General features: G+C 73.8%; 57 protein-coding genes (2 of these 57 cut by a window edge). 12 read left to right on the forward strand and 45 right to left on the reverse strand.

Translation table 11 applies throughout. From position 1 onward, the window contains the following. On the forward strand, positions 1–780 hold the 3' portion of the coding sequence (locus tag ACN27B_RS02620) for a DUF4097 family beta strand repeat-containing protein (RefSeq protein ID WP_253866204.1). Its footprint begins 39 nt before the window's first position; only the last 780 of its 819 coding nucleotides appear in the window; its start codon lies beyond the left edge, outside the window; the stop codon is at positions 778–780. On the opposite strand, the gene ACN27B_RS02625 is transcribed toward ACN27B_RS02620, so the two are convergent. The 8 genes from ACN27B_RS02625 to ACN27B_RS02660 form a co-directional block, all read right to left on the reverse strand. Next, positions 767–1,918 carry an acyltransferase family protein gene (locus ACN27B_RS02625; protein ID WP_099164030.1) on the reverse strand — a complete coding sequence of 384 codons (1,152 nt, stop codon included), beginning with the start codon at positions 1,916–1,918 and terminating at the stop codon, positions 767–769. The genes ACN27B_RS02620 and ACN27B_RS02625 overlap by 14 nt on opposite strands. Before the next feature lie 150 nt (positions 1,919–2,068). After that, a complete protein-coding gene (era, locus tag ACN27B_RS02630; protein ID WP_099164029.1) occupies positions 2,069–2,965 on the reverse strand; it encodes a GTPase Era in 897 nt (298 codons plus the stop codon). Next, entirely contained in the window at positions 2,962–3,348 is a 387-nt protein-coding gene (locus ACN27B_RS02635; protein ID WP_091071324.1) for a cytidine deaminase, read from the reverse strand. The genes era and ACN27B_RS02635 overlap by 4 nt, the downstream gene beginning before the upstream one ends. After that, on the reverse strand, positions 3,341–4,750 hold the full coding sequence (locus ACN27B_RS02640) for a hemolysin family protein (RefSeq protein ID WP_355525361.1): 1,410 nt from the start codon (positions 4,748–4,750) through the stop codon (positions 3,341–3,343). Before ACN27B_RS02640 ends, ACN27B_RS02635 begins: the two co-directional genes overlap by 8 nt. Further along, positions 4,726–5,199, reverse strand: coding sequence for an rRNA maturation RNase YbeY (gene ybeY / locus ACN27B_RS02645; RefSeq protein WP_091572065.1), 474 nt, complete (start codon positions 5,197–5,199; stop codon positions 4,726–4,728). Before ybeY ends, ACN27B_RS02640 begins: the two co-directional genes overlap by 25 nt. Before the next feature lie 19 nt (positions 5,200–5,218). Beyond that, positions 5,219–6,277, reverse strand: coding sequence for a PhoH family protein (locus tag ACN27B_RS02650; RefSeq protein WP_099164027.1), 1,059 nt, complete (start codon positions 6,275–6,277; stop codon positions 5,219–5,221). Between the two features lie 133 nt (positions 6,278–6,410). Continuing rightward, positions 6,411–7,787, reverse strand: a complete 1,377-nt coding sequence (locus ACN27B_RS02655) for a serine hydrolase domain-containing protein (RefSeq protein ID WP_099164026.1) — start codon at positions 7,785–7,787, stop codon at positions 6,411–6,413. A gap of 2 nt (positions 7,788–7,789) precedes the next feature. After that, complete coding sequence (locus tag ACN27B_RS02660; protein ID WP_091572052.1) at positions 7,790–8,140, reverse strand: histidine triad nucleotide-binding protein; 351 nt, start codon at positions 8,138–8,140, stop codon at positions 7,790–7,792. Between the two features lie 76 nt (positions 8,141–8,216). Between ACN27B_RS02660 and ACN27B_RS02665 the strand changes: the two genes are divergently transcribed. After that, the gene (locus ACN27B_RS02665; RefSeq protein WP_099164953.1) at positions 8,217–8,978 is read left to right on the forward strand and encodes an SDR family NAD(P)-dependent oxidoreductase; all 762 of its coding nucleotides are present in this window, start codon (positions 8,217–8,219) and stop codon (positions 8,976–8,978) included. Between the two features lie 91 nt (positions 8,979–9,069). Here the strand turns inward: ACN27B_RS02665 and ACN27B_RS02670 are convergent, their stop codons facing one another. From ACN27B_RS02670 to hrcA, 3 genes are all read right to left on the reverse strand, one after another. Then, positions 9,070–9,804, reverse strand: a complete 735-nt coding sequence (locus ACN27B_RS02670; RefSeq protein ID WP_099164025.1) for a 16S rRNA (uracil(1498)-N(3))-methyltransferase — start codon at positions 9,802–9,804, stop codon at positions 9,070–9,072. Position 9,805: 1 nt separating this feature from the next. After that, positions 9,806–10,951 carry a molecular chaperone DnaJ gene (gene dnaJ, locus ACN27B_RS02675; RefSeq protein ID WP_172968077.1) on the reverse strand — a complete coding sequence of 382 codons (1,146 nt, stop codon included), beginning with the start codon at positions 10,949–10,951 and terminating at the stop codon, positions 9,806–9,808. A gap of 73 nt (positions 10,952–11,024) precedes the next feature. Continuing rightward, positions 11,025–12,047, reverse strand: a complete 1,023-nt coding sequence (gene hrcA / locus ACN27B_RS02680; protein WP_098746941.1) for a heat-inducible transcriptional repressor HrcA — start codon at positions 12,045–12,047, stop codon at positions 11,025–11,027. A gap of 176 nt (positions 12,048–12,223) precedes the next feature. On the opposite strand from hrcA, the gene ACN27B_RS02685 reads away from it, so the two are divergent. Next, entirely contained in the window at positions 12,224–12,865 is a 642-nt protein-coding gene (locus ACN27B_RS02685) for a DUF4870 domain-containing protein (protein ID WP_091572031.1), read from the forward strand. Between the two features lie 43 nt (positions 12,866–12,908). Here the strand turns inward: ACN27B_RS02685 and hemW are convergent, their stop codons facing one another. Further along, on the reverse strand, positions 12,909–14,132 hold the full coding sequence (gene hemW / locus ACN27B_RS02690) for a radical SAM family heme chaperone HemW (RefSeq protein WP_172968076.1): 1,224 nt from the start codon (positions 14,130–14,132) through the stop codon (positions 12,909–12,911). A 19-nt stretch (positions 14,133–14,151) separates the two neighbouring features. On the opposite strand from hemW, the gene ACN27B_RS02695 reads away from it, so the two are divergent. Both ACN27B_RS02695 and ACN27B_RS02700 read left to right on the forward strand, forming a co-directional pair. Next, entirely contained in the window at positions 14,152–14,937 is a 786-nt protein-coding gene (locus ACN27B_RS02695; RefSeq protein WP_099164952.1) for an enoyl-CoA hydratase-related protein, read from the forward strand. Between the two features lie 138 nt (positions 14,938–15,075). Continuing rightward, positions 15,076–15,936, forward strand: coding sequence for a hypothetical protein (locus ACN27B_RS02700; RefSeq protein WP_172967942.1), 861 nt, complete (start codon positions 15,076–15,078; stop codon positions 15,934–15,936). 15 nt (positions 15,937–15,951) lie between these two features. Here the strand turns inward: ACN27B_RS02700 and ACN27B_RS02705 are convergent, their stop codons facing one another. The 8 genes from ACN27B_RS02705 to ACN27B_RS02740 all read right to left on the reverse strand — a co-directional run bounded on the left by ACN27B_RS02705 (position 15,952) and on the right by ACN27B_RS02740 (position 23,509). Then, positions 15,952–16,587 (reverse strand): MOSC domain-containing protein, encoded by a 636-nt coding sequence (locus ACN27B_RS02705; protein WP_099164023.1) that lies wholly within the window; start codon positions 16,585–16,587, stop codon positions 15,952–15,954. 16 nt (positions 16,588–16,603) lie between these two features. Beyond that, positions 16,604–17,434 (reverse strand): carbohydrate ABC transporter permease, encoded by an 831-nt coding sequence (locus ACN27B_RS02710; RefSeq protein ID WP_091572020.1) that lies wholly within the window; start codon positions 17,432–17,434, stop codon positions 16,604–16,606. Beyond that, positions 17,431–18,423: a carbohydrate ABC transporter permease gene (locus tag ACN27B_RS02715; RefSeq protein ID WP_099164022.1), complete on the reverse strand. Its 993-nt coding sequence runs from the start codon at positions 18,421–18,423 to the stop codon at positions 17,431–17,433. Before ACN27B_RS02715 ends, ACN27B_RS02710 begins: the two co-directional genes overlap by 4 nt. Then, entirely contained in the window at positions 18,420–19,712 is a 1,293-nt protein-coding gene (locus ACN27B_RS02720) for a sugar ABC transporter substrate-binding protein (RefSeq protein WP_422743354.1), read from the reverse strand. The genes ACN27B_RS02715 and ACN27B_RS02720 overlap by 4 nt, the downstream gene beginning before the upstream one ends. A gap of 224 nt (positions 19,713–19,936) precedes the next feature. Continuing rightward, a complete protein-coding gene (locus ACN27B_RS02725) occupies positions 19,937–20,221 on the reverse strand; it encodes a GlsB/YeaQ/YmgE family stress response membrane protein (RefSeq protein ID WP_030503112.1) in 285 nt (94 codons plus the stop codon). 261 nt (positions 20,222–20,482) lie between these two features. Then, positions 20,483–20,767, reverse strand: coding sequence for a GlsB/YeaQ/YmgE family stress response membrane protein (locus tag ACN27B_RS02730; RefSeq protein ID WP_091572003.1), 285 nt, complete (start codon positions 20,765–20,767; stop codon positions 20,483–20,485). Positions 20,768–20,999: 232 nt separating this feature from the next. After that, positions 21,000–22,877 (reverse strand): translation elongation factor 4, encoded by a 1,878-nt coding sequence (lepA, locus tag ACN27B_RS02735; protein ID WP_099164020.1) that lies wholly within the window; start codon positions 22,875–22,877, stop codon positions 21,000–21,002. 95 nt (positions 22,878–22,972) lie between these two features. Further along, positions 22,973–23,509, reverse strand: a complete 537-nt coding sequence (locus ACN27B_RS02740; RefSeq protein WP_099164019.1) for a DUF4240 domain-containing protein — start codon at positions 23,507–23,509, stop codon at positions 22,973–22,975. Between the two features lie 55 nt (positions 23,510–23,564). Between ACN27B_RS02740 and ACN27B_RS02745 the strand changes: the two genes are divergently transcribed. The 3 genes from ACN27B_RS02745 to ACN27B_RS02755 all read left to right on the forward strand — a co-directional run bounded on the left by ACN27B_RS02745 (position 23,565) and on the right by ACN27B_RS02755 (position 25,910). Continuing rightward, positions 23,565–24,596 carry a phosphotransferase family protein gene (locus ACN27B_RS02745; RefSeq protein ID WP_396824483.1) on the forward strand — a complete coding sequence of 344 codons (1,032 nt, stop codon included), beginning with the start codon at positions 23,565–23,567 and terminating at the stop codon, positions 24,594–24,596. 236 nt (positions 24,597–24,832) lie between these two features. Then, a complete protein-coding gene (gene rpsT / locus ACN27B_RS02750; RefSeq protein ID WP_091571988.1) occupies positions 24,833–25,099 on the forward strand; it encodes a 30S ribosomal protein S20 in 267 nt (88 codons plus the stop codon). Positions 25,100–25,295: 196 nt separating this feature from the next. Beyond that, positions 25,296–25,910: an HDIG domain-containing metalloprotein gene (locus tag ACN27B_RS02755; protein WP_216642304.1), complete on the forward strand. Its 615-nt coding sequence runs from the start codon at positions 25,296–25,298 to the stop codon at positions 25,908–25,910. A gap of 305 nt (positions 25,911–26,215) precedes the next feature. Here ACN27B_RS02755 and ACN27B_RS02760 read toward each other — a convergent pair whose 3' ends face one another. The 10 genes from ACN27B_RS02760 to pepN form a co-directional block, all read right to left on the reverse strand. Further along, positions 26,216–26,713 (reverse strand): hypothetical protein, encoded by a 498-nt coding sequence (locus ACN27B_RS02760; protein WP_253866198.1) that lies wholly within the window; start codon positions 26,711–26,713, stop codon positions 26,216–26,218. After that, positions 26,710–27,690 (reverse strand): DNA polymerase III subunit delta, encoded by a 981-nt coding sequence (gene holA / locus ACN27B_RS02765; protein WP_422743359.1) that lies wholly within the window; start codon positions 27,688–27,690, stop codon positions 26,710–26,712. Before holA ends, ACN27B_RS02760 begins: the two co-directional genes overlap by 4 nt. Before the next feature lie 134 nt (positions 27,691–27,824). Next, positions 27,825–30,200 (reverse strand): ComEC/Rec2 family competence protein, encoded by a 2,376-nt coding sequence (locus ACN27B_RS02770; RefSeq protein ID WP_422743361.1) that lies wholly within the window; start codon positions 30,198–30,200, stop codon positions 27,825–27,827. After that, a complete protein-coding gene (locus ACN27B_RS02775) occupies positions 30,197–31,084 on the reverse strand; it encodes a helix-hairpin-helix domain-containing protein (protein WP_422745820.1) in 888 nt (295 codons plus the stop codon). Before ACN27B_RS02775 ends, ACN27B_RS02770 begins: the two co-directional genes overlap by 4 nt. Positions 31,085–31,410: 326 nt before the next feature. Then, positions 31,411–32,187, reverse strand: a complete 777-nt coding sequence (locus ACN27B_RS02780; RefSeq protein WP_422743363.1) for an SDR family NAD(P)-dependent oxidoreductase — start codon at positions 32,185–32,187, stop codon at positions 31,411–31,413. A 40-nt stretch (positions 32,188–32,227) separates the two neighbouring features. Further along, a complete protein-coding gene (locus ACN27B_RS02785) occupies positions 32,228–33,076 on the reverse strand; it encodes a DegV family protein (RefSeq protein WP_422743365.1) in 849 nt (282 codons plus the stop codon). A gap of 48 nt (positions 33,077–33,124) precedes the next feature. Then, complete coding sequence (locus ACN27B_RS02790) at positions 33,125–33,754, reverse strand: histidine phosphatase family protein (RefSeq protein ID WP_099164016.1); 630 nt, start codon at positions 33,752–33,754, stop codon at positions 33,125–33,127. Continuing rightward, complete coding sequence (rsfS, locus tag ACN27B_RS02795) at positions 33,751–34,155, reverse strand: ribosome silencing factor (RefSeq protein ID WP_091571960.1); 405 nt, start codon at positions 34,153–34,155, stop codon at positions 33,751–33,753. The genes ACN27B_RS02790 and rsfS overlap by 4 nt, the downstream gene beginning before the upstream one ends. Positions 34,156–34,265: 110 nt before the next feature. Next, positions 34,266–34,862, reverse strand: coding sequence for a nicotinate-nucleotide adenylyltransferase (gene nadD / locus ACN27B_RS02800; protein ID WP_091571955.1), 597 nt, complete (start codon positions 34,860–34,862; stop codon positions 34,266–34,268). Between the two features lie 94 nt (positions 34,863–34,956). Then, entirely contained in the window at positions 34,957–37,473 is a 2,517-nt protein-coding gene (pepN, locus tag ACN27B_RS02805; protein ID WP_422743368.1) for an aminopeptidase N, read from the reverse strand. Positions 37,474–37,539: 66 nt separating this feature from the next. On the opposite strand from pepN, the gene ACN27B_RS02810 reads away from it, so the two are divergent. Then, positions 37,540–37,758, forward strand: a complete 219-nt coding sequence (locus ACN27B_RS02810) for a DUF397 domain-containing protein (RefSeq protein ID WP_089158060.1) — start codon at positions 37,540–37,542, stop codon at positions 37,756–37,758. A 10-nt stretch (positions 37,759–37,768) separates the two neighbouring features. Here the strand turns inward: ACN27B_RS02810 and ACN27B_RS02815 are convergent, their stop codons facing one another. Beyond that, complete coding sequence (locus ACN27B_RS02815) at positions 37,769–38,155, reverse strand: hypothetical protein (RefSeq protein WP_422743370.1); 387 nt, start codon at positions 38,153–38,155, stop codon at positions 37,769–37,771. Between the two features lie 249 nt (positions 38,156–38,404). Here ACN27B_RS02815 and ACN27B_RS02820 point away from each other — a divergent pair, with 249 nt between their 5' ends. Then, the gene (locus ACN27B_RS02820; protein WP_099164013.1) at positions 38,405–39,652 is read left to right on the forward strand and encodes a cytochrome P450; all 1,248 of its coding nucleotides are present in this window, start codon (positions 38,405–38,407) and stop codon (positions 39,650–39,652) included. A 139-nt stretch (positions 39,653–39,791) separates the two neighbouring features. After that, entirely contained in the window at positions 39,792–40,853 is a 1,062-nt protein-coding gene (locus tag ACN27B_RS02825) for a glycosyltransferase (RefSeq protein ID WP_422743372.1), read from the forward strand. Positions 40,854–40,923: 70 nt separating this feature from the next. Here ACN27B_RS02825 and ACN27B_RS02830 read toward each other — a convergent pair whose 3' ends face one another. The 3 genes from ACN27B_RS02830 to ACN27B_RS02840 are packed head-to-tail and all read right to left on the reverse strand — an operon-like array spanning position 40,924 to position 42,828. Then, on the reverse strand, positions 40,924–41,562 hold the full coding sequence (locus ACN27B_RS02830; RefSeq protein ID WP_099164011.1) for a DUF3618 domain-containing protein: 639 nt from the start codon (positions 41,560–41,562) through the stop codon (positions 40,924–40,926). Then, positions 41,559–42,011, reverse strand: a complete 453-nt coding sequence (locus ACN27B_RS02835; protein WP_099164010.1) for a phage holin family protein — start codon at positions 42,009–42,011, stop codon at positions 41,559–41,561. Before ACN27B_RS02835 ends, ACN27B_RS02830 begins: the two co-directional genes overlap by 4 nt. A gap of 31 nt (positions 42,012–42,042) precedes the next feature. After that, entirely contained in the window at positions 42,043–42,828 is a 786-nt protein-coding gene (locus ACN27B_RS02840) for a hypothetical protein (protein WP_099164009.1), read from the reverse strand. 197 nt (positions 42,829–43,025) lie between these two features. Between ACN27B_RS02840 and ACN27B_RS02845 the strand changes: the two genes are divergently transcribed. Continuing rightward, entirely contained in the window at positions 43,026–43,502 is a 477-nt protein-coding gene (locus ACN27B_RS02845) for a DUF4383 domain-containing protein (protein WP_355525315.1), read from the forward strand. A 75-nt stretch (positions 43,503–43,577) separates the two neighbouring features. Here ACN27B_RS02845 and ACN27B_RS02850 read toward each other — a convergent pair whose 3' ends face one another. From ACN27B_RS02850 to ACN27B_RS02900, 11 genes are all read right to left on the reverse strand, one after another. Then, complete coding sequence (locus tag ACN27B_RS02850; RefSeq protein ID WP_099164008.1) at positions 43,578–44,027, reverse strand: GNAT family N-acetyltransferase; 450 nt, start codon at positions 44,025–44,027, stop codon at positions 43,578–43,580. Positions 44,028–44,086: 59 nt separating this feature from the next. Further along, positions 44,087–45,541: a GTPase ObgE gene (gene obgE, locus ACN27B_RS02855; RefSeq protein ID WP_422743374.1), complete on the reverse strand. Its 1,455-nt coding sequence runs from the start codon at positions 45,539–45,541 to the stop codon at positions 44,087–44,089. An 89-nt stretch (positions 45,542–45,630) separates the two neighbouring features. Continuing rightward, positions 45,631–45,885, reverse strand: a complete 255-nt coding sequence (gene rpmA / locus ACN27B_RS02860) for a 50S ribosomal protein L27 (RefSeq protein ID WP_013288010.1) — start codon at positions 45,883–45,885, stop codon at positions 45,631–45,633. An 11-nt stretch (positions 45,886–45,896) separates the two neighbouring features. Then, positions 45,897–46,214 carry a 50S ribosomal protein L21 gene (gene rplU / locus ACN27B_RS02865; RefSeq protein WP_099164006.1) on the reverse strand — a complete coding sequence of 106 codons (318 nt, stop codon included), beginning with the start codon at positions 46,212–46,214 and terminating at the stop codon, positions 45,897–45,899. A gap of 188 nt (positions 46,215–46,402) precedes the next feature. Then, positions 46,403–46,876, reverse strand: coding sequence for a hypothetical protein (locus ACN27B_RS02870; protein WP_099164005.1), 474 nt, complete (start codon positions 46,874–46,876; stop codon positions 46,403–46,405). A gap of 119 nt (positions 46,877–46,995) precedes the next feature. After that, entirely contained in the window at positions 46,996–50,106 is a 3,111-nt protein-coding gene (locus tag ACN27B_RS02875) for an Rne/Rng family ribonuclease (RefSeq protein ID WP_422743377.1), read from the reverse strand. Between the two features lie 130 nt (positions 50,107–50,236). Next, positions 50,237–50,956 carry a TIGR03936 family radical SAM-associated protein gene (locus ACN27B_RS02880; RefSeq protein WP_422745822.1) on the reverse strand — a complete coding sequence of 240 codons (720 nt, stop codon included), beginning with the start codon at positions 50,954–50,956 and terminating at the stop codon, positions 50,237–50,239. 320 nt (positions 50,957–51,276) lie between these two features. Continuing rightward, complete coding sequence (gene mycP / locus ACN27B_RS02885; protein ID WP_422743379.1) at positions 51,277–52,737, reverse strand: type VII secretion-associated serine protease mycosin; 1,461 nt, start codon at positions 52,735–52,737, stop codon at positions 51,277–51,279. A 10-nt stretch (positions 52,738–52,747) separates the two neighbouring features. Next, positions 52,748–54,220, reverse strand: a complete 1,473-nt coding sequence (locus tag ACN27B_RS02890) for a hypothetical protein (protein ID WP_422743381.1) — start codon at positions 54,218–54,220, stop codon at positions 52,748–52,750. 13 nt (positions 54,221–54,233) lie between these two features. Beyond that, the gene (locus ACN27B_RS02895; RefSeq protein WP_091571890.1) at positions 54,234–54,671 is read right to left on the reverse strand and encodes a hypothetical protein; all 438 of its coding nucleotides are present in this window, start codon (positions 54,669–54,671) and stop codon (positions 54,234–54,236) included. A 169-nt stretch (positions 54,672–54,840) separates the two neighbouring features. After that, positions 54,841–55,859, reverse strand: partial view of a TIGR03960 family B12-binding radical SAM protein gene (locus ACN27B_RS02900; protein WP_091571887.1) — the 3' portion only. It continues 967 nt past the right edge of the window; 1,019 of the gene's 1,986 nt are visible here — the last part of the coding sequence; its start codon lies beyond the right edge, outside the window — the gene reads right to left on this strand; the stop codon is at positions 54,841–54,843.

Below are 55,859 nucleotides of genomic sequence, written 5' to 3' on the forward strand. Positions count from 1 at the left end.
CTCCGATCGCCGCGTGGCGTGGTGGCCGCGACCGCGGCCACCACGCTGATCGTCCTCGCCGGGTGTGACACCCTGTCGTTCCGCCGGCTCGACTACGACCAGACCGAGCGGACGAAGATCGCCCGGATCACCGTCGACGACGGCGGGTCGGGGGACGTGATGGTCCGCGCCAACGGCCCCGCCGACCAGGTACGGATCAAGCGGGTGGTGCGCTACCAGGGCGGCGAGCCGAACAGCCGGTACGAGATCAGGGGCGACGAGCTGGTGCTGCCCACCGACTGCGGCCAGCGGTGCAGCATCTCCTGGGAGGTGACCGCGCCACCGGGCGTGGCGGTGCGCGGCGGCACCGGCTCGGGCAACGTCGACCTCAGCGGGGTCGGCGCGGTGGAGTTCACGCTCAGCTCCGGGGACCTGACCGTCAGCGGGGCGACCGGTGAGGTCCGCGCCGCGACCAGCTCCGGCAACATCCGGCTGGTGGAGGCGACCCACCCGGTGCGGCTGCGGGCGCGATCCGGCGACATCGAGGCCCGCCGGCTCACCTCCGCGATCGACGCGGAGGCCACCTCGGGCAACCTCACCGTCGAGCTGGACCAGCCCGCGCCGGCCCGACTGCACGCCACCAGCGGGGACGTCGACCTGGTCGTGCCGGACGGCCGCTACCGGGTGCGGGCGGACGCGAAGTCCGGTGACACGGAGGTCACCGTGACCAACGACCCGGGCGCGTCGGTGCTGCTCGACATCTCCGCCACCAGCGGCAACGTCACCGTCACCGCGCGCTGAGCCAGCGGGCGCCCTCCGCGACGCGTTCGCCGTCGCGGGGCGCCGGCACCCGGACCCCGACGCCGACCAGTCCGCCCGCCGCGCCCGCGGGGGCCGGACTGGCCGGGGCGGCCGCCGCCCGGTCGGCCACGGTCCGCCGGGTCCCGCCGGGAACCAGTTCCGGGGTACGCCGGGCGGCCAGGTCCTCGACCCACCCGACCAGCAGCGTCACCACGCCGACCAGCACGAACACCAGTCCCACCCGCAGCCACAGGCCGACCGGGTCGCGCGGCGACCAGCCGACCAGCCCGACCAGCGGGGTGAGCGCCACCACGAACGGCATGTGCCAGAGGTAGACGGTCAGCGCCCGCCGGTTGACCACCGTCACAGCGCGGCCGAGCGCCGGAACCCGGTCGACCCAGTCGGCGCCGGTGGGCGCGCGGCCGATCGCCACCAGGATGAACGCGGCCGACCAGAGCGCGTTGCCGAGGTGGATGTCGTTGATGTCGTAGCCGCGCGGACCCGGGTGGGTGGCGATCCAGGCCAGGCCGGCGGCGCCGAGGACCCCGGCGACCGGCAGCAGCACCCGGTTGCGCATGCGCCGCAGCAGGCCGTCGTGGTGGGCGAAGCCGAGCAGCCACGCGCCGAAGTAGAGGCCGAACTCGCGCAGCACGGTCGGCGGGTTCGCCAGCACGCCGAACTCGATCGCCGCCAGCAGCGCGTACGGGGCGGCCAGCGTGGGCAGCGGCGCCCGGCGGAACAGCCACAGCACCAGCGGCGAGGCGAGCACGAACCACAGGTAGTCCCGCAGGTACCAGATCGGGCTCAGCGCCAGCCCGCCCCAGTAGTTGGCCGGCGGGTCGCTGATCGGGAAGAGCCAGAGGAGCACCTTCGGCGTGAGCGGCAGCCCGGTGAGCAGCATGGCCGGCACGAAGACCGCGGCGAGCACCCAGAGCGAGGGCAGCAGACGGCGCAGGCGGCGCCCGACGGCGGGCACCCCGGTGCGGTCCAGCGAGGCGGCCATCAGCGACCCGGCCAGCGCGAACATCACCGCCATCGCCGGGAACACCAGCGTGAGCGTGGCGTAGCCGGTGACGTGGTAGGTGACGACACGCACGATGGCCAGGAAACGGAGCAGGTCGAGGTAGCGGTTTCGCATCAGCTCGCAGCCGTGTCCGGGGGCAGGGACATGGTTCCCTACCCTGCTCCGGCGAGCCGCGAAACAGTCACCGACGTCAGTGGAACGTGAGATGTCCCATAGGACTGACTGATCCAGATCATTCAGGACCGGGGCGCGCCCCGGCCCCGGTCAGAAGCCGAGCTTGCGCAGCTGCTTCGGGTCGCGCTGCCAGTCCTTCGCCACCCGGACGTGCAGGTCCAGGTAGACCCGGGTGCCGAGCAGCTCCTCGATCTGCCGCCGGGCGGTGGTGCCGACGTGCTTGAGTCGACTGCCGCGGTGCCCGATGACGATGGCCTTCTGGCTCGACCGCTCCACGTAGAGGTCGGCGTAGATCTTCGTGAGGTTGCCCTCGGCGATCATCTCCTCGACCACCACGGCGATGGAGTGCGGCAGCTCGTCCCGGACCCCCTCCAGCGCCGCCTCCCGGACCAGCTCGGCGACCAGCACCTGCTCCGGGTCGTCGGTGAGCATGTCGTCCGGGTAGAGCTGCGGCGACTCCGGCAGGTAGCCGGTCATCACGTCCACCAGCGTGTCCACCTGGTGCCCGGAGACCGCGCTCACCGGCACCACGGCGGCGAACTCGCCCAGCTCGCTGACCGCCAGCAACTGCTCGGCCAGCCGCTTCTTGTCGACCAGGTCGGTCTTGGTCACCACGGCCAGCACCGTGGCCTTCAGGCTGGCCAGCTCGCCGGTGATGAACCGGTCACCCCGGCCGACCGGCTCGTTCGCCGGGACGCAGAGCCCGATCACGTCGACCTCGCTCCAGGTCTCCCGGACCAGGTCGTTGAGGCGCTCGCCGAGCAGCGTGCGGGGACGGTGCAGGCCGGGCGTGTCGACCAGCACGAGCTGGGACTCCGGCCGGTGCAGCACGGCCCGGATGATGTGCCGGGTGGTCTGCGGCTTGTTCGAGGTGATCGCAATCTTGGTGCCGATGATCGCATTGGTCAACGTCGACTTGCCGGCGTTCGGTCGGCCGACGAAACAGGCGAAACCGGCCCGGTAGGGACGCTCCTGGGCCGTGGTCACTCGACCACCGTGCCGAGGACCGCACCGTCCGGCGCCGCCACGTGGATCGGCGCGTCGGCGGAGAGGTCACGCACCGCGGCGTGCCCGGCCCCGTCCAGCGTCGACGCCTCAGTCACCACCACCGCCGCCTCCAGCCGGCTCGCACCGGCCGCCACCGCCGACGCCACCGCCAGCTGGAGCGCGGTCAGGGTGAGCGACGGCAGCGCCACGCTGGCCGCCGCGTACGTTCGGCCGTCCTGGTCGCGGACCGCCGCGCCCTCCACGGCCCCCACCCGGCCCCGCGCGCCCCGGGCCAGGACGACGAGCTTGCCGTCCTCGGCGCTCAGCTCGGCCGGATCGGCGGGGGTGGGCAGTGCGGCCGGCACGGCGGCTGACTCAGGCATCGGCGGGTTGCCTCTCCTCGGAACGGTTGTTGTTGCCACGGGACTCGGACTGCTCGCCGCGCCCCGCGCCCTCCGACGCGGCGCCCGGCTCGGCCCGGCTCACCAGCACGGTGTCTATCCGGTTGCGCCGGCCGGTGGTGCCCTCGGCGATCAGCCGCAGGCCGGACACCTCGGCCTCGGCGCCCGGGATGGGCACCCGACCGAGCGCCTGGGCGAGCAGGCCACCGACCGTCTCCACCTCGTCGGTGGGCAGCTCGGTGTCGAACAGCTCGCCCAGATTCTCCACCGGCAGCCGGGCGGTCACCCGCACGGCCCCGTCCGCCAGGTGCTCGACCGGCGGGCGCTCGACATCGTACTCGTCGGTGATCTCGCCGACGATCTCCTCCAGGATGTCCTCGATGGTGACCAGCCCGCCGGTGCCGCCGTACTCGTCGACGACGATCACCAGGTGGTTGCGGGCCGCCTGCATCTCCGAGAGCAGGTCGTCCACCGGCTTGGACTCCGGCACGAACGTCGCCGGGCGCATCAGCTCGGCCACCGGCATCTCCCGCGCGCCCCGATCGCCCTGGATACGCCGGATCAGGTCCTTCAGGTAGAGCACGCCGAGCACGTCGTCGACGTTCTCGCCGATCACCGGGATGCGGGAGAAACCGGAGCGCAGGAAGAGCGCCAGCGCCTGCGCCAGCGTCTTGCTCTCCTCTATCCACACCATCTCGGTGCGCGGGACCATGACCTCCCGGGCGATGGTGTCGCCGAGCGCGAACACCGAATGGATCATCTGGCGCTCGCCGTGCTCCACCACGCCGCGCTGCTCGGCCAGGTCGACCAGCTCACGCAACTCCACCTGGGTGGCGAACGGCCCCTCCCGGAAGCCCTTGCCCGGGGTGACCGCGTTGCCGATCAGGATCAGCAGCGAGGCCAGCGGGTTCAACGCCCGGCCCAGCCAGCGCACCAGCGGCGCCACCGCCCGGCCCACCGCGTACGCGTGCTGCCGGCCCAGCGTGCGCGGCGCCACCCCCACCACCACGAAGCTCACCACCGTCATCGCGCCGGCGGTCACCAGCGCGGCCCGCCAGCCGGCGCCGAACGTGTCCACCGCCACCAGCGCGACCAGCGTGGTCGCGGTCAGCTCGGCCAGCAGGCGAAGCAGGAGCAGGAGGTTGAGGTGGCGTACCACGTCACCGGCGACCGCCTGGAGGGCGCGCGCGCCGCGCGCGCCGTCCCGGGCCGACTCGGCGGCGCGCGCCGGGGAGACCGCGGCCAGCGCCGCCTCGGTCATCGCGATCAGGCCGGCGAGGACCACCAGCCCGGCCGCGAAGACCAGGAGTTGAAGATCGGGCAGGCCGGCCGGAGCGCCGACCGCCGCCAGGGTGACCATCACCGCGACCGGGTCGACCGCCAGCTGGCCAGCAGCCGGGCCTGGAGACCGAACATCTCCCGCTCCTCCTCGGGCTCGGCGTGGTCGTAGCCGAGCAGGTGCAGCACGCCGTGCACGGTGAGCAGGTGCAGCTCGTCGGCGGCGGAGTGCCCGGCGGCGGCCGCCTGCTTGGCCGCCACCTCCGGGCAGAGCACGATGTCGCCGAGCAGGGCCGGCTCGCCGCCGGCCGGGGCGCTCTCCCCCGGCCCGTGGTCGACGCTGCCCTCGTCCATGGGGAACGCGAGCACGTCGGTCGGACCGTCGCCACCCATCCAGCGGTGGTTCAGCTCCGACATGTATTCGATGTCGACCAGCAGCACGGACAACTCGGCGAGGGGGTTGACCCCCATCTCGTCGAGGGCGTGCCGGGCCACGGCGAGCACGGCGTCGGTGTCGACCTCGACACCGGACTCGTTGGCGATCTCGATGGACAACTCTGTCTTCCTCTGGTGGTTAGCGGCGCCGGCCGGCCCGGCCGCCCTGGGCGGTCCGCCCCGGCACGGCGTGCACGCTCTGCGCCTGCTGGTTCTCCCGCTCGGCGTCCCAGCGGGCGTACGCGTCGACGATGTCGCCGACCAGCTTGTGGCGGACCACGTCGGAGCTGGAGAGCTGGGCGAAGTGCACGTCCTCGACGTTGTTCAGGATCTCCCGGACCACGCGCAGGCCGCTGGTCGTCCCGCCCGGAAGGTCCACCTGGGTGACGTCACCGGTGACCACGATCTTGGAACCGAAGCCGAGCCGGGTGAGGAACATCTTCATCTGCTCGGGCGTGGTGTTCTGCGCCTCGTCCAGGATGATGAACGCGTCGTTCAACGTCCTTCCGCGCATGTATGCCAGCGGGGCGACCTCGATCGTGCCGGCGGCCATCAGCTTCGGGATGGACTCCGGGTCGAGCATGTCGTGCAGCGCGTCGTAGAGCGGGCGCAGGTAGGGGTCGATCTTCTCGTTCAGGGTGCCGGGCAGGAAGCCCAGCCGCTCGCCCGCCTCGACGGCCGGCCGGGTCAGGATGATCCGGTTGACCTGCTTGGCCTGGAGCGCCTGGACGGCCTTCGCCATGGCCAGGTAGGTCTTGCCCGTGCCGGCCGGGCCGATGCCGAAGACGATGGTGTGCGCGTCGATCGCGTCGACGTACTTCTTCTGCCCGAGCGTCTTGGGACGGATGGTGCGGCCGCGCCGGGAGAGGATGTTGAGCGTCAGGACCTCGGCGGGCCGCTCGGCGCTGCCCTGCTCGAGCATGCCGACGGTACGCCGGACGGCGTCTGTGGTCAGGGTCTCGCCTTTCTCGATCAGTTCGAGCAGCTCACTGAAGAGGCGCTCGGCGAGGGCGTTGTCGGCGGGCGCGCCGGTGATGGTGATCTCGTTGCCGCGCACGTGGACGTCGCTGTTGACCGAGCGTTCGACGAGTCGCAGGATCTCGTCACCCGCGCCGAGCAGGTTCACCATGATCTTCTGGTCGGGGACCGTGATCCTGGTCTGCACGCGGGGCGGGCCGGGAGGTGGGGTGCCGGTCATAGGTCGGGCCGTCGGGCCCTGCGCCACCTGCTCTCCGATCTCGGCGCCGGGCCCTGCTGGCGCGGCGTACGGTTGCTCCCATCGTATCGGGTCGGCACCGTACGCACCGCGTCCATTTCCGGTGCTCCGGCGCTCAGCCGCCGACCCGGAAGTCGTAGCCGTCGAAGGTCTCCTGGCGGCGGGTGAACCGGTAGGTCGCCCAGTGCATCCGGACCACCACGCCCTTCTCGTCCCGGGTCAGCCGGAGCAGCTCGCCCACTTCCCGGCCGGAGACCGTGCGGAACACGTCCGGCCGGTCCGGCAGCGGCGCGAACACCGCCGGGGGCTTACCGGCCGGGTCGCCCGCGCCGCGGGCCCGCAGCGCGCCGTCGTGCCAGGAGAAGACGTACTCGAAGCCCTCGCCCCACCAGCGGCCCAGCATTCCGCGCAGGTGATCGGGCGCGGGTGGACCGGGTCGCCACGGCTCGATCTCCGCCGGGTCGTGCTCGGCGGCGGCGGCGAGCAGGTCGTGCACCAGGTCGAACACCTCCACCCCGGCGCCGGACGAGCCGAGCACCGCCGCGCCCATCGCGCCCGGGGTGCCGTCCCCGCCGCGCCGGCCGTAGACGGCGGCCAGGAAGCCGGGCATCGCGCCGTCGTGCCCCACGTGGGTCACCCGGGCCGGCTGCGGCACCAGGATCAGCCCCAGCCCGAAACCGGCCGCCCAGAGCGACTCGTCGGTCGTGGTCAGCGGCCAGCGCATCTCCTCGACCGTGGCCGGGGCGAGGACCGCGCCGGCCGGGTCCAGCGCCCGCGGGTCGGCCAGGAACGCCGCCCAGCGCGCCATGTCCGGCGCGGTGCTCCACAGCTGGGCGGCGGGCGCCACCGCGCCGAAGTCGGTGGGCGGTTCCGGGTGCGCCTCGTCGGAGTATTCGTCGACCAGGAAACCGGTCGCCGCCCGCTCCCCCGGCCGGGCGCCGGTGGCGGTCAACCCGAGCGGGTCGAGCACCCGCTCGGCGAGCACCTCGGCCCAGGAGCCACCCCGCAGCCGGGCGACCAGCTCGCCGAGCAGCGCCATGCCGAGGTTGGAGTAGTGGAACCGCCGGCCGGTGGGCAGCACCCGCTCGACCCGGGTCAGGTCCGCCAGCAGCTCGTCGACGGCGGGCGCGCGCAGGCTGTCCCACACGTCGCCGTGCGGCTCGCGTTGCAGGCCGGCGGTGTGCGACAGCAGCCGGCGCACGGTCAGCTCGCCGTGCGCGGTGAGGTCGAGGTGCCGCCCGATCGGGTCGTCCAGGTCGAGCAGGCCGTCGTCGCGGCACTGCATGACCAGCGTCGCGGTGAAGGTCTTGGTGACCGAGCCGATCCGGAAGACCGTCTCGGCGTCGAGCGGGGTGTCGTTGCCGGTGCCGCCCACCGCGCAGGTCCAGAGCGGGCGGTCGGCCCGGTGCAGGGCCGCCGAGACCGCCGGGATCCGGCCCTTCGCCTGCGCCTGCCGCACCATCCGGTCGAGCCGGTCGGAGATCCCGGTCATGGTCACCGGCAGAGCATCGGGCCGAGCGGCGCGCCACCGAGCAGGTGGGCGTGCACGTGGAAGACCTCCTGGCCGCCGTACGGGCCGGTGTTGAACATGAGCCGGAAGCCGTCCACCGTCAGGCCCTCCTCCTCGGCCACCACGGCCGCGGTGTGGAGCACCTCGCCGGCGAGCCCGGGGTCGCCCTGGGCGAGCGTGGCCACGTCCGCGTAGTGCTCCTTGGGGATCACCAGCACGTGGGTGGGCGCCTTCGGGTCGATGTCCCGGAAGGCGAGGGTGGTGGCGGTCTCACGGACGATGGTGGCCGGGATCTCTCCGGCGACGATCCGGCAGAACAGGCAGTCGACTCCCATCGCCGCAGTCTAGGGAGGGGCGATGACCGACGGGGCCCCGGCCGGCCCCTCGGCGCGGTGCGGCAGGATGGCCGGCATGGCGGGACGGGCGGTGCTGGTGACGGGGGCCTCGCGGGGCATCGGACGGGCGGTCGCGCGGGCGTTCGCGGCCGGCGGGGACCGGGTGGCGATCCACCACCGGGACTCGGCCGAGCTGGCCGAGGCGCTGCGCGGCGAGCTGCCCGGCGACGGGCACGTGGTGGTCCGCGCCGACCTGGCCGACGCGGACGCGGTCCGGGTCATGGTGGACGAGGCGGCCCGACTGCTCGGGGGCCTCGACGTGCTGGTCAACAACGCCGGCGTCTTCGGCCCGGCGGACCCGCCGCACCCCGTCTTCGGCAGCAGCTACGAGCAGTGGCGGGCGCGGTGGCGGGAGGTGCTCGACACCAACCTGGTCGGCGCCGCGAACGCGGCCTGGTGCGCCGCCCAGCACATGCGGGAGCGGGGCGGCCGGATCGTGAACGTCTCGTCCCGGGGCGCGTTCCGCGGTGAGCCGGCGAACCCGGCGTACGGGGCGAGCAAGGCGGGGATGAACGCGATGGCGCAGTCGCTGGCGGTGGCGCTGGCCCCGTACGGCATCGGGGTGGCCTGTGTGGCTCCCGGCTTCGTCGAGACGGACATGACCAACGAGCACCTCAAGAGCGAGCGCGGCGACGCGGTCCGGGCCCAGTCCCCGTTCCACCGGGTGGCCCGCCCCGAGGAGATCGCCGCCGCCGTGCACTGGCTGGCCAGCCCGGAAGCGGAGTGGGCCGCCGGCACCATCATCGACCTCAACGGCGCCTCCTACCTCCGCACCTGACCCCGCCCTCCCCCGCGATCTTGCACTTCCGGCCCTCGCGATGGGCGTTTCGTCACCTTTGCCGGGTCACAAAGTGCAAGATCGACGAGGGTTACCAGCGGGAGAGGCGGGTGGAGAGGACGGAGAGGGCGGCCACGCCGGCCGTGGAGGTGCGGAGCACCGAGGGGCCCAGGCGGACGGGGTGGGCGCCGGCGTCGGTGAACGCGGTCAGCTCGGCCTCGGCGATGCCGCCCTCGGGGCCGACCACCAGCACAATCTCGCCGGTCGACGGCAGCTCGGCGGTGGTCAGCCGCTCCTCTGCCTCCTCGTGCAGCACGAAGGCGGCCGCCGCGCCGGCGATCCGTCGGGTGACCGTGGCGGTGGACTCGTCGGGTGCTCCCGCCACCACCGGCAGCCACGGTCGGCGGGCCTGCTTGGCGGCCTCGCGGGCGGTGGCTGCCCACTTCTCCCGGGCCCGTACGCCCCGGTCGCCGCGCCACTGGACGACCGAGCGGGACGCCGCCCACGGCACGATCTCGTCCACGCCCACCTCGGTCATCGCCTGCACGGCCAGCTCACCCCGGTCGCCCTTGGCGATGCCCTGCACCACCACCAGCCGGGGGACGCACGCGTCCGCGTACCCCCGGGTGGTGACCCGCAGGTCGAGCGTGCCCCGGCCGACGGCGGTGACCACCGCGGCGGCGGTGCCGCCCCGGCCGTCGGCGAGCAGCAGTTCCTCGCCGACGCGCAGCCGTTGCACGGTGGCCGCGTGGTGCCCCTCCGGGCCGTCCAGCGTCAGCGTGTCACCGGTGGGCAGCGCCTCGACCAGGAACAGCGGGGCGGACACCTCAGGCGTGCCCGTTGAAGGCGTCGCGCATCCGGGAGAAGAAGCCGCCCTGCTTGGTCAGCTCGGCGACCTCCTCGCCCCGGGTCTTGGCGAAGTCGCGCAGCATCCGCTCCTGGTCGGCGTCGAGCTTCGTCGGGGTCCGCACGTCCAGGTGGACGTAGAGGTCGCCACGACCGGTGCCGCGCAGGTGCGGCACGCCCCGGGCGCGCAGGCGCAGGGTGCTGCCGGGCTGGGTGCCCGCCTTGACGTCGACGGTCTCCTCACTGTCGAGCGTCTTGATGGTCAACCGGGTGCCGAGCGCGGCGGCGGTCATCGGCACGGTGACCCGGCAGTGCAGGTCGTCGCCCTTGCGGGAGTAGACGTCGTGCGGCCGCTCGTGGATCTCGACGTAGAGGTCGCCGGCGGTACCGCCGCCCGGACCGACCTCGCCCTGCTGGGCGAGGCGGATCCGCATGCCGTCCTCGACTCCGGCCGGGATCTTGACGGTCAGCGAGCGACGGGTGCGCACCCGGCCGTCGCCGGCGCAGGTCGGGCAGGGGTGCGGGATCGTGGTGCCGTAGCCCTGGCAGACGGTGCACGGCCGGGCGGAGACCACCTGGCCGAGGAACGTCCGCTGCACCGACTGGACCTCGCCCCGACCGCCGCACGCCTCGCAGGTGGCCAGGTGGGTGCCGGCGGCGGTGCCGGCGCCCGAGCAGGTGGTGCAGAGCACGGCGGTGTCGACGGTGATCGGCGCCTCGACGCCGAACGCGGTCTCGTTGAGGTCGAGCTCCAGCCGCAGGATCGCGTCCGCGCCCGGACGGGTGCGCGGCCGGGGACCCCGGCTGCCGCCCGCCGCGCCGCCGAAGAACGCGTCCATGATGTCCTGGAAGCCGACGAACGGGCCGGCGCCACCGGGACCACCCGGACCGCCGGCGCCCCCGCCGCCCGGGGCGAGCGGGTCGCCACCCAGGTCGACGATCTGCCGTTTCCGGTCGTCCGAGAGAACCTCGTACGCGGCGTTGATGTCCTTGAACTTCTCCTGTGCCTCCGGGTCCGGATTCACGTCCGGGTGGTACTGCCGCGCCAGCTTGCGGTAGGCGCGCTTGATCTCGTCGTCGGAGGCGTCCCGGCTCACGCCGAGAATGCCGTAGTAGTCCCTGGCCACTGCGTTCGGTGTCCTCATGTTCGTCTCGCGTCACGCCGGTCGTCGGCCGAGGCCGGCCGTCGGCCCTGACTGGTCAGTTCTGGGCCAGCAGTTCGCCCACGTAGCGTGCCACGGCCCTCACCGTGGCGATGGTGCCGGGGTAGTCCATCCGGGTCGGCCCGAGCACGCCGAGCCCACCCACGATCGTGGCACCCGGGCCGTAGCCGGTGCTGACCACCGAGGCGGCCCGCAGGTTGTCGATCTCGTTCTCGTCGCCGATGAGCACCCGGGTGGTGCTCGGCTCCGTCTCGCCGATCAGCTTGAGCAGCACGACCTCCTCCTCGAGCGCCTCCAGGATGGGGCGCAGCGAGCCCTGGAAGTCGAGCAGGCCACCCCGGGTGAGGTTGGCCGTGCCGGCCAGCGCGATGCGCTCCTCGTGCCGTTCCACGAGCGTCTCCAGCAGCACGGTGGAGAGCGTGGTCATGGCCGGGCGCAGCTGGGGCGCGGACTCCTCGACCAGCGCCTGCACCAGCGGCGGCGTCTCGGCCAGTTGGCAGCCGACCAGCTTCTCGTTGACCAGCCGGCGCAGGGCAGTGACGTCGTCGGCGGGCACCGGGGCGGGCAGCTCGACCAGCCGCTGCTCGACCCGCCCGGTGTCGGCGATCATGACGACCATCAGCCGGGTGGTGGAGATCGGCACCAGCTCCAGGTGGCGCACCTTGGAGCGGGCCAGGCTCGGGTACTGCACCACGGCGACCTGCCGGGTCAGCTGCGCGAGCAGCCGGACCGTGCGGTGCACCACGTCGTCGAGGTCGACGGCGCCGACCAGGAAGCGCTCGATCGCCCGCCGCTCGGCCGGACTGAGCGGCTTGACCCGGGACAGCCGGTCGACGAAGAGGCGGTAGCCACGGTCGGTGGGCACCCGGCCGGCGCTGGTGTGCGGCTGCCGGATGTAGCCCTCCTCCTCCAGCACCGCCATGTCGTTGCGCACGGTCGCCGGCGAGACGCCGAGCTGGTGCCGCTCGACCAGGGCCTTGCTGCCCACCGGCTCCTGCGTGGCGACGTAGTCCTCGACGATCGCGCGCAGCACGGCGAGCTTCCGGTCGTCGAGACCCATGTCCCCCACCTCCTGACGCGGCTGGCACTCGACTGTAGCGAGTGCCAGTCTACGTCGGCACCCCCGCCGACGCGATGATCAGCGACGGACCTCCGGTGCGCCCCACCGCCCTCCGTCGACGCGCCGGGGCCGAACAGCCCTGGTGCCACTTGCCGGCGGGACCTACCGTGACGTGCATGACTGAACCTCCTCGCCCTCCCGGAGCGGGGGACCCCGGCCCCCAGCCCGACCCGACCGCGCCGTCGGCGCCCTACGGCTCCTCGCCCGCCGGTGAGCCGCCCACCGCACCACTGTCCGGGGCACCGGCGGCGGGCGGCTATCCCCCGCCCGGTGACTATCCGCCCCCGGGCGGCCAACCCCCGTCGGGCGGCGGCTACCCGCCGCCGGGTGGCTATCCCCCGCCGGGCGGCGGCGCGCCGGGCTACGGCGCCGGCTACCCCGGTGGCGGCGGGTACGGCCCGCCGGCCGGTTACGCCAACAACGACGACAAGACCTGGGCCCTGGTCGCGCACTTCGGCGGCGCCGCCGGGATGCTGATCGGTGGCGGCGTGCTGGGCTGGATCGCGCCGCTGGTGGCGCTGCTGGCCCGGGGCAACCAGTCCCCCACCGTCCGGGCGCACGCGATCGCCGCGCTCAACTTCCAGCTCATCTGGTCGGTCATCGCGCTGGTCGGCTGGATCCTCACCTGCATCCTGATCGGTCTGGTGATCGGCTTCGGCGCCATGATCGTCGGCATCGTCTTCGGCATCCTGGCCGGGGTGAAGGCCAACGAGGGTCAGCTCTACCGCTACCCGATGTCGGCCAGCCTGATCAAGTGATCCGCTCCGGCCGGTCCCGGACGACGGGGCCGGCCGGCGCCGGTCAGGGCAGCAGGTCGCGGACCACCGCGTCGGCCAGCAGCCGGCCGCGCAGGGTCAGCACCACCAAGCCCCGCGCGTACGCCCCGGCGTCCAGCAGCCCCGCGTCCCGGGCCCGCTCGGCGCCGGTCCGGCCGGCCTCGTCGAGCACGTCCAGCGGCAGCCCGGAGGCGAGCCGCACCCGCAGCATCACGTCCTCCATGTGCTGCTCGTCGGGCGTCAGCCGTTCCCGGGCCAGCGCCGGTGACGCGCCCTCGGCCAGCCGCGCCGCGTACGCGGTCGGGTGCTTGACGTTCCACCAGCGCACCCCGCCGACGTGGCTGTGTGCCCCCGGGCCCAGGCCCCACCAGTCGGCGCCGGTCCAGTAGAGCAGGTTGTGCCGGCACGCCGCCGCCGCCGAGCGGGCCCAGTTGGACACCTCGTACCAGGAGAAGCCGGCCGCGCCGAGCGCCTCCTCCGCGGCCAGGTAGCGGTCCGCCGCCACGTCGTCGGAGGGGTACGGCAGCTCGCCCCGGCGCATCCGCGCGGCCAACCGGGTGCCGTCCTCCACGATCAGGGCGTACGCGCTGACGTGGTCCACCCCCGCCTCGACCACCTGCGCCAGCGAGGCGGCGAAGTCCTCGGCCGTCTCCCCCGGCGTGCCGTAGATCAGGTCCAGGTTGACGTGGTCGAATCCGGCGTCGCGCGCCTCCCGGGCCGCGGCGGTGGCCCGGCCGGCGCTGTGCCGGCGGTCGAGCACCGCGAGCACCCCCGGCGCGGCGGACTGCATGCCCAGCGAGATGCGGGTGTAGCCGGCGGCCCGCAGCGTCTTGAGCGACTCCGGGGTGACCGACTCGGGGTTGGCCTCGGTGGTCACCTCGGCGTCGGCGGCCAGCCCCCAGGTGCGGTCGATCCCGTCGAGGATCCGGGCCAGGTCGTCGGCGGGCAGCAGGGTGGGCGTGCCGCCACCGACGAAGACGGTGTCGACCCGCGGCGGCGGCGTGTCGCCGAGCACCCGGTCGGCGAGCGCCAGCTCGGCCAGCACGCTGTCGGCGTACGTCTCCCGGCTCGCCCCGCCGCCCAGCTCCGACGCGGTGTACGTGTTGAAGTCGCAGTAGCCGCACCGGCTGGCGCAGAACGGGACGTGCACGTACACGCCGAAGCCGCGGGCGCCGACGGCGCGGCGGGCGGCGGCGGGCAGCGAGCCGTCGCGCGGGACGGGTTCGCCTTCTGGAAGGACGCCGGGCATGGCCACTAGTGTGCCCGGCATGACCTCTCCGGACGCTCTCGTGCGGGTCGCCACGGCCCGTGGGGTGACCACCCTCACCCTGGACAGCCCGCACAACCGCAACGCGCTCTCCACGGCGCTGATGACCGAGCTGCTGGCCGGGCTGGCCGCCGCGGTCGCCGACGACACGGTCCGGGCGATCGTGCTGGACCACACCGGTCCGGTCTTCTGCTCCGGCGCCGACCTGAAGGAGACCGCCGCCGCGTACGCGAGCGGGACCGTGCCCGCCGGGATGCTCGGCGACGTGCTGGTCGCCGTGCGGGAGTGCCCGAAGCCGGTGCTGGCGAAGGTGGCCGGGCCGGCCCGGGCCGGCGGGCTGGGCCTGATCGCGGCCGCCGACCTGGCGGTCTGCGCGCAGGAGGCGACGTTCGCGTTCACCGAGGTGCGGATCGGGGTGATCCCGGCGGTGATCTCGGCGACCGTGCTGCCCCGGCTGAGCCCTCGGGCCGCGGCCGAGTTGTACCTGACCGGGGACACCTTCGACGGCCGGCGGGCCGCCGAGGTCGGCCTGGTCACCGCCGCGGTGCCGGCGGACGGGCTGGACGCCGCCGTGGAGCGGTACTGCGCCTCGCTGGTCAGGGGGGCGCCTCGTGCCCTGGCCGGGGCGAAGGAACTGCTGCGCCGCCCGGCCGCCACCGACCTGCGGGCCGAGATCGCCGAGTTGGCGGCGCTCTCCACCGGGTACTTCCTCTCCGACGAGGGGCGCGAGGGGGTCCTGGCGTTCCGGGAGAAGCGCCCCGCGTCGTGGGTGCCGACCGGAGACTGAGGGGCGGGAGCGCCGCTCACCGGCCGGCCACATCGACGCGGTACGTGGCGGCCCGGTGACGCCGGGGTGAGACAGCCGGTCGGCCGAGCCGGGATGTGAGGTGGCCGACGTACGCTGGTCGGACTGTCGGGACAGGGGGTGCGGGTGCGGACGCGAGCGGCGATCGTGGCATCTGGTGTGGCGGTGTGTGTGCTGGCCCTGCTCGCGATCTGGTTCGTCACCAAGCAGTTCGGTCACCACCTGCGCCTGCCGGTGGCCAGCCGGACCTGCACGGTGCAGGCCGACGGCGAGGTGGTGCTCGGCGCCGACCAGATGGCGAACGCGGCCACCATCGCGGCCATCGGCGTGCAGCGCCGGATGCCCGAGCGGGCGGTGGTGGTGGCGCTGGCCACCGCCTACCAGGAGTCGCACCTGCGCAACATCGCGCACGGCGACCGGGACTCCCTGGGCCTGTTCCAGCAGCGCCCGAGCCAGGGTTGGGGCACGCCGGAGGAGATCCAGGACCCGCGCTACGCGGCGAACAAGTTCTACGCCGCGTTGAAGAGGGTCAGGGGCTGGGAGCGGATGCGGGTCACCGAGGCCGCCCAGCGGGTGCAGCGGTCGGCCTACCCCGAGGCGTACCAGAAGTGGGCGGACGAGTCGCAGGTCCTGACCCGCGCCCTGCTGGGTGAGGCGACCGGAGCGGTGGCCTGCACCGTCGGTTCGACGCCGACCATGCGCGGACCGGCCGCCGCCAGTGCGCTGCTGGAGGGGCTCACGCTCGACTGGGGGTTGCCCCGGCTGACCGCGGGGACCGATCTCACCGGGCTGACGGTGCCGGCGGGCGACGACCGCGACGGCTGGCGCTACGCGCACTGGCTGGTGTCGCACGCCGACGACCACGGCGTGAAGCGGGTCCGCTTCGCGAACCTGGAGTGGACGGCCGAGCAGGGCACCTGGGACCGGGTGAAGGGTGACCCGGCCACGCAGGTGCTGGCCGAGGTCTTCGCCGCGACCTGATCCGGCCGGCGCCGGTCAGCCGGCGAGCCGGCGGCGGACCTTCTCCCGCAGCGGCTCGGGCAGTTCCGGCACGTCGAGCAGGCGGGGTAGCAGCTCCGGCTCCAGCGTGGTCGCGCGGAACACCTCGCCGACGGTCACCCCGTGTGCCGGCCGGTCGACCACCTCGACCGGGTCGCCGGCACCGATCTCGCCCTCGCGCAGCACCCGCAGGTAGGCCCCGGGCGCGCCCCGCAGGGTGAACCGCTTGATCAGGTCCGGTACGCCCCAGAAGCCGGCGAACGTCCGGCACGGCGTGCGCGGCTTGGTCACCTGGAGCAGCGCGGAGCCGACCGCCCAGCACTCGCCGACGACCGCGCCGGTCACGTCCACCGCCCAGGTGCTGAGGTTCTCCCCGAAGACGCCCGGGCGGGGCTGCCGCCCCAACTCCGCGGCCCACCAGGCGGCGTCCTCCTCGGCGTACGCGTAGACCGCCTGGTCGGGGCCGCCGTGGTGGGCCGGCTCGCCGATGAAGTCGCCGGTCAGCCCGGCGGCCGTGACCGGCACCCGGCCCTCGGCCGGACGCTTGTCGATGCCGCTGCGACCGCTCGCGTCGCCCGCCCACTCCGCCTCGGTGACCGTGCCGAGGTTCACCGCCACCAGCCTGCCCGTCATGGCGATCAGCCTAGGCTCAGCCCTTGACCGCGCCGGCGACCAGGCCGGAGACCATCCGACGCTGGACCAGCAGGAAGAAGACGATCACCGGCAGGGTGAACAGCGTGGACGCGGCCATGACCGAGCCCCAGGCCGTGTCGTCCCGACCGAAGAAGAAGGTCATCGCCACCGGCAGGGTGTACTTCTCCTGGTCGTTGATGAAGGTCAGCGCGAAGATCAGCTCGTTCCACGCGGTGATGAAGGAGAAGATGCTGGTCGCCACCAGGCCGGGTGCGACCAGCGGGAAGAGCACCTTGCGGAACGTCTGGGCCCGGCTGGCCCCGTCGATCGCGGCGGCCTCCTCCAGTTCCTTGGGCACCGCGGCGACGAAGCCGCGCAGCATCCAGACCGCGAACGGCAGCGAGAAGCCGAGGTAGGTGAGGATCAGGCTGGGCAGCGTGTTGTACAGGCCGAGCCGCTGGATCATCAGGAACAGCGGAATGACCAGCGCCTCCAGCGGGATCATCTGCACCACCAGGAGCAGGATCAGGAAGCTGGTGCGCAGCTTGAACCGGAACCGGGCCACCGCGGTGGCGGCGAGCAGCGCGACCAGACCGCTCAGCAGCACGGTGGCCACCGCGACCAGCACGCTGTTGAGGAAGAAGTCGACGAACGTCACGCCGGGGATGAGGTTGCCGGTGAGGATCTCCCGGTAGTGCTCCAGCGTCGGCTCCGCCGGCACCGGGCGCGGCGTGGACGAGAAGATCTCCCGGTTGGGCTTCAGCGAGGTCGCCACCATCCAGTAGACCGGGAACGCGGCGAAGAGCGCGACCAGCAGGCCGGCACCGTTGAGGGCGATCTTCTTCACGACTCGTCCTCCTGCTTGAGCACCATGCGGACGTACAGGGCGGTCACCACGAGCAGGATCACGGTGAGGATGACGGCGATGGCCGAGCCGAGGCCGTACTTGGGCGGCGGCGAGAACGCCTCCGCGTACGAGTAGATCGACAGCATGAACGTCGAGCGGTCCTGCGTGCCGCCGGCCAGCACGAACTGCTGGGTGAAGACCTTGAAGTCCCAGATCGTGGAGAGCACCACGAGGATGCCGAAGACCGGCCGCAGCATCGGGAACGTGACCGACCAGAAGACCTTCCACGGTCCGGCGCCGTCGACCCGGGCCGCCTCCTGCAGCTCGGTCGGCACGCTCTTGAGCCCGGCCAGCACGCTCACCGCGATGAACGGGAACGAGTGCCAGACCACCACCAGCGTCAGGATGCCGAAGAACATCAGCGGGTCGTTGAACCAGCCGTAGCCGGTCCAGTCGCTGCGCCCGAACAGGGTCGTGGAGAGCCCGTCCGGGAGCTTGTTGAACAGCCAGGTGACCAGGCCGCTCGTGTCGTCGAAGATCCACTTCCAGACGATCGTGCCGGTGAGCGCCGGAGTGGCCCAGGCGAGCATCACGCAGCTCGCCACGAACGTGGCCATCTTCTTGCCCAGCCGGTTGAGCAGCAGCCCGACCAGGGTGCCCAGCACCATGGTCAGGGCCACGTTGGCGACCGCGAACAGCACGGTGTTGCGCAACACCGTACGGAAGAACGGGTCGCCGAGGATCTGCGCGTAGTTGGCCAGGCCGACCCACGGCCACTCGCGGTCCCCCCGGAGCTGCCGGACGCTGTCCAACTTGTAGAAGGACATCATCACGACCTGGCCGAGCGGCCAGAGCAGGAGCACGGCGATGATCGCCAGGCAGGGCAGGAGCAGCAGGTACGGGAGGCGGTCCACCTTTCGGCGGGGCCGCCGCGCGGGGGTCTCCCCCCGCGCGGCGGCCTCGTCGGTGGCCTCGGTCAGCGTGGTCACTTGGCGTTGAGGATGCTTTCCATCTCGGTGGCCGCGTCGGCGGTTGCCTTCTCGACCGTCTTCTGGCCCTTGATGACCGAGCTGTTCATCGCCTGGGTCACCGTCTTGGTCCGGCTGACCTCGACCCACTTGGGGGTGAGCGGGGTCAGCTTGGTGTTCTGGATGGCGGTGGCGAACGCGGCCATCACCTTGTCGTCGGCGTAGTTGCCGCCGCTGACCAGGTCCTTGTAGACCGGGAAGAAGCCGAGGCTGCTGGCGAACTCCTGGTCCTTCTGCTTGCTCAGCAGCACGGTCATGTAGTCCCAGGCCAGCGCCTGCCGCTCGCTGTCCTTCCAGACCGCGATGTCGGACCCGCCGGCGAACGCCGGGGCGGCCTTGCCGTCCGGGCCGGGGATCGGGAACGTGCCCCACACCTTCTCGATGTCGGGGTTGTCCTTCTTCATCGCGCCGCCCTGCCAGCTACCGGCGAACGCCATGGCGGCCTTGCCGGTGGCGAACTGGGTCCGGGCGTCGACCTCGTTCCAGCCCGCGGCGGCGGGCGGGGCGACCTTGTGCACGGTCACCAGGTCGGTCCAGAACTTGACCGCCTTCTGCGCCTCGGGGGTGTTGTAGCCGGACTTCCAGGTGTCGCCCTCCTTGGTGGCGATCTCGCCGCCGGCCCCCCACAGGAAGGAGTAGAACGGCAGCTCGGAGTTGCCCGGCAGGGCGATGCCGTAGGTGCCGGGCTTCTTGGCCTGGACGGCCTTGGCGGCGGCGACCATCTCGTCCCAGTTCGTCGGCGGCTTCACGCCGGCCTCGGCGAACCAGTCGGTGCGGTAGTAGACGGCGCGCACGCCGGCGTACCACGGGACGCCGTACTGCTTGCCGTCGAGCTGGGCGTTCTTCACCAGGTCGGGAAGGATGTCCTTGCCCTCGGACCAGCCGTTGAACTTGTCCGTGACGTCGGCGAGCGCCTCCTGCGCCGCCCAGCCCTGGGTCTCGGTGTTGCCCAGCTCGGTGACGTCGGGACCCTCCCCACCGGCGAGCGCGGCCTGGAACTTCTTCGGCGCCTCGAGCCAGGGGATGTACTGCACCACCACGTCGGTCTCGGGGTGCTTCTTCTTGAACTCCGCCTCGACCGTGTCGAGGAACGTGGTCTGGGCGTCGCCGCCCTCACCCATCATCCAGACCGTCAGTTTGCTGTTGTCGGCGGCCTTGTCGTCGTTGCCGGAGCCACCGCAACCGGTCAGCACCAGCGCGGCCGACGCCACGATGGCGGTGACCGGAGCCAGCCGCTTCCACCTGTTCACGCCATATCTCCCTCAGGGCCGTTTGGCACTAACCTTCTCCGCCGCACCTTAGTAGGAAAATTTCCTTTACAACAGGGGGTGTTCGCGGCGGGCGGCCGAGGCGACCGTATCGCAGCCGGAGGCCCGGCCGGCAGGGGTGCCGTCCGGGCAGCTCAGAGGGGGCGTACGAGGACGGGCGCCCGGCCGGTGCGGCCGGGCGCCCGTCGAGGCGCTGTGGTGCGGGGTCAGTAGCGCGAGACGCCACGCCGGCGGCCGACGCCGGCCACCAGGGCCACGCCGATGGCGGCGAAGAGCACCTGCAGCATCAGCTCGCGCCAGTCGATGCCGGCGGTCTCGGCGAAGCCGGAGGCGCGGGCGACGATCGTGCCCAGCAGCGCGGCGCCGACGCCGATCAGCATGTGCAGCCACATCGGCATGTTCTGCCGGCCCGGCACGACCAGCCGGCCCAGCGCGCCGACGATCAGACCAACGACCAGCGCGGTGATGATGCCCCAAACGGTGAGCTCCATGGTCGCCCTCCTCCTTCGGATCAAGTCACACGATGTCGTGTGTTCACTGTCGTGATCGATAGGTTCCCGACCCGCCAAAAATCCAAACCGACTTCGGTGACGAATTGTTCGGACGGGCAGTGAGCTGGGGTTTCTCCCCCAAAACCCCAGCCCGGCGGCCCCTGACGAGAGCGCGAGGGAACCGACCGGGTTCAATGCGGAAACGCCGACGGGCGCCCGGCCGGTGAGGCCGGGCGCCCGTCGAGGCGCAGGGGTGCGCGATCAGTGGTGGGTGACGCCCCGCCGACGACCGACGCCGGCCACCAGCGCGACCGCGATGGCGGCGAAGAGCACCTGCAGCAGCAGCTCGCGCCAGTCGATGCCGGCGGTCTCGGCGAAGCCGGAGGCCCGGGCGACGATCGTGCCCAGCAGCGCGGCGCCGACGCCGATCAGCATGTGCAGCCACATCGGCATGTTCTGACGACCCGGCACGACCAGCCGGCCCAGCGCGCCGACGATCAGGCCGACGATCAGCGCGGTGATGATGCCCCAGACGGTGAACTCCACGGTCGGTCCTCCTATAAGCGGTTTCGCACGTTCTGTGCGGTTCCTGTCGTGACCGCTAAGTTCCCGACCCGCCGAAAACCGAAACCGACCTCCGCGCCGTCCGAGCCCTTCTGACCGCCGCCGCGGCCCGAAACCGCAGGTAGGAGCGTCGTCCGCAGCTGAAAATTTCCTGAGTACGCGCACCGGCCGGCGCCCTCGGACGAGGACGCCGGCCGGTGGTACGGCTCTGCGGCTACTTCTTGCCGGCGGGCTTGGCGTCGCCGGAGTCGGAGGAGAGCGCGGCGATGAACGCCTCCTGGGGGACCTCCACCCGGCCCACCATCTTCATCCGCTTCTTGCCCTCCTTCTGCTTCTCCAGCAGCTTGCGCTTACGGCTGATGTCACCGCCGTAGCACTTGGCGAGCACGTCCTTGCGGATCGCGCGGATCGTCTCCCGGGCGATCACCCGACTGCCGATGGCCGCCTGGATCGGCACCTCGAACTGCTGGCGCGGGATCAGCGCGCGCAGCTTCGCCGCGATCGTCGTGCCGTAGTTGTACGCCTTGTCCTTGTGCACGATCGCGCTGAACGCGTCCACCGGCTCGCCGTGCAGCAGGATGTCGACCTTGACCAGGTCGGAGGCCTGCTCGCCGGAGGTCTCGTAGTCGAGCGAGGCGTAGCCCTTGGTGCGGCTCTTGAGCTGGTCGAAGAAGTCGTAGATGATCTCGGCCAGCGGCAGGGTGTAGCGCAGCTCCACCCGGTCGGCGGAGAGGTAGTCCATGCCGAGCAGGTTGCCCCGCCGGCCCTGGCACAGCTCCATCACGGCGCCGACGTAGTCGTTGGGCGTCAGCACGGTGGCCCGCACCGTCGGCTCGTACACCTCGGCGATCTTCCCGGTCGGGTACTCGCTCGGGTTGGTCACCACGATCTCCTGGCCGTCCTCGGTGAGGGCCCGGTAGACCACGTTCGGCGCGGTGGAGATCAGATCCAGGTTGAACTCCCGCTCCAGCCGCTCCCGGATGATCTCCAGGTGGAGCAGGCCGAGGAAGCCGCAGCGGAAACCGAAGCCGAGCGCCCCGGACGTCTCCGGCTCGTAGACCAACGCGGCGTCGTTGAGCTTGAGCTTGTCCAACGCCTCACGCAGGTTCGGGTAGTCGGAGCCGTCGATCGGATAGAGACCCGAGTAGACCATCGGCTTCGGGTCCTTGTAGCCGCCGAGCGCCTCCTTGGCCGGGTTGCCGTTGATGGTGACCGTGTCACCGACCCGGGACTGGCGGACGTCCTTCACGCCGGTGATCAGGTAGCCCACCTCACCGACGCCGAGCGCGTCGGCCTTCACCATCTCCGGCGAGATGACGCCGATCTCCAGCAGCTCGTGGACGGCGCCGGTGGACATCATCTTGATCCGGTCCCGCGCCGAGATCCGGCCGTCGACCACCCGGACGTAGGTGACCACGCCGCGGTAGACGTCGTACACCGAGTCGAAGATCATCGCGCGGGCCGGGGCCTCGGCCGCGCCGACCGGCGGCACGAACTGCCGGACGATCTCGTCGAGCAGGTAGGGCACGCCCTCACCGGTCTTGCCGGAGACCCGGATGCAGTCCGCCGGGTCACCGCCGATCAGGTGGGCCAGCTCCTCGGCGTACTTCTCCGGCTGGGCGGCCGGCAGGTCGATCTTGTTGAGCACGGGGATGATGCGCAGGTCGTTCTCGAGCGCCAGGTAGAGGTTGGCCAGCGTCTGCGCCTCGATGCCCTGCGCGGCGTCGACCAGCAGGATCGCGCCCTCGCAGGCGGCCAGCGAGCGGGACACCTCGTAGGTGAAGTCGACGTGGCCGGGGGTGTCGATCATGTTGAGCACGGCGGTCTCGCCGGCCCGGTCGCCCTCCCGGATCGTCCACGGCATCCGGACGGCCTGGCTCTTGATGGTGATGCCGCGCTCGCGCTCGATGTCCATCCGGTCCAGGTACTGCGCGCGCATCTGCCGGGGATCGACCACGCCGGTGAGCTGCAGCATCCGGTCGGCCAGGGTCGACTTCCCGTGGTCGATGTGGGCGATGATGCAGAAGTTCCGGATGCGCGCCGGGTCGGTGGCACCAGGAGCGTTCGCGCCGGGATCGAGCGTCGGTGGCACAGCGGTCCGTTCTGGTCGGCTGACGTGAGCGGGCCGGCGCGTCGCCGGCCCCCTCTATGCTCCCACGTCGCCCGGCGCTCGCCCGGGCTCCCCCGTCACTCCTGGGGCGGCTCGACGAAGAGCGCGGCGAGCTTCGGCAACCGACGCCGGGCCTCCTCCTCGTCGTCGAAGTCCCAGAAGTCGTTCAGGTCGGGCTCCGGCACCGGGTCGCGGTCGGCCGGCAACTCGCTCGCCGTGGCCTTCCGGTAGGCCTCCCACGGCACCGCCAGCATCGGCTCGCACTCGAACTCCTCGCCGCTGAGCGCGGCCGCCCGCACCCGGGGCAGCTCGGCCAGCGAGTCCGGCTCGGCGACCGCCCGGGCGAAGACCGCCCGGCCCTGGGTCATCAGCCAGCCCCGGAAGTATTCGAAGCCGTCGTCCGACGCGCCGCCGTTGATCAGGTAGGCCGCGCCCCACAGGTCGACCCGGTAGGAGGCGGCCAGCACCCGCCGCTGGTGGTGGGCGTACCCGACGATCTCCTCCGGGTCGCGCTCGGCCAGCAGCGCGACCGCCCGGGCGGCGACCGCGTCGGGCTCTCCCCCGGCCCCGCTCCGGGCGTCGTCGATCAACTGCCAGAACTCGTCGGTCCTCATGGTCAGGCAGTCTGGCAGAGCCCACCGACGCCGCGGCCCACACCGGGCGCCGTCGGTGCGGCAGCATGGTGCGGTGCGTGCGATCTCGCTACCCCCCGTCGCGTACGGGGCCACGGCCGAGCGGCCCGGCTGGGTCGACCTGCCGCCGGGGCTGCGTGACGCGCTGGCCGCCCGGCTCGGCGGCCCACCGGCGGCGGTCCGGGTGGCCGGCGGCGGCTTCACCCGCGGCTTCGCCGCCGTGCTGACCGGCCCGGGCGGCGACCCGGTGTTCGTCAAGGCGGCGGCGCTGGACGGGCAGCGGCACCTGGTCGACTGGTACGCCCACGAGGCCGCCGTCCTGGCCCGGCTCCCCGCCGGCCTGCCGGTGCCCCGGCCGCGCTGGGCGCTGACCGCGGCCGGCTGGTACGCCCTGGCCCTCGACGCGATCGACGGGCGCGTCCCCCGGCTGCCCTGGGACCCGGCCGAGCTGGACGCCGCCCTCACCACGTACGCCGAGGTGGCCGCCGCGCTCGCCGACCCGCCCGGTGACCTCGCCGCGCTCGGGCTGCCCCGCCTCGCCGACCTGGCCCGGGAGGACATCCTCTGGTGGGGCGAGGTGGCCGCCGGCCGCGAACCACTCCCCGCCCCGGCGGCCGGGGCCCCGCTGGCGGAGCTGGTCGCGCTGGAGTCCCGCCTCCCCGGCTACGCCGACGCCGCCCCCGGGCTGGCCCACGGCGACCTGCGGGTGGACAACCTCCTGCTCGACCCCGCCGGCCGTGCCTGGCTGTGCGACTGGACCTGGCTCTGCCACGGACCCGCCTGGTTCGACCTGGCCGGCCTGCTGCTCACCGCGTACGCCAGCGGCCTGGCCGCCGACGCCGCGTTCGCCCGCCACCCGGCCGTGGCGGGCGCGCCCGAGGACGCGCTGGACGTGACGCTCGCCGCGCTGGCCGGCTACCACCTGACCGGCGCCGCCGCCGGGCCGTCGACGATGTCTGCGCACCTGCGCGCCCACCGGCGCTGGAGCGGCGAGCAGGCGCTCACCTGGCTGGCCGAGCGGCAAGGCTGGTCCTGGGCGCGCCCCGCTGGATCCACCCCAGCTCGTTGATCCACACCAGCTCGGGGAAGTGGCGGTGTCGCACGGGCCCGGACCACACCACCTCCCCGAGGTGGTGCCGATCTGGCGTGATCCCGGGTTGCGACGGCATGCTGGTGGCGGGGTCGCCCGGAGGCGTTTTGGCTCGTCCGGGACCGACCTGGTAGCCTGGCTATTCGCGCGGCGATGACGCATGCTCGTCGTGCGCGAATGCAGACCAACCCGAGCTATCAAGACGAGGCTGTCGCGTGGCGAACATCAAGTCCCAGATCAAGCGCAACCGGCAGAACGAGAAGCGCCGGCTGCGTAACAAGTCGGTCAAGTCGTCGCTGAAGACCGCCATCCGGAAGTTCAACGAGGCTGCCGAGGCCGGCGACACCGAGAAGGCCAGCGTTCTCATGCGCGAGGCCACCCGGAAGCTGGACAAGGCCGCCAGCAAGGGCGTCATCCACGCCAACCAGGCGGCCAACCGGAAGTCGGCGATCGCCAAGCGCGTCGCGTCGTTCTCGGCCTGACCAACGCCGTAGACCCGACCGGAAGCCCCGGGGCAACGCCCCGGGGCTTCCGGCTGTCGGCGTTCCACGGCGTCCTCCGCCCGGGGCGGAGGACCGGGCGGGACCGTCGGCACGGCGCACTGCCGCCAGAGTTGGCGGCCCGGGCCCGGCATCGACGGCTGTCAGGAGAGTGGCCCGGCGAGGCAGGTGCCGACACGTGACCCTCGATCACACGCTGGCCGTCCCGACCGACGAGCAGATCCGGGCGCTGCACGAACGGATCGCACCCCACGAGGAAGCCTTCACGCTCGTCTACACCCATTGCCGGATCGTGTGCGCCGTGGCCGAGCAGCTGCTCGACAGGTGCCCCACGGATCTGAACGTCGAGTTGGTCCGTGCGGGCAGCCTCCTGCACGACATCGGTGTCTATCGCCTCTACGGGGCGACCGGAGAACTCGATCACGCGAACTACGTCCGCCACGGGGTGCTCGGGCATGCGCTCCTGCGTGACCTCGGGTTCTCGGAGCGGATAAGCAGGTTCTGTTCCCACCACACCGGGGTCGGGCTCACTCGCGAGGACGTGCTGCGGCAGTGCCTGCCGCTGCCGGTGGCCGACTACACGGCCGACACGCCGGAAGAACAGCTGGTGCTGTACGCGGACAAGTTCCACAGCAAGACGGCACCGCCCACGTTCGTGACCGCGGAGTCCTACGCCGTCGGAGTGCGACGGTTCGGCGCGGACAAGGTGGCCAGGTTCGCGGCGCTGGTGGAGAGGTTCGGCGAGCCCGATCTTCGCCCCCTGTCCGACCGCTATCGGCACCCGATCATCTGAGAATCCGGCACCGCCCGCCCGCCGTCAGCCGGGGGTGCCGCCTACCCTCGTCGACCACCCGCTGCGTCTCGCCTCGGTGCCGCAGGGCGATGACGCTGGAGATCCGACGGCCGGTGCCCGGCACCCGGACGGCCGTCCCGCTGCCCGCGCGGAGGTCCATGGTGGCAGGTCACGTCCGCGCCGTGGGGGTCCTCGTCAGCCCGGGCGCACGGGCCACCGGCACCGACGTCAGCGGAGTTCGCCGGCATGCGGGCGCGCTGTCCCCGCACCCGACGTTCGGCCCTGCAGTGCCGCGCGTGCCGTCGTCAACGGAAGGAGTCCGGCCAGGTCACGCCGGGCTCGGTCCCGCGTCTCCGCTCGCCGGCCCGGTCGAACGGCAGCGTGGATCGTCCCGGCTGGTGGTGGGGAACGGCCGGGCGCGGCGCCCCCGGTCCGGCCAGGCTCGGGCCGCCGGGCAGCGCCCGGGCCGTGGTCGGCACCGGGGCCCGCCCGACGACCGGCTCCATCTGCCGGCGGAACCGGTCCCGCTCCTGTTCGGGGACCTGGGCGGCGGTGCGGACGACCATCTCGGCCACGACGTCGTTGAGTTTGACCATCACCGCCACCGCGGTCGGCAGGACCAGCACCGCCCACCAGCTCACCAGCTCGGCGAGGGCGAGCAGCACGGCCAGCGCCGCCGCCCCCTCGAAGAAGAGGAAGCAGAGCACCCCGCCCGGGTTGACGAAGCGCAGGCCGAGCACCCGGGCGTAGAGCGGTCGGAACCGCTCCTCGTCCGTCGGCACGGTCGACCACGCTCGGGTCACCGGGCGCCGCCCCGCCGGGCCGCGGCCACCGAGAAGACGGCCCGTTCCAGCGCGTAGGCCCGGTCGTCGGCGCCACCCTTGACCGCCGCGTTGCACTCGGCGGCCACGCGCATCGCCTCGACCAGGCCCTCCGGCGTCCAGCCCCGACCCTGGCGCTGGGCCCGCTCGATCTTCCACGCCGGCATGCCGAGGCTGCTGGCGAGCTGGTAGGCGCTGCCCCGGCCGGCCGAGGCGACCCGGGCCACGGTCCGTACGCCGTCGGCGAGCGCGTCGGCGATCGGCACCGGGTCCACCCCGACGTGCAGCGCCCACCGCAGCGCCTCCAGGGCGCCGGGAACGTCGCCGACCATCGTCGCGTCGGCCACGGTGAAGCCGGTCACCTCGACCCGACCCCGGTAGTAGCGGGAGACCGTTTCGGCCCCGATCCGCCCGTCGGTGTCGGCGACGAGCTGCGAGCAGGCGGCCGCCAGCTCGCGCAGATCGGCGCCGACCGCCGCGATCAGGGCCTCGGCGGCGTCCTCGGTGCACGTGCCACCGTTGCGGCGGATCTCCTCCCGCACGAAGGCCACCCGGTCGCGGTGCCCCTTGAGCTTGGCCGCCGGCACCACGGTGGCGCCCGCGGACCGCAGCCCGTCGGCGAACGCCCGGCCCTTGGCCCCGCCGAGGTGCAGCACCACCAGCTGCACGTCCGGGTCGGGATTCTTCGCGTACGCCAGCAGCGCGGCCGACAGGTCCTTGCGGGCGTCCTGGCCGGAGCGGAGCACCAGCACGCGCCGGCCGCCGAACAGCGACGGGCTCAACATCTCGTCGATCTCGCCGACCGTCAGGGAGCCGGCCTGGTATTCCCGGACGTCCACGTCGGCGTCCACCTCACGGGCCCGCGCCACGGCTTCGGTGACCGCGCGCGTGGCGAGCAGCTCCTCGTCGCCGAGGACGAGCAGAATAGGAGGCAGGCTGGCGGGGGTCACGTCGCCCATACTCGCACGCCCTCCGACCCGATCGTGCCTGCTCATCGGGGACTGTGACGGCACAGCCCGCACTCAACGCAAATCCAGACATTTGCCTTGATCCTCGCCTATCCCACCAAGATTCCCTCCTGTCCGTCATCGGGTCACCGGGGTCGTCCAGGGGCGGCGCCGCGTACCGCCACCGCCAGGCCGGTCACGGTCCGGACCGCCGCCACGTCCCCGTCGGTGTCGGTCCGCACCACCCGCGCACCGCCACGGGCCAACCGGCCCAGCAGAGCCGGGTGGGGGTGCCCGTAGTCGTTGTCGACACCCACGCAGACCAGCGCGACCGCCGGGCGGACCGCGGCGAGGAACTCCGGATCCTGGTACGCCGACCCGTGATGCGCCACCTTCAGCACGTCGGCGCGGATCGCGTCGGCCGGGAGCGTCTCCCGCACCGCCCGCTGCTCCTCGGTCTCGGCGTCCCCGGCCAGCAGGATCCGCACCCCGGACACGGTGGCGGTCAGGACCAGGGAGTTGTTGTTCGGGTCGGAGCGGCTGCCGCGCAGCGGGTACGGCGGCCCGACCGCGACCAGCCGCACCGCGCCCTGCCCCCACCGCCATCCCGCCGGCGCCGGGGCCAGCGAGGCGCCGCCCCGGCGGGCCGCCTCGCGCACCTGGGCGACGCCGTAGGCCGGCTCGGGCCAGGGTGGGCTCACCACCGCGCCCACCCGCCGGCCCCGGAACACGCCGGCCACCCCGCCGACGTGGTCCACGTGGAAGTGACTGACCACCAGCAACGGCACCTCGCGGATGCCGAGACGGCGCAGGCAGGCGTCCACGCCGGACGGTTCCGGACCCGCGTCGACCACCACGGCCCGACCGGTGGCCACCGGCAGCACCAACGCGTCACCCTGCCCCACCGCGCACGCCACCACCACCCAGCCACGCGGCGGCCACCCGGAGGCGAGCAGCCGGACCGGCAGCGCGCCCAGCACCGCCGCCACCACGACGGCCGCGACCAGCCGCCGGGCCCGACGCCTGCGGGCGGCGAGCAGCAGCGCCACGCTCACGACCGCCAGCAGCAGCGCGCCGACCACCCCGCCCACCCACGGCAGGGTCCCGGCCGGCAGCACGGCCCCGTGGGCCGCCACGGTCACCAGCCAGCGGGCCGGCCAACTCGCCAGCCAGGCGAGGAACTCGGCCCCGCCGGGCCACACCGGCGACAGCACCGCGGCGAGCACGCCGAGCACCGTGGCCGGCGCGACGGCCGGCACCGCCAGCAGGTTCGCCGGCACCGCCACCAGGCTGACCGTCGCGGACATGCCGGCGATCACCGGACCGCAGGCGAGCTGCGCGGCCGCCGGGACCGCCAGCGCCTCGGCCAGCCCCACCGGCACGCCCCGGCGACGCAGCGCGTCCCGCCAGCCGGGGGCGAACAGCAGCAGCCCGCCGGTGGCGCAGACCGACAACGCGAAGCCCGGGTCCCCGGCCAGCTCCGGGTCGAGCAGCACCAGCGCGGCGATCGCGGCGGCCAGCGCGGGCAACGCCGCCCGGGACCGGCCGGCGGCCAACGCGGCGAGCCCGATCGCGCCCATGGCCGCGGCCCGCACCACGCTCGGCGAGGGCCGCACCAGGATGACGAAACCGACGAGCGCGAGCACGCAGAACCCGGCGGCGGTACGCGGGCCGGCGCGCGCCCAGCGGGCCAGCAGCAGCACCGCGCCGACGACGATGGCCACGTTGGACCCCGACACCGCGTTGAGATGGGTCATCCCGGTGGCCCGGAAGTCCTCCTCCACCTCGGGCGGAAGCCGGCTCGTGTCACCCACCACCAGGCCGGGAAGCAGTCCGCCCGGCGCGTCCGGCAGCGGTTCGCAGGCACGTTGCAGCCCGGAGCGCAACGTGCCCGCCGCCCGCTGCGGCCACGACGCGCGCCCCTGCCGGGTCGGCGGCCCGGTCACCGAGAGCACCGCCGCGGTGAGGTCGCCGCCACGCGGCTCGGCCAGCCGCCCCCGGGTGGTGACCCGCTGCCCCGGCAGCAGCCCTCGCCAGCCCGGATCGGTGGCGAGCACCAGGCCGCGTACCGGGCCGGTGAGCCGACCGCCGTCGGGGCCGGTGAGGCGCAGCAGGTCGACGCGGACCAACAGCATCGTCGAGCGGCCGGGTGCGCCGCGTACCGGCCGGGGGTCGTCCCGGACCACCAGCTCGGCGGTGACCAGGGCGCGTTCGGCGACCAGCGCCCGCACCGGGGCGGCGTCCCGGACCGCGAGCCGGGCCCCGGTGGCCGCCGCCCCGCAGAGCGCGCCCAGCAGCACGGCGACGGCGATCCAGCCGTAGCGGCGGAGCGGCTCGACGGGGCGGTGCCGCCCGGCGCGCAGGCCCAGGGCCACGACGAGGACGAGCGCAACGGCGACGGCGGCCAGCCCCGCGAGGGCCCGGACGCCGAGGTGCAGCCCGGCCAGCGCGGCCAGCCACGCGGCCACCGCGAACCCGGCCAGCCGCAGGTCCAACGCGGCGTCCGCGCCGTCGACGCTCACACCGTCACCAGGTCCTTGAGCTGCTCGTAGCGGGCGTCCCCGATGCCCTCGACCTGGCGCAGGTCCGAGACGGACCGGAACCCGCCGTGCTGCTCCCGGTGGTCGAGGATCCGCTGGGCGAGCACCGGCCCGACGCCGGGGAGCGCGTCGAGCTGGGCCAGGGTGGCGCTGTTCAGATTGACCGGACCCGCGGGCGGGCCGCCGCCGGCCGCCGGCCCGGGTGCGGGTTGCCCCGGCGGGGCGGTGACGCCGACCAGGATCAGCTCGCCGTCGGTGACCCTGCGGGCGGGGTTGAGCAGCGCCACGTCCACCCCGGGCAGCGCGCCGCCGGCCGCTTCCACCGCGTCGGCCAGCCGGGCGCCGGCCGGCAGCCGCACCAGCCCCGGGCGGCGGACCTTGCCGGCCACCGCCACGACCACCTGCCCGGACGGGGCGGCCGGAGCAGCCGCCTCGGTCGTCGCGCCGGCCGCTTCCCGCGTCGCCTCCCCGGCCACGCCGGCCGGCGCGACCGGACCCACCGGTTCGGCGGTCGGACGAGAGCGCCACGCCCAGACGGCGGCCGCCAGGACGACGAGCGCGGCCACGGCGGCGAGGGCACGGACACCGCGACGGCCCGGGTCGAACGCGCCCGGCCCCGGCAACCGGGACGCCGGCCCGCGCGTGGGCTCGCCGGGTGACCTTGCCTCGGAGCTGTCGGGATCGGCCTCGCCCGACGCCGGGTCCGCCCCGGACAGCGGCGTCGGGCCGGGCTCCGGGCGGCCGCGTCGCGGTCCGCCGGGCTTGGGCACCGGGATCGGGTGGGCCGGCACGTGTCGCGGTCCGCCGGGCTTGGGCACCGGGATCGGGTGGGCCGGCACGCGTCGCGGTGCGCCGGGCTCCGGCACCGGGAACGGGTGGGCCGATGCGCGTCGCGGTCCGCCGGGCTCCGGCACCGGGAACGGGTGGGCCGGCGACGGACCGGGGGTCGCCGCTCTGACGGCGGGCGGCACACCGCCGGCGGGAGCCGGATCGGCGGTCACGCGACCCGCCGGCGTGAACAACCGGGCGAGCCGCCGCCGCACCGTCGCCACCTCGTCGTCTGACACGGCTCGGGACGCTAGCGGCGAGGGCGCGCCGCGGACCGGCCCACGGACCCTCGTCTGTGGACAACGGTGACGTGTGGACAGCTACCCGATCATGCCGTCGATGTGCTACCGGCCGTCGGGGGGGGTCAGCGTGCCTCGGGGTCGAGGCCGAGCGCGGCCCGGCCCCCGTCGACCGGCAGCGTCGCGCCGTTGACGAACGAGGCCCGCGTCGACAGCAGGAACGCGACCACGTCGGCCACCTCCGCGGCGCGCCCGATCCGGCCGACCGGGTGCAGCCGGGCCAGCTCGGCCTCCACCCGGTCCGCCCCGGACGGCTCCAGCCCGGCGAGGAAGGCGGCGTGCCGCTCGGTGTGGATCGAGCCGAGCGCGACCGCGTTGGCCCGGACGCCGCGCGGACCGTAGTCGACCGCCAGCGCCCGGGTCAGCCCCTCCACCGCCGCCTTGGCGGTGGCGTACGGCAACGCGCCGGGGACCGCCCGGCGGGCCTGGTGGGAGGAGACGTTGACGATCGCGCCGCCGCTGCCGGCGGCCAGGAACCGGCGTACGGCGGTGCCGGCGCCGACCACCGCGGGACGCAGGTTGACCGCGATCAGGTCGAACACCTCGCCGGCCAGGGCAGTGTGCAGCGCGGCGTCACGGAAGACGGCGGCGTTGTTGACCCAGCCGGCCAACGGCGCCGCTGCCTCGGCCCGGTCGGCGGCCCGTTCGGTGACCGCCTCGTCGGCGGCGTCCCCGGTCACGGCGTGCAGCCGGTCGGCGTCGGGGTGCCCGGCCAGCCAGTCCAGCGCGTCCGCGTCCCGCTCGACGACGACCACCGTGCCGCCGTCGCCGGCCAGCCGCTCCACGACGGCCCGCCCCACGCCCCGGCCGCCCCCGGTGACCACGTACGAGCGGGCGTTCATCGGACGCACCGGGTCGCGGGCACGAGGCCCGGACAACGGCTCACGGGCGGCGGTGGACGACCACGCAGGCCAGTCCGGGTCCGGCGTGCGCGGCGACCACCGCGCCGGCCTCGCTGACGTACGTGTCGTGCAGCCGGTCGCCCAACCGCTCGGTCAACGCGGCCAGCAGCTGGTCGGCGCGCTGCGGGGCGGCGAGGTGGTGCACCCCGAGGTCGACCTCGGCGTCGTCGGCCGCCTCGACCGCCAGGTCGACCAGGCGCGCGACGCCCCGGCTGGCGGTGCGGACCTTGTCCTTCACCACGATCGCGCCGTCCGGCATGTGCATGATCGGCTTGACCGAGAGTGCGGTGCCGAGCAGCGCCTCGGCCGCGTTGATCCGGCCGCCCCGGCGCAGGAACTCCAGCGTGTCGACGTAGAAGAAGATGGTGGTCCGGCCGACCGCGTCCAGCGCCGCCGCGCGTACCCCGGTCAGGTCGGCGTCCCCGGCGGCGGCCGTGGCGGCGGCGAGCACCGGGAAGCCGAGGCCCATGCCGGTGGAGCGGCTGTCGACAACGGCGACGCGGTCGCCGATCTCGGCGGCGGCCAGCCGCGCCGCCTCGACGGTGCCGGATAGTTCGGCGGACAGGTGCACCGAGACCACGCCGTCGGCGCCCTCGGCCAGCAGCGTGCGGTAGACCTGCGCGAACTGCTCCGGGGCGGGGCGGGAGGTGCTCACCGAGACCCGTCGGGCGCTCAGCGCGCGGGTGGCGTCGGCCGGGGAGGTCTCGACGCCCTCCAGTCCTTCGGCGCCGTTGAGCACGACGGTCAGCGGGACGACGGTGAGCCGGTGCGCACGGACCAGCTCGGGGGGCAGGTAGGCGGTGGAGTCGGTGACGACCGCTACGGGCATGACCGGCACGCTAGCCGATGTGGCGGTGCCGCGCCGGGGCCGGACGTCTCAGACCGCGTCGGTGAGCGCCGGCTGGGTGATCAGCCCGACATTGTGCGCCCGCAGGTGCCAGCCCCGGACCTCGTCGTGGCGCAGCTCGGTCCAGTGGCAGTTGGCCAGCGAGCCGACGCTGCGCAGCACCGCGTGGTCCCAGCCGAGCAGGTGACCGACGCCCTGCCGGGCCCCGCCGCCGTGGGTGGTCACCACCACGGTGCCGCCGGCGGCCAGGTCGGCCGCGTCGCGGAACGCCGCGCCGAGCCGCTTGCCGAGGTCGTCCAGGTTCTCGATGCCGGCGCCGGGGTCGGGATCGCCGGCCCGCCAGCGGGCGTACTCGTCTCCGAAGCGCTCGGCGACCTCGGTGAGGGCCAGGCCCTGCCACTGGCCGAAGTGCCGCTCGCGCAGCCGGGCGTCGGTGCGGACCGGGAGCCCGGTCAGCGCGGCGAGCGCGGCGGCGGTGTCGGCGGCCCGGCGCAGGTCGCTGGCGACGATGGCGTCGGGGCGCAGCGCGGCCAGCACGGGTGCGGCGGCGCGGGCCTGCTCCCGGCCGAGGTCGTTGAGCGGCACGTCGGTCTGGCCCTGGACCCGGCTCTGCGCGTTCCAGTCGGTGTTGCCGTGCCGCCAGACGATCAGGCGGGTCATTCGGCGGTGGCGGTGCCGGCGGCCGAGTCGGCCAGGTCGCGATCCACGAACGGGATCTGCGGGCAGTCCTTCCAGAGCCGGTCGAGCGCGTAGAACTCACGCTCCTCGGTGTGCTGCACGTGCACCACGATGTCGACGTAGTCGAGCAGCACCCAGCGGCCACCCCGCTCGCCCTCGCGGCGGATCGGCTTGGCCTTCTCCGGCAGCTCCAGCAGGCGCTCCTCGACGGCGTCGACGATGGCGAGCACCTGGCGCTCGTTGGGCGCCGAGGCCACCAGGAACGCGTCGGTGATCGCGAGCTGGTCGCCCACGTCGATGATGACGATGTCCTGTGCCTTCTTGTCGGCCGCGGCCTGGGCGGCGGCCATCGCCAGCTCGTGCGCGCGTTCGGAAACTGTCACCGTTCTCCTTCGATCAACCGTGCGACCCTCCAAGCCTCTCACACCCGGCGACGCGGCGACTCGGCAGTTCTGCCCGGTTACCGGGGCATACGGGTACGTAACGGGCGGGATCACCGCTGATAGAGCCGCCGTTTGGCGATGTACTGCACCACACCGTCGGGCACCAGGTACCAGACCGGCTCGCCCCGACCCACCCGGGCGCGGCAGTCGGTGGAGGAGATGGCCATGGCGGGCACCTGCACCAGGCTGACCGTGTCCGCCGGGAGGTGCTGGTCGGAGAGCTCGAAACCGGGACGGGTCACCCCGATGAAGTGGGCCAGTTCGAGGACGTCGTCGAGGTCCTTCCAGGAGAGGATCCGCTCCAGGGCGTCCGCGCCGGTGATGAAGAACAACTGCGACTTCGGGCCGTACTCGGCGTGCAGGTCCCGCAGCGTGTCGACGGTGTAGGTGGGGCCACCGCGGTCGATGTCGACCCGGCTCACCTGGAAGCGGGGGTTGGAGGCGGTGGCGATCACGGTCATCAGGTAGCGGTCCTCGGCCGGGCTGACCGGTTCGTCCGCCTTCTGCCACGGCTGTCCGGTCGGCACGAAGACCACCTCGTCCAAGCCGAACCGGTCGGCCACCTCGCTCGCCGCCACCAGGTGACCGTGGTGGATCGGGTCGAACGTGCCGCCCATGATGCCGATCCGCCGGATGTCTTCCTCCACCCCGCGATCGTAGGCCGCGTGACGGCGACCCCCGGGCGGGGTCACCGGGGCCCGTGCCGGGCGGGCGCCCCGACCCGCCCGGCACGGTCACCGGTCAGGCGGCCGCGGCGGCCACCGCGGTGCGGGCCACCAGCGCCCGGCGCAGGTCGTCGTCCAGGTCGGTGACCCACCGGCGCAGGCCGGGCGTGAGGTCGTCGCGGGCCAGCAGCGCCGCGGCCAACTCCCGGGTGGGCTGCGCCACCGCGTAGCGCGGGAACGCGGCGACCGTGACCGAGTCGGCCACCCAGGCGGTACGCAGACGCGCCGCCGCCGGCATGTCGGTGAAGTAACGCTCGACGTACCCGGCGGTCAACTCGGCCTGTTCGGGCTGCCAGAAGCCCTCGGCGGTCGCCTCGACCAGCCGGTTGGACAGCTCGGTGCTGCTCGTGACGATCTCCCAGGCCGCCCGCTTCGCGTCCGGGTCCGGCAGCGCCGCCCGGCAGGCCGCGGCCTGCTCGGCGCCGGTGGCGCTGCGGTCGGCGGCCGCCTCGGCGTCGATCTCCGCCGCGCCGGCGGCGCCGAGCACCACCAACCGGCGCAGCACCGCCCAGCGCAGGTCGGTGTCGACCGAGAGCCCCGACGGCACCTGCTTGCCGGCCAACCAGTCGGCGAGGAGCGCGGTGTCGGTGGTGGCGGCGATCAACCCCCGCGCCGCGGCGAGCTGACGCGAGCCGCCCGCCGGCGCGGCGGCGAGCAACGCCGCACAGGCGGCGGACACCCGCAGCAACGCGGCGTCGCGGGCCAGCGGGTCGAGGTAGCGGTCGACGAGCCGCCGGGTCAGCAGCAGCACGTCCTCGATGATGGTCACCTCGGTCTCGGCCGGCAGCGCCGCGGCGATCAGGCCGACCAGCGCGGCGGCGGGCCGCTCCCCGTCGGTGACGGCGTCCAGCGCCTCACCCCACAGCAACGCCCGGGCCAGCGGGTCGTCGAGGCCGGGCAGCAGCATCGGCACCGCGTCCGACGAGGCCGGGTCCAGTCGGATCTTGGCGAAGGTCAGGTCACCGGCGTTGGGCAGCAGCAGGCCGGTGGCCGGCTGCCCGACCAGTTCGGGCACCGGCGTACGGCCGCCGTCGGCGTCCGGGTCGAGGTCGACCTCGACCCGCCGGGCCGGGGCGTCGGCGGTCAGGTGGGCCACGCCGATGCGGTGCGGCCGCAGCACCGGGTGGCTCGGCGGGGCGGTCTGCACCACCGCCACCTCGGTCCACCGGCCGTCGCCGTCCACCGCGGTCTCGATGCGCAGCGTGTTCACCTGCGCCCGACGCAGCCAGCGCTCGGCCCAGCCGGTCAGGTCGCGTCCGCTCGCGGCGCCGAGGCCGGCCAGCAGGTCGGCGAGCGTGGCGTTGTCGAACCGGTGCGCGGCGAAGTGCGCGTTCAGCCCGGCCAGGAAGGCGTCGTCGCCGAGCCAGGCGACGAGCTGGCGCAGCACGCTGGCGCCCTTGGCGTACGAGATGCCGTCGAAGTTGAGCAGCGCCTGGGCGGCGTCGGCCACCTCCTGCGGCGCCACCGGGTGGGTGGACGGACGCTGGTCGGCGGTGTAGCCCCACGCCTTGCGACGGCTCGCGAACGTGGTCCACGCCCGGTCGAACCGGGTCGCCTCGGCGGTGACCCGGGTGCCCAGGTACTCCGCGAAGGACTCGTTCAGCCAGAGGTCGTCCCACCAGCGCATGGTGACCAGGTCGCCGAACCACATGTGCGCCATCTCGTGGGCGATGGTGGTGGCGCGCAGCTCGCGCTGGGTGTCGGTGACCGCGGACCGGAAGACGTAGTCGTCGCGCAACGTGACCAGGCCCGGGTTCTCCATGGCGCCGGCGTTGAACTCGGGCACGAACGCCTGGTCGTACTTGCCGAACGGGTAGCGCTCGGCGAAGAGCTGGTGGAAGCGGTCGAGGCACTGCCGGGTGACGGTGAAGATCTCGTCGGCGTCGGCGTCGAGGTGCGCGGCGAGCGAGCGCCGGCAGTAGAGGCCGAGCGGGATGCCGTCGTGCTCGGACCGCAGCACGTGCCAGGGCCCGGCGACCAGCGTGACGAAGTAGGTGGCCAGCGGCGCGGTGGGGGCGAACTCCCAACGCCCCGGCGCGGGCCGGTCGGCGAGCTGCCCGTTGGCCGCCACCGTCCACTCCGGCGGCGCGGTGACGGCGAGCGTCACCGGCGCCTTCAGGTCGGGCTGGTCGAACGCCGCGAAGATGCGCGGCGCGTCGTCCAGGAAGGACATGGCGTAGAGGTAGGTCTCGCCGTCGGCCGGGTCGACGAAGCGGTGCAACCCCTCGCCGGTGTTGGAGTAGGCCATCTCGGCCTCGACGGTGAGCGTGTTGCTCGCGGCCAGGCCGGTGAGCGGCAACCGCTCGTCGGACAGCAGGGCCGGATCGAGGTCGCGGTCGTTGAGACGGGCCCGCAGGAGTCGGCGAGGCTTGACGTCGACGAAGGTCTCGGCGCCGGGGTTGGCCCGGAACCGGATGGTGACGGCGGAGCGGAACCGCTCGGCGTCGCCGGTCAGGTCGAGGTCCACCTGGTAGGACTCGACAGTGATCGACGCGCGGCGCGCGGTCGCCTCTGCACGGGTGAGGCTCGGCATCCGCTTATCCTGCCCGATGAGGTCCGCACGGACCTTCTCGTTACGCGTCGCGATGGAGGAACAACGATGGGTCAGCACCCCAAGGGCGATTTCGACCTCTCTCGGGCGGTGTGGCAGCGCGCGGAGGGAGACACCTCCGAGGGTGCGGTCGAGGTGGCCTTCGTCGACGATCTGATCGGGATGCGCAACTCGGCCGAGCCGGAGGGGCCTGTCCTGGTCTTCACCCAGGCCGAGTGGGACGCCTTCGTGGCGGGCGCCCAGGACGGCGAGTTCGACCTGGACTGAACCCGCGCGGTCAGTCACCGTCACCCCAGCCGAGCCCGCCCGGCCCGGGCGCGTGGTGGAACCCGGGGTGGTCGGCCACGTCGGCGCAGCGCTCGCCGTCGGGCCCGACCGCCCCGCAGAACAACCGCTCGGCCCGGTGCCAGGCGTCGGCCGGGGACAGCGCCGCCGCGCCGAGTGCCAGCTCCGGGCGGAGCAGGCCGAGAGCCTCGGCGTACGCGACGGCCAGCTCCCGCGCGACGGCGGGCTCGGCGGCCGCGAATCCGAGGTGCACGGTGAAGAACCGCGGCGGGCGGGGCGCGGCCCGGCGGGGACCGCCGATCAGCGGCTCCTCCCGACCGCCGCCCCGCAGCCCGGCGACCGCCCCACGCCGCCGTCGCTCCGCCCTCTCGTCGCGCATCCGGGTCCTCCCCCGTCGTCGGTGACCGCCCACCGGACGCCGTGCCGGCGGGCGCCGGACCGGCGCCCGCCGACCCGCGTTCCGCGCCAACCAGCTTTTCCGCACCCGGGGAGGGGCCAGCGGCCGGCCGCGTGGCCGGCCCCTCCCCCGAGCGGCCGGACCTGCGGTAATGGAGGATTCGGCCGCGTCGGCCCGGGTAGGCAGCGCAACGTCGAGCAGGGCCACCGAGCCGGGTCAGGAGCCGCCGAGATGAGCACCATGCCGAGCGACCGGAGCCCGGACAGCACGCTGGCCTTCCTCCGCGAGGGCTACCGCTTCGTGGGCGCCCGCTGCGACCGGTTCGGCACCGACGTCTTCCAGACCCGGCTGCTGCTGGAGCCGACGATCTGCCTGCGCGGCCGGGAGGCCGCCGAGCTGTTCTACGACGAGGAGCGGTTCGTCCGGCGCGGCGCCATGCCGATGCGCGGGCAACGCACGCTGACCGGCGTCGGTGGCGTCCAGGGTCTCGACGGCGAGGCGCACCGGGCCCGCAAGGCCATGTTCATGTCGATCATGACACCGGCCGCGATCCGCCGGCTCGGGCAGCTCTTCGACGACGAGTGGCGGGCCCGGACCCCGGCCTGGGCGCAGGACGGCCCGGTCGTGCTCTACGACGAGGTGGGCCGGATCCTCACCCGGGCGGTCTGGGCCTGGGCCGGCGTGCCCCTGGCCGAGGTCGACGTGGCCCGCCGGACCGCCGAGATGCACGCGATGATCGACGCTCCCGCCGTCCTGGGGCCGAAGCACTGGCGCGGGCTGCTCGGCCGGCGCCGGGCCGAACGCTGGGCCGGCGAGCAGGTCGACCGGGTCCGCGCCGGCGCGCTGCCGGCGCCCGAGGGCAGCGCGCTGCGGGTCGTCGCCGAGCACCGGGACGAGCGGGGCACGCCGCTGCCCCGCCGGATCGCGGCGGTGGAGTTGCTCAACGTGCTGCGCCCCACCGTCGCCGTGGACCGGTACGTGGTCTTCGCCGCGCTGGCCCTGCACGACCACCCGCACTGGCGGGACCGGTTGGTCGGTGACGACACCGCGACCGAACAGTTCGTGCAGGAGGTACGCCGCTACTACCCGTTCTTCCCGCTCGCCGCCGCCCGCGTGCGTCGCTCGTTCGAGTGGCGGGGGTACGCGTTCCCGCAGGGCCGCCGCGTGCTGCTCGACCTGTACGGCACGAACCACCACCAACGGATCTGGCCGGAGCCGGAGCGGTTCCGCCCGGAGCGCTTCGCCGGCTGGCGGGACGACCCGTTCGGGCTGGTCCCGCAGGGCGGCGGCGACCACCTCACCGGGCACCGCTGCGCCGGCGAGTGGATCACCATCGAGCTGATGAAGCGGGCGGTGACCCAGCTGACCGGCACGATGAGCTACCGCGTCCCGCCACAGGACCTCGCGCTCGACCTGGGCCGGATGCCGACGCTGCCGCCCAGCGGGCTGCTGGTGGACGGGGTGCGCCCAACCGTCTAGGACCGGGCGTACCGGTCCGGGTGAGGCGGCCCGCGGACGCCGGACGGCCGCCCCGGCGATCTCGTAGCCCCAGTGCCCGGGGGTTTCAGCGGCCACGTGGCGGGCAACCGGCTGCTCCCCGAGCGGACCGGAGGACGACGTGACGGACACCGCTGCGCACCCACGCCGACCGGACCGGACCGCCGTGCGCTCCGCGCCGGTCCGGCTGCCGATGGCGTACGTCCTGCCGGTGCGCGCCCGCGACGACCGGGGTCTGGACGAGCTGACCGGCTACCTGCGCGAGCTGAGCCGGTCCGTCGACGTGGTGGTGGTCGACGGGTCCGCGCCGGCGCTGTTCGCCCGCCACGCCGCCGCCTGGCGAGGGCTGGTCCGGCACGTTCCGCCCGATCCGGCGCTGCGGGGGCGCAACGGCAAGGTGCTCGGGGTGCTCACCGGGGTGGCGCTGGCCCGGCACGAGCACGTGGTGGTCGCCGACGACGACGTCCGCTACGACCTGCCGGCGCTGCGCGCCGTGCACGACCTGCTCGACCGGGTGGACCTGGTCCGGCCGCAGAACCACTTCGACCCGCTGCCCTGGCACGCCTGGTGGGACACCGGCCGGACGCTGCTGGCCCGGGCGTTCGGCGGGGACTGGCCGGGCACCCTGGCGGTGCGCCGGAGCACGTTCCTGGCCATGGGCGGCTACGACCCGGACGTGCTCTTCGAGAACCTGGAGCTGGCCCGGACGGTCCGGGCGTACGGGGGCAGCGAAGCCGCCCCCGCCTGGCTGTACGTGCGGCGACTCCCGCCCGCCGCCGGGCACTTCCTCGGGCAGCGCGTGCGCCAGGCGTACGACGAGACGGCCCGACCGGCGTGGCTGCTGGCCGCGCTGGCGGTGCTGCCGGCGACGGCGGCCGCGCTCGCCGCCCGGCGGCCGGAGCTGCTGCTGCGGGCCGGGCTGGTCACCGTGGCGGTGGCGGAGGTCGGCCGGCGCCGGGCCGGCGGCGCCCAGGTCTACCCGGCGCACACGACGCTCGCCGCGCCGGTCTGGCTGCTGGAACGGGGCGTGTGCGCGTGGCTCGCGGTCGGCCGGCGGCTGCGCGGCGGGGTGCCCTACGCGGGCAGCCGGCTGCGGGTGGCGGCCCACTCCACCCGGACGCTGCGCCGGCGGTCGGCCGGGCGGCGCCCGGACGACCTGGTGCTCTGGGTGGAGACCGGCTGACAGGCAAGGCGGGGCCCCTTGCTCTCGCCTGGGCGGCAAGAAGGAGCCCCGCCTGACGCGGGAGCTTCCGTCAGGAACGCGCCTGGTGGGCGCTCTCCCGCACGTCCTGCGCGGCGCTGCGGCCGTCGTCCCTGACCGCCTGGGCGGCCTCCTGCGCGGTGGACCGCACCGACTCGGCGGCGTGCTGCGCCGGCTCGCGCAGCTCCTCCCTGAGCTCCCCGGCGACCTCGCCGAGCTTCTCCTTGACCACGCCGCCGTGCTCGGTCGCCTTCTCCTTGACCTGCGCGGCGAGCTGCTGCTCCCGCCGGGTGGCCGGGATGAGCGAGGAGACCAGCATGCCCACGCCGAAGGCGATCACGCCGGCGGCGATCGGGTTGCCCTCGGACTTCTGCCGCACCACGTGGGGCGCGCGGTGCGCGGCGTCGCTCACCGCGGAGGCGGCGGAGTGGGCCTTGTCGCCCACCGTGGACGCCGCCGAGGAGGCGTGGTCGCCCACCGAGTGGGCGGCGTGGCCGGTGCTGTGGCCGAGGTCGGAAGCGGTTCCCATCACCTTGTCCTTCACGTTCGTCAGCGCGCTGCGCACGCGCTGCTTGCGGTCGTCGACGATGCGGCCCGGGCTGACCTTGTACGCCAGGGCGTCCACGTCCGAGCTGAGGTTGTTGCGGGTGGCTTCGATCTCCCGGCGGATCTGGTCGGGATCGGTGCTCATCGGGTGACTCCCTCCGGGTGCGGCTTGAGTGCGTCGGGGATGCGCTGCACGCTGTCGTTGGTCTGCTTCAGGCCACGGATCTGCTCGGCGTTCCGCTTCGCCTTCGAGTAGAGGACGGCGGCGACGACGGCCCAGATCACGGCCACGATGAGCGCGGCCAGTCCGGAGTCCATGACGTTGTCGAGGAACTGCCACACCGCGATGGAGACGAAGAGCGCCACCATGTAGCCGCCGAAGCCGGCGCCGCCGTAGAAGCCGGCGGCCTTGCCCGCCTTCTTGCCCTCCTGGCGGATCTCGGCCTTGGCAAGCTCGACCTCCTGCCGCATCAGCGTGGACAGGTCGCCGGTGACCTGGCTCATCAGCTCACCGATCGAGCTGCTCCGCACCTCGTCGGCATGGTGCGGCGCGCCCGTCGCCTGGTAGCCGGGGTCCTGCGTCGGCACGGTCATGCCGTGGTCTCCCTTCTGCCGGTCCGGCCGCTCACGGACGGGGAGCGCCGGTCGACGGCACGCCCGGCAGCGGGTCGGTCTGGCTCGGCGGCGGCAGCGGCTGGCCGGTGCCGCCGGCCGGGTCGGCCCAGGTGTTCGGGGCGCCGCCACCGGGGTAGGCCGCGCCGGGCGCGGAGTAGCCCGGGTCCGGCTCGGCGTAGCTCCCCGGCGTCGGGTCGAGGTAGCCGCCCGGCGGGGTCTGGGCGGGCACGGTCGGCGTGGTCGGGAGGACCGCGGTGCGGTCCGGGTCGTACGCCGGCCGCACGCCACCGTCGTCGTTGCCGACGGCGGCGATGTTCCGGGTGAGCCGGCCCGCGACCACGCCGAGCAGCGCGGCGCCGACCAGGAACGTGCCCGGGTTGCGGCGGGCGTAGCCCTTCACCTCGTTGAGCAGGTCGCCCGGCTCACGCTGCTCCAGCCAGCCGGCGACGCCGTGCACCCGCTCGGCCGCCTGGTGGGCCAGCTCGGTGACCGGGCCGGAGCCGCCGCCCTGCTGCGCCATCGAGCGCATCTCGTCGGCCAGCGACCGCAGGCCGCTGGCGGCGCGCTGCTGCTGCTGGCCGGCCTGGGAGGTGACCTGGTTGCGGGCCTCGCCGTAGAGGTCGCGGGCCTGCCGCTTGGCCTCGCCCACCACCTCCTGGCCCTGCTGCTTGGCGGTCTGGGCGACCGCGCCACCGGCGCCTGCGGCGTCGGAGCCGACCTGCCGGGCCTGGTCGCGCACGCCGCCGCCGTTCGTCGACTCGTACGTGGCGGACGTGGGGGAAAGATCGTGAGTCATGGTGTCCCTTCCGCTCGTGCGTTCCTAGCGGTTGTCTTCGGGGGGTCACGCGAATTGCTTTCCGCGTGACAAGGGCCCTACCCCCGGTCGTCGGGTCCATGCCTGATTCGTCATTTCTCTGCGGAACCGACCCGCCCCGGTCACAGAATGGGGTGCCTGCCCGCCCGGGCGGCGTGGGCCCAACGGGGGTGACAGGGATGGCACGTGACGTGCGCGGACGTCCGTCGGCCCGGCCGGCGGTGCAGAAGGTGGCGCTCGCGGCGGCGGCCGTCTTCACGCTGATCGGCGTGCTCGGCTTCGTGCCCGGCGTCACCACCCACTATGGGGACCTGGCGTTCGCCGGGCACCACTCGGAGGCGAAACTGTTCGGCCTGTTCCAGGTGTCGGTGCTGCACAACCTGCTGCACCTGCTGTTCGGGCTGGTCGGCCTGGTGATGGCGCGGCGACTGGCCGGGGCGCGGGTGTTCCTGGCCGGCGGCGGCGCGCTCTACCTGGTGCTGTGGCTCTACGGCTTCGTCATCGACCGGGAGACCTCCGCGAACGTCATCCCGCTCAACGACGCCGACAACTGGCTGCACCTGTTCCTCGGCTTCGGCATGCTCGCCGCCGGCCTGCTGCTGAACAACGAGATGGGCACCGGCAGCCGTCTGGACACCCCGATCGACCGGCCCTGACCGGAGGCGACACGCCGGGCCGGTGGTCCAAGGCGGTCAGCGGCACACGCCGAGACCAGCGCCGGACCGCGCGGGTCAGGCGGCGACCGGGAGCTGCTTGGCGAAGCAGACGCTGTACGGGTTGTCGACGTACTCGCCGTAGACCGGCACGGGCCGGTAGCCGCTGGAGCGGTAGAGCGCGATCGCGGCCGGCAGGTAGGTGCCCGTCTCCAGGCACACCGTGCGGTGCCCCTGCCGGAACGCCAGCTCCTCCAGCGCGCCCAGCAGCTGCCGGGCGATGCCCCGCCCCCGGTACGCCGGCCGCACGTACATCCGCTTCAGCTCGCCGGTGTCCGCGTCGAGCGCCTGCAGGCCACCGCAGCCGACCGCCCGGCCACCCACCACCGCGGCGAGGTAGCGGATGTCGCCGTGCACGACGGTCACCTGCCCGTCCAACCCGCCGTCGGCGTCGCGCAGCTCACGCTGCTGGGCGACGACGAGCGCGGCGATCTCCGGATCGGTGGCGGGCCGGGATTCGATCAGCATCCGGCCACGGTAGGTCGGCCGGATTTCGCGGAGGTTTCCGGCCACCGACCCCGAAACGGCTACTCGGAGTCCGGTTCCGCCTGCGCGGGGGCCGCCTCGATCTCGTCCTCCGGCCGTACCCGGCGGGCCTTGCGCGCGGCCAGCCGGTCGGACGCCGAGGGGCGGTTCGACTTCTCCTCCAGGCGCACGTCGGTGCCCCGGTTGCCGGGGACGAAGTCGACGCCGGCGTAGAGCGTCGGCTGCCAGTCGAACTCGCGCTCGCCGATGCGCACCAGGTCGCCGGCCTGCGCGCCGGCCTTGGCCAGCTTCTCCTCCACGCCGAGGCGGGCCAGCCGGTCGGCCAGGTAGCCCACGGCCTCGTCGTTGTCGAAGTTGGTCTGCTTGACCCAGCGCTCCGGCCGGCTGCCCCGGACGGTGTAGGAGCCGTCCACCTCGGCCTCGATGGTGAAGCCGGCGTCGTCGACCGCCTTCGGCCGGATCACGATCCGGGTCGGCTCGGCCGGCGGGGCGGCGCGGCGGCCCTCCTCCACCAGCTCGGCCATCGCGTAGGTCAGCTCGCGCAGCCCCTCACGGGTCGCGGTGGAGACGTCGAAGACGCGGAAGCCGCGGGCCTCCAGGTCGGGGCGGACGATGTCGGCGAGGTCCTTGCCGTCCGGCACGTCGACCTTGTTCAGCGCGACCAGCCGGGGCCGGTCGGCGAGTCCGCCGTACTGGGACAGCTCCGACTCGATGGCGTCGATGTCGGCGAGCGGGTCGCGACCCGGCTCCAGCGTCGCGGTGTCGACCACGTGCACCAGCACCGCGCAGCGCTCGACGTGGCGGAGGAACTCCAGGCCCAGGCCCTTGCCGGTGGCCGCCCCGGGGATCAGGCCGGGCACGTCGGCGACGGTGAAGGTGTGGTTGTCCACCCGCACCACGCCCAGGTTCGGCACCAGCGTGGTGAACGGGTAGTCGGCGATCTTCGGCTTGGCCGCGGAGATCACCGAGATCAGCGAGGACTTGCCGGCCGACGGGAACCCGACCAGGCCGACGTCGGCGACGCTCTTCAGCTCCAGCACCACGTCGAGCTTGTCGCCGGGCTCACCCAGCTCGGCGAAGCCGGGCGCCTTGCGCCGGGCGTTGGCCAGCGAGGCGTTGCCCCGTCCGCCCCGACCGCCGCGGGCCGCCTCGAAGGTGGTGCCCACCCCGACCAGGTCGGCCAGCACCTCGCCGTCGAGGCTCTGCACCACGGTGCCGTTGGGCACCTTGATGACCAGGTCGCGGCCGTTGGCGCCGTCCCGGTTCGAGCCGGCCCCGCCCTTGCCGTTCTCGGCCTTCAGGTGCGGCCGGAAGTGGAAGTCGAGCAGCGTGGTGACCTGCGCGTCGACCACCAGCGACACGCTGCCGCCGTGGCCGCCGTTGCCGCCGTCCGGGCCGCCGAAGGGCTTGAACTTCTCCCGGTGGATCGAGACACAGCCGTGCCCGCCGTCGCCGGCCTGCATGTGCAGGACGACCCGGTCAACGAACGTCGTCACGACGCCAATCCTTCCAGCGGGGTCCGCCCCGCACGTGGAAAAGCGAAGCGGGCCGGGACCCGAGGTCCGCGGCCCGCTTCGCCTTCGAACTACTGCTGCGGCACGATGCTGACGGTCTTGCGACCGCGCTTGGTGCCGAACTGCACGGAACCGGCGGCGAGGGCGAACAGCGTGTCGTCGCCGCCACGGCCGACCAGGTCACCGGGGTGGAACTTGGTGCCACGCTGACGGATGAGGATCTCACCCGCGCTGACGACCTGACCACCGAAGCGCTTCACGCCGAGCCGCTGGGCCGCGGAGTCACGACCGTTACGCGAGCTGGACGCACCCTTTTTGTGAGCCATTGGAGGACGACCTACTTCCCGCTGTTGGAGATGCCGGTCACCTTGATCTGGGTCAGCGGCTGCCGGTGACCCTGACGCTTGTGGTAGCCGGTCTTGTTCTTGAACTTGTGGATCCGGATCTTCGGGCCCTTGGTGTGCGCGGCGATCTCGCCGGACACCGCGACCTTGGCAAGCTTCGCCGCGTCGGTCACCAGGTCGTCACCGTCGACGAGGAGCACCGCGGTGAGCTTCACCGCGTCGCCGGGGGCACCGGCGAGCTTCTCGACCTCGATCACGTCGCCCTCGGCGACCTTGTACTGCTTGCCGCCGGTCTTGACGATCGCGTACATCGGAGGCGGACTCCCTGTCGTTGAGGCTGCTGGCGTCTTCACCGACCGTCACCGGCCGGTCGTTCCCACGGCGTCTCGCCGGGAGCCGTGACACCGGCGGCGCGGGCACGCGGGAACTCGGCACACCAAAGTGCGCCGCAGGCAAGCGTACGCCATACCCGGCCCGCCGCCCAAACCGGCCCCGCCGATCAGGCCGGGCAGAGCTGGTCGAGGCGCTCCTGGAGTCGGTCGAACTCCGCCTCGTCGATCGCCCGCACGTCCGTGCCGAGCCCGCCCACCTCGGTGGCCAGGTCCGCCAGCAGGGTCCGCAGCCGCGGGTCGGTGGCCCGCCCCGACTGCTCCCGCAGCACGTCCCGCCAACCCGCCAGCGCGGCCTCCGCGTCCCGTTCGGCGGCGTCCGCCCGGCTCCGGTCCCCGGTGCCGCCCGCCCGCAGCATCTCCGCCAGCTTGAACACGTACGTCTGCACCGCCGTGGAGCCGGCCTGCTTGGCCCGGGCGCAGACACCGGCGTCGCCGGTCGCGGTCGGAGCCGGAGCGGGCGAGGTGGCGGCCGGGGCCGGCGAGGCGAAGCCGACCGCGAAGGGGTCGTCCCTCCGGTCGGCGCAGCCCGCGCCCGCCAGCAGCAGTCCGGTCAGCGCCGTGACCACGAACACCCGACGCATGAGTCCTCCCTCCGGGGCGAGCCGGCCCGACCGGGGGTCGACGGGGAAACGGCAGGGCCCCTGCTCGGCACTCTGTTGCCGGAGCGGGGGCCCTGTCAAACGCCACGCAGGTCAGCGGCTCACGGCCGGGTACGCCGCCGGGCGCCGCCACGGCGGGACCGCCGCCGCGAGGTGCCGCCCTCGGTGCCCTCGTCGTCGCTCTCCCCGTCACCGATCGCGTCCGGGTCGTCGGCCGCGGCCAGCCGGGCCGATTCGCCCTCCTGGCTGTCCGCGACCGCCGGGGCGGCCGGCGTGTCCGTCTCGAACCGGGACAGGTCGTAACCCTGGGTGTCGTAGTAGTCGTCGTCGGTGGACTCGACCACCTCGGCGACGGTCCGCTCCGGCGCGGCCGACGACTCGGCGGCCGGCTCCGGAGCGGCCTCCGCGGCCGGCTTCTCCGCGGCGGCCTTGCGGCCCCGGCGACGGCTCTTCTCCTCGGCCGGCGCGGTGGCGACCGCCGAGGCGACCGCCTTGACCTTGTCCCCCGCGCCACCGCCGCGCGGCTTCTCCGGCACCGGCTCGGTGTGGATGATCACACCCCGGCCCTTGCAGCACTCACAGGTCTCGCTGAACGCCTCCAGCAGGCCCGCGCCGATCCGCTTGCGGGTCATCTGGACCAGGCCGAGCGAGGTGATCTCGGTGACCTGGTGCTTGGTGCGGTCCCGGCCGAGGCACTCGGTGAGCCGGCGCAGCACCAGCTCCCGGTTCGACTCCAGCACCATGTCGATGAAGTCGATCACCACGATGCCACCGAGGTCACGCAGCCGCAGCTGGCGCACGATCTCCTCGGCCGCCTCCAGGTTGTTGCGGGTGACCGTCTCCTCCAGGTTGCCGCCGGAGCCGGTGTACTTGCCGGTGTTGACGTCGACGACCGTCATCGCCTCGGTCCGGTCGATCACCAACGAACCGCCGGAGGGGAGGAACACCTTGCGGTCCAGGCCCTTGAGGATCTGCTCGTCGATCCGGTACTCGGCGAACACGTCGGCGACGCCGGCGTGCCGGCGCAGCCGCGCCACCAGGTCCGGCGAGACGTGCGACAGGTACGACTCGACCAGGTCGTACGCCGGCTCACCCTCGATCACCAGCTCGCGGAAGTCCTCGTTGAAGAGGTCCCGTACCACCCGGATGACCAGGTCCGGCTCCTCGTAGAGCAGCACCGGGGCGCCACCGGAGGCGGCCTTGGCCTGGATGTCCTCCCACTGCGCCTGGAGGCGCTTGACGTCGCGGGCCAGCTCGTCCTCGCTGGCGCCCTCGGCCGCCGTCCGGACGATCACCCCGGCGCCGTCCGGCACCAGCTTCTTCAGCACGTCCCGCAGGCGCTTGCGCTCGGTGTCCGGCAGCTTGCGGCTGATCCCGGAGGCGTTGCCGTTGGGCACATAGACCAGGTGCCGGCCGGAGAGCGCGATGTGACTGGTCAGCCGGGCGCCCTTGTGCCCGATCGGGTCCTTGGTCACCTGCACCAGGACCGAGTCGCCGGAGCGCAGCGCCTGCTCGATCGAGCGTGCCCGGCCCTCCAGGCCGGTGGCGTCCCAGTTGACCTCGCCGGCGTACAGGACGGCGTTGCGCCCGCGCCCGATGTCGACGAAAGCCGCCTCCATGCTGGGCAGGACGTTCTGCACCTTGCCCAGGTAGACGTTGCCGGCCATGGTGCCGGACGAGTTGCGGGTGACGTAGTGCTCGACCAGCACGCCGTCCTCGAGCACGGCGATCTGGGTGCGGTCGCCGCGCTGGCGGACCACCATCACCCGGTCGACCGCCTCGCGGCGGGCCAGGAACTCCGACTCGCTCAGGATCGGCGGCCGGGTACGCCGCTGCTCGCGACCGTCCCGCCGGCGCTGCCGCTTGGCCTCCAGCCGCGTCGAGCCGGAGACGCCCTGCACCTCGTCGACCGCCTTGCGCGGCTCACGGATCTTGACGACGGTGGGCACGCCGTCCTCGGTGGCGGTCTCCGCCTCCCCCGCGCCCCGACGACGGCGACGACGACGGCGACGGGTCATCCCCTCGCCCTCCGCCTCCTCGTCCTCGGCGACCTCCTCGGCCTCGGCCGTCTCCGCCGTACCGGACTCCTCGACGTCCTCGTCCTCGGACTCCTCGGCGCCGCCCTTGCCCCGGCCCCGGCCGCGGCGACCGCGGCGACGACGGCGACGGGCCGCGGCGGCCTCGTCGTCCTCGTCGATCTCCTCGGCCTCGGCGGCCTCCTCCTCGGCGGCCTCGACCTCGACCTCGGCCTCGACCGGCTCGGCCTCCCGGCGGCCACGCCGCCGGCGCCGACCGGTCTCGGCCGGCTCCTCCACCGGCTCCTCGGCAACCGGGTACGTGACCCGGACGGCGGGCACCTCATCGGGCTGCGGGGGCATGAACAGGACGGTCGGCGCGCTGAGCGCGGCCCGACGACGACGGCCGGTGGTCGGCCGCTCCTCGGCAAGTTCCTCGGCCGGCTCCTCGGCGGCGCCCGGAACGGCGGCCCCGGTCGACACCGCGCCGGTGGCGTCCGACAGCCCACCGGCCCGGGCCAGCGTGGCCTCGTCGGTGCGGGGCAGCGCGGCCTCGTCCGGGGTGGGCTCGTCCTCGGCGTCCTCACCGATCGCGTCTTCCTCGCCGTCGAGCGCGGCCCGACCCTCGGCGACCTCACCCGCGCTCCCGGGCGCCGAGACCGGCCCGTCGACCACGGCGTCGGGCTGCGGCTCGGCCACCGCGTGCGGCTCCGTCACCGGCCCGACGGCCTCGGCGGGCGCCTCGGTCGGCGACTCGACCGCCGGTGCGGCCTCCGCCGCGGGCGGCGTGGTCTTGCGACGACGGGTACGGGTCACCTTGACCGGCGGCACGACCTCGGCCGAGGTGGCCTCCACCCCGGCAGCCGCCACCGGTTCCTCGACCGCCTTCGCCGGGGTCGCCTTGCGGCGCCGGCGGGTGGTCTTCGGCGCGGTGTCCAACTCTCCCGCCACCGGCGCGAACACCTCGGCCTGCGGCGACTCGCCGCTGCCCACGGCCGCGGCGGACGCCTCGACCGGCGCGTCGGTCTGCTCCGGCTGGTTGAGCGGGGCCGCCTTGCGGCGGGTGGCCCGCTTGCGGGCCGGCGGCTTCGCCTCGGCGGCGCCGTCCGTGCTGGCGGCGCTGTCGGTGGTCGCGGCGGACGCCTCGGCCGGCTCTGCGCCGGTCCGTTCGCCGCCCTCGGGCTCGTTCTCGAGCATGGACGTTCTCCAGTTCTGGCTGCCCCGGGCGCGGTTGAGCGCTGCCACGCAGGGTTGCCGCAAAGGTGTTTCCGCCGGGCGCGCAGGTGCGCGACCGCCGAAGTCTGCCTGCCAGAGCGCTGACCGTCGGTCAGTGCTCTCCGATGGCTGCCCCGTCGCGATCCGCGTCCAACGGATCGACGATCTCGCCCTGCGCGGTCAGCGTGCCCTGCGCCAGCCGGATCACCTTCGGGGTGACCGGCGGCTCCAGGTCGGCCACCACGCGGAGGCCGGAAAGGACGTCATCGGGCCGTACGGACGGGGTGACCTGCCGCACGACCAGTTCGAGTATCGCACATGGCGCCGCCGCCGCCCCGGAAGGCGTCTCAGACGACGTCGACGCATCGATGGCGATCACCGCAGCGCGGGCGTCGAACGTCCGCCGGCCCTGCTTGGTCATCCGCTCGACCTGGATCTCCTCGGCGGCGGTGAACGCCGCCACGGCCGCGCCGAGCACGCTCGGCTCCACCTCGGGCAGCTCGATCCGCCAGCGCGACGCCTCGATCCGGTCGGCCAGGCTGCCGCCGGTCGCCTCGACCGCGTCGAGGACGTCGAGCCCGGGTGAGAGCGCGGCGTCCAGGGCGGCCCGCAGCTCCGCCGGATCGACCGGCTCCCGCAGCCCGATCTCGAGGTATTCGGCCTCACTGGCCACGCCGGTGGGCGCCGCGGAGGCGTAGGAGATCTTCGGATGCGGGGTGAAACCCTGGGAGAAGGCGATCGGTACGCCGGCCCGGCGCAAGGCGCGCTCGAAGGCCCGGGCGAAGTCCCGGTGCGAGGTGAACCGCAGCGGCCCCCGCTTGGCATACCGGATGCGGACCCGCTGGACGACGGGGGCCTGGCCGCCCTCGGGTTGAGGCTTTCTGGCGATCGTGAACTCCTCGGCTGTGCCTGCGTGTCCGCCCCATCCTGGCGCAGTCCCAGCCGCACCCCGCGACCGGGTCCACCACACCCCGGGTCAAACCACCCCGAACCCTCCCGGCCCCGACCCCGGGCCCGTCCCCGTCCCCCGGCCCGACTCCCGGCGTCGATCATGAGGTTGGCGGCGGAGTGGATCTCCGTTGGTGCCGTCAACCTCATGATCGACGCGGGGAGGGGGTGGGGTGGGAGGGGTGGGGTGGGGGTGCGGGGGGGTCAGCGGGGGGTGTTCGGCGGGGTGGGTCCGGGAGCGGCGGGCGGTGGGGCCCACGGGTTCTGGCCGGGTGGGAACTGCTGCCCGTGAGCCGGCGGCGGGTGGGCGCCCGGACCCGGCTGGGCGTAGGGGCCAGGCTGGGGATACTGCCCGTGCTGAGGGTGGGCGCCCGGACCGGGGTGGGCGCCGGGCTGGGCGTAGCCGGCCGACGGGGTGGCCGGGTGACCGGCCGGGACCGGTGGGCCGTGCCCGCCGTCGCCCATCCGGTCGAGCACCTCGTCCGGGATGTCACCCGCCCGGGCCAACTCGCGGCGGTGCCGGCGCCGGTTCCAGATCAGGAACCCCACCAGTGCCAGCAGCACCACCAGCGCCACCGCGATGCCGATCCCGACGACCATCACCTGCTGGTCGGTGGGTCCGCCGCGGTCGCCGTACTTGGTCACGTCGAAGTTGTCGTCCTCGGCCGCGGCCGGTGGCGCGGCCGCGCTGGGCGACGCCGCGGCGGCGCCGAGCAGCGGGTTCGCCGACACCGACGGGACGTCGGCGGTCAGCGCCGCCACCGGGTCGATCCGACCGAAGCCGAACCGCGGATCGCGGCCGGGCGGGCCGGCGTCCCGGGCGGTACGAATGATCCGGTTGATCACGTCGGGCGCGGAGAGCTTCGGGTACTTGGACCGGATCAGCGCCGCGACTCCGGACACGATGGCGCTGGAGTCGGAGGTGCCGTCGCCCCAGCCGTAACCCCGGTCGCGGCCGATGTTGTAGACCTCGTCCCCCGGCGCGGCGATCACCGCCTCCGGGCCCTGCGCCGAACCGTTCCAGAAACCACCGCCCCGGCTGGTGCCGGTCACCGCGATCACACCGGGGATGTTGGCCGGCGCGCTGACGTCCGGGCCCAACTGCCGGACGTTGCCGACGGCGGAGACGACGACCACGTCGCGTTCCAGCGCGTACCGGACCGCAGCCACCTCGCCCTCGTCGACGGCGCCGGCGCTGCCGTAGGACAGGTTGATCACCTTCGCGCCGCCGTCGACGGCCATCCGGATACCGGTAGCGGAATCCTCCGGGGTGAACGATCCGCCGGGCGGCTTCCGGATGGGCAGGATCTGGGCGTCCGGAGCGATGCCGTCCACTCCGGCCCCGTTGGCCGCGATGATCCCGGCCATGTGGGTGCCGTGACCCGCCGGGTCGCGCCGGCCGTCGCCGGTGTCGCGGGTGCTGGCCCCGCGCAGCACCCGGCCGCGCAGGTCCGGGTGGCCGGCGTCGACGCCGGTGTCCACCACCCCGACCACCACACCCCGGCCGGTGGAGATCTGGTGCGCCCGGTCGATCCGCAGCTCGTCCAGGTACCACTGCTCGGCCCGGCGCGGCGCGGCGGCCGCCGGCTGGGCGGCCCCCAGCACCATCAGACCGGCCAGCACCCCGGCCGCCACCGGCCGGAGCGCGCCGACGTTGACCCTCATCCGTCCGTCCTCATCGCAGGATGCCCGGGGTCGCGCCGTCACCGGCGCCCCACGGATCGTCGTCCTCGGTCAACCACGACGAGTGCTCGCCACCGCCGCCACCGTGCCCGGCGCCGCCGTGCCCGCCCATCATGCCGCCGCCCATCATCCCGGCGCCGGCCGTGCCGCCGCGGGCGCCGCCCGCGCCCATGCCGCCCGCGCCGGTGGCGCTGCGCAACGCGTTGGCCGCGCTGGTCAGCGGCGGGACCTTGCCGTTGCCGCCGCCCACCATGCCGGGCAGCGCGCCCACACCCATCCCGCCGGCCGCGCCGAGGCCGCCGCCACCGATGCCGCCGGCGGAGCCGAGACCGGCCCCACCGCCGCCGAAGCCGCCACCGGCACCGCCGCTCAGCCCGCCACCGGCACCGCCGAAGCCGCTGCCCGGGCCGCCGGCCGTGATGGTGCCCGGACCGCCCGCGCCGGCCAGGCCGGTGCCGTAGTCGTGGTCGCCGGAGCCCGGGTAGCCGCTGCCGGAGCCGGGGATGCCGCCGGTGACCGGCGGGGTGTACGAGCCGGAACCACCGCCGAGGTCGGAGCCGCCGATGGTCGGCGGGGGCGTGAACGAGCCGCCACCACCTCCGCCGCCGGCGCCACCGCCGATGCCGGTGCTGCCGAGCGAGGGCATCTTGCCCCCGGCACCGCCGCCACCACCGCCGCCCGGCAGACCGGTGTCCGGCACGCCGGAGGGCGGGGTGCGGGTGTCCGGGCGGTAGCCGTCATCGGCGTCGATGTTCGGTCTGGGCACGTCCAGCTTGGGGCGCTCGGTCTCCACGGCGACCGGCAGGGGCGACATCGCCTTGTTGGCCGCCTCCTGGTTGTCCCGGTACCAGTTGTCCAGATGCGACTTGGTGTCCCACCAACCGCCACGCTTCTGATCGCCGGCGTTGCCGTCGACCTTCATGGTGGCTTCCAGGTCGTCGGCCTTGTCGCGGAACGCGCCGTCGGCGTAGAGCGCCTGGTTGGCCTGGTAGTCCTTGCGCAGCGCGGCGAGGAACCCGGACTGGCTCTCGCCGTCGCGGGCGTCGTCCAGCTCGGTGCCGCCGGGCAGGCTCCACTCGTTCCAGCCGAAGTCGTCCATCAGCGGGATCGGGATGCTGGCCACCGCCGTGCGGATGTCGCCCTCGATCCGCGACAGCGCGCCGCTGACGCCGCTGGCGTGCGTGATCAGCTCCTCGATGTCCTTGCCGATGGTGGTCAGGTGCTCGCGGTAGGCGTCGCCGCCGCTGCCCTTCCACCCGGCCAGCAGGCCGGGCAGGCCGCCGCTGTGCGGGCGCTCCTTACCGGGCGCGATCGGGCCGACGAACGAGCGCCCGACCAGCGAGTCGCGCAGGTAGCCGAGCGCGGTGGAGAGGTTGCTCCAGCCCGCCCCCACGGACCCGACGGTCTCCGGGTCCGCCGACAGCGTCACCTCACGGACGCAGCGCTCCCAGGTGCCTCCTGCCATGACCGTCTCCCCCTCAGGCCGTGTACGGGTAGGTGGGCTGCTGCCCGGCCTCCGGCGGCGGCGCCGCGGACTCCAGCAGCCGCTCGATCTGCTTGCCGTTGGCGGCGTTGCGGGCCTCCGCGTCGCGGAACGCCTTCGCGATGTCCTCGGTGCCCTGCTTCAGGCCGGCCAACTTGCGGGAGATGTCCTTCAGGTGGGCCTCCATGTTGGCCGTGGACTTCGTCAGCGCCGCCCACTGCATCCGGGCGTCCTCGTACGCGCCGAACGGCGTGCCGTTGGCGACCGTCTGGGCGTTCGTGCCGTCGCCCTTCATCCGCTCCTTGATGCGTTCCATCTCGTAGCCGATGGTGTCGTCGACGTACTGCTTGAGGCGCTCGACGTACTCCGCGGCGGCGTCCAGGTCCTCGACGCTGACGTGCAGATCGCCGGTGTCCGGCGGCGTGATGCCCATGCTGCTGTCCTCCCCGCTACCGGCCCCCGGCCGGTCCAATACGGACGCAGCGTATCGAGGATGCACCACTGCGGGCACCCCCACCCCACGGCGGCGCGCGGTTGCCGCGAAAGACGACGGAGCGCGGGAACCCCGAGGGGTTCCCGCGCTCCGCGGTGGTTCGGCGCCGTCAGCCCTGCGCGGCGGCGGGCTGCTTCAACCCGCCGACCGGCGTCAGCGGCAGCAGCTTCCGGCCGGTCGGGCCGATCTGGATCTCGGTGTCCATGGACGGGCACACGCCACAGTCGAAGCACGGCGTCCAGCGGCAGTCGTCCTGCTCGTACTCGGACAGCGAGTCCTGCCAGTCCTGCCAGAGCCAGTCCTTGTCCAGGCCGGAGTCGAGGTGGTCCCAGGGCAGGACCTCCAGCTCCTCGCGCTCGCGGGTGGTGTACCAGTCGAGGTCCACCCCGTACGCCGGCAGCACCTCGGTCGCGGCGTCGACCCAGCGCTGGTAGGAGAAGTGCTCGCTCCAGCCGTCGAACCGGCCGCCGTTCTCCCAGACCCTGCGGATAACCGCGCCGACCCGGCGGTCGCCCCGGGACAGCAGGCCCTCGATCAGCGACGGCTCACCGTCGTGGTAGCGGAAGCCGATCGCCCGGCCCAGCGACCGGTCGCTGTTGATGGCCTGCTTGAGCAGCTTGAGCCGGCCGTCGATGACCTCCGGCCGCTCCATCGAGGCCCACTGGAACGGGGTGTGCGGCTTCGGCACGAACCCGCCGATGGAGACCGTGCAGCGGATGTCCTTGGATCCGGTGGCGGCGCGGCCGGCCCGGATCACCTCGTGCGCCATGTCGGCGATCTCCAGGACGTCCTCGTCGGTCTCGGTGGGCAGGCCGCACATGAAGTAGAGCTTCACCTGCCGCCAGCCGTTGGAGTACGCGGTGACCACCGTACGGATGAGGTCTTCCTTCGACACCATCTTGTTGATCACCTTGCGGATCCGCTCCGACCCGCCCTCCGGGGCGAAGGTCAGGCCGGTCCGGCGCCCGTTGCGGGACAGCTCCTGGGCCAGGTCGATGTTGAACGCGTCCACCCGGGTCGAGGGCAGCGACAGCGAGACGTTGGTGCCGGCGTACTGCTCGGCCAGGCCGGAGCACATGTCGCCGATCTCGGAGTGGTCGGCCGACGACAGCGACAGCAGGCCGACCT

The sequence above is a fragment of the Micromonospora sp. WMMD754 genome (assembly GCF_049315235.1).
GTDB lineage: Bacteria > Actinomycetota > Actinomycetes > Mycobacteriales > Micromonosporaceae > Micromonospora > Micromonospora sediminicola.

What these genes read in the sequence shown, in the direction of transcription:
- ACN27B_RS02840 (WP_099164009.1), bottom strand. Translation starts at nt 42,828, where the DNA reads ATGACTCACGATCTTTCCCCCACGTCCGCCACGTACGAGTCGACGAAC.
- ACN27B_RS02790 (WP_099164016.1), bottom strand. Translation starts at nt 33,754, where the DNA reads ATGACCCGCCTGATCGTCTGGCGGCACGGCAACACCGACTGGAACGCG.
- ACN27B_RS02635 (WP_091071324.1), bottom strand. Translation starts at nt 3,348, where the DNA reads ATGCCTGAGTCAGCCGCCGTGCCGGCCGCACTGCCCACCCCCGCCGAT.
- ACN27B_RS02705 (WP_099164023.1), bottom strand. Translation starts at nt 16,587, where the DNA reads ATGACGGGCAGGCTGGTGGCGGTGAACCTCGGCACGGTCACCGAGGCG.
- ACN27B_RS02895 (WP_091571890.1), bottom strand. Translation starts at nt 54,671, where the DNA reads ATGGGCATCACGCCGCCGGACACCGGCGATCTGCACGTCAGCGTCGAG.
- ACN27B_RS02780 (WP_422743363.1), bottom strand. Translation starts at nt 32,187, where the DNA reads ATGAACGCCCGCTCGTACGTGGTCACCGGGGGCGGCCGGGGCGTGGGG.
- ACN27B_RS02660 (WP_091572052.1), bottom strand. Translation starts at nt 8,140, where the DNA reads ATGGGAGTCGACTGCCTGTTCTGCCGGATCGTCGCCGGAGAGATCCCG.
- ACN27B_RS02830 (WP_099164011.1), bottom strand. Translation starts at nt 41,562, where the DNA reads ATGAGCACCGATCCCGACCAGATCCGCCGGGAGATCGAAGCCACCCGC.
- ACN27B_RS02655 (WP_099164026.1), bottom strand. Translation starts at nt 7,787, where the DNA reads ATGACCGGGATCTCCGACCGGCTCGACCGGATGGTGCGGCAGGCGCAG.
- rplU (WP_099164006.1), bottom strand. Translation starts at nt 46,214, where the DNA reads ATGTACGCGATCGTCAAGACCGGCGGCAAGCAGTACAAGGTCGCCGAG.
- ACN27B_RS02725 (WP_030503112.1), bottom strand. Translation starts at nt 20,221, where the DNA reads ATGGAGCTCACCGTTTGGGGCATCATCACCGCGCTGGTCGTTGGTCTG.
- ACN27B_RS02850 (WP_099164008.1), bottom strand. Translation starts at nt 44,027, where the DNA reads ATGCTGATCGAATCCCGGCCCGCCACCGATCCGGAGATCGCCGCGCTC.
- hrcA (WP_098746941.1), bottom strand. Translation starts at nt 12,047, where the DNA reads ATGGGTCTCGACGACCGGAAGCTCGCCGTGCTGCGCGCGATCGTCGAG.
- ACN27B_RS02875 (WP_422743377.1), bottom strand. Translation starts at nt 50,106, where the DNA reads ATGCTCGAGAACGAGCCCGAGGGCGGCGAACGGACCGGCGCAGAGCCG.
- ACN27B_RS02785 (WP_422743365.1), bottom strand. Translation starts at nt 33,076, where the DNA reads ATGCCCGTAGCGGTCGTCACCGACTCCACCGCCTACCTGCCCCCCGAG.
- ACN27B_RS02845 (WP_355525315.1), top strand. Translation starts at nt 43,026, where the DNA reads ATGGCACGTGACGTGCGCGGACGTCCGTCGGCCCGGCCGGCGGTGCAG.
- ACN27B_RS02685 (WP_091572031.1), top strand. Translation starts at nt 12,224, where the DNA reads ATGACTGAACCTCCTCGCCCTCCCGGAGCGGGGGACCCCGGCCCCCAG.
- mycP (WP_422743379.1), bottom strand. Translation starts at nt 52,737, where the DNA reads ATGAGGGTCAACGTCGGCGCGCTCCGGCCGGTGGCGGCCGGGGTGCTG.
- hemW (WP_172968076.1), bottom strand. Translation starts at nt 14,132, where the DNA reads ATGCCCGGCGTCCTTCCAGAAGGCGAACCCGTCCCGCGCGACGGCTCG.
- ACN27B_RS02835 (WP_099164010.1), bottom strand. Translation starts at nt 42,011, where the DNA reads ATGACCGTGCCGACGCAGGACCCCGGCTACCAGGCGACGGGCGCGCCG.
- ACN27B_RS02815 (WP_422743370.1), bottom strand. Translation starts at nt 38,155, where the DNA reads ATGCGCGACGAGAGGGCGGAGCGACGGCGGCGTGGGGCGGTCGCCGGG.
- ACN27B_RS02740 (WP_099164019.1), bottom strand. Translation starts at nt 23,509, where the DNA reads ATGAGGACCGACGAGTTCTGGCAGTTGATCGACGACGCCCGGAGCGGG.
- ACN27B_RS02820 (WP_099164013.1), top strand. Translation starts at nt 38,405, where the DNA reads ATGAGCACCATGCCGAGCGACCGGAGCCCGGACAGCACGCTGGCCTTC.
- ACN27B_RS02870 (WP_099164005.1), bottom strand. Translation starts at nt 46,876, where the DNA reads ATGCGTCGGGTGTTCGTGGTCACGGCGCTGACCGGACTGCTGCTGGCG.
- ACN27B_RS02650 (WP_099164027.1), bottom strand. Translation starts at nt 6,277, where the DNA reads ATGACCGGCACCCCACCTCCCGGCCCGCCCCGCGTGCAGACCAGGATC.
- holA (WP_422743359.1), bottom strand. Translation starts at nt 27,690, where the DNA reads ATGGGCGACGTGACCCCCGCCAGCCTGCCTCCTATTCTGCTCGTCCTC.
- ACN27B_RS02695 (WP_099164952.1), top strand. Translation starts at nt 14,152, where the DNA reads ATGACCTCTCCGGACGCTCTCGTGCGGGTCGCCACGGCCCGTGGGGTG.
- ACN27B_RS02810 (WP_089158060.1), top strand. Translation starts at nt 37,540, where the DNA reads ATGGGTCAGCACCCCAAGGGCGATTTCGACCTCTCTCGGGCGGTGTGG.
- pepN (WP_422743368.1), bottom strand. Translation starts at nt 37,473, where the DNA reads ATGCCGAGCCTCACCCGTGCAGAGGCGACCGCGCGCCGCGCGTCGATC.
- rpmA (WP_013288010.1), bottom strand. Translation starts at nt 45,885, where the DNA reads ATGGCTCACAAAAAGGGTGCGTCCAGCTCGCGTAACGGTCGTGACTCC.
- ACN27B_RS02625 (WP_099164030.1), bottom strand. Translation starts at nt 1,918, where the DNA reads ATGCGAAACCGCTACCTCGACCTGCTCCGTTTCCTGGCCATCGTGCGT.
- ACN27B_RS02665 (WP_099164953.1), top strand. Translation starts at nt 8,217, where the DNA reads ATGGCGGGACGGGCGGTGCTGGTGACGGGGGCCTCGCGGGGCATCGGA.
- ACN27B_RS02890 (WP_422743381.1), bottom strand. Translation starts at nt 54,220, where the DNA reads ATGGCAGGAGGCACCTGGGAGCGCTGCGTCCGTGAGGTGACGCTGTCG.